The following is a 56517-nucleotide window of genomic DNA, read 5'->3' on the forward strand; positions in this document are numbered from 1 at the left end:
AACCTCGACCATGTCCATCAACTTGCCCGCTTCCATCGTTCGCCCAAAAACGCAGAAAACTACACAAAAGCGGGGGCTGTGAACAGTGGGCCGGCAAGTGGCTGACCGTGAACGTTATTTGGGCTCGGGCAATGCTATTAGGGTAGCTGCGGCAGCCCTGGCCCTTGCCCAGGGTGCTGTCCACGTCGATCGTGCCGCCGCCCATCAGCTCGACCAGGTGGCGGGCGATGGACAGGCCGAGGCCGGTGCCGCCAAAGCGCCGCGACATGGAGGTGTCGGCCTGGGCGAAGGCTTCGAACAGGCTTTCGAGCTGGGACGGGGTCATCCCGATGCCGGTGTCGCGCACCTCGAACGCGAGGGTGGCCCGGTGGCTGTTGCGCTCCACGAGGCCGACCCGCAGGCGGATGTCGCCGGTGTCGGTGAACTTGGCGGCGTTGCCGAGGAGGTTGGTGAGCACCTGGCCCAGCCGCAGGGGGTCACCCACCAGCTGCTGGGGCACCTCGGGGGCGACTTCGAGGATGAGCTCGAGCCCCTTCTCCTGGGCCTTCTGGGCGACGAAGGTGATGACGTGGTCGAGCACCTGGTCGAGGGTGAAGGGGGTGTGCTCGAGGTTGAGCTTGCCGGCTTCGATCTTGGAGAAGTCGAGGATGTCGTTCACCACGCCCAGCAGGGTGGTGCCGGAGGCCTGGATCTTGTCGAGGTAGTCGCGCTGGCGCGGGTCGAGGCCGGTGCCCTGGCACAGGTTGGCCAGGCCGATGATGGCGTTGAGCGGGGTGCGGATCTCGTGGCTCATGTTGGCCAGGAAGCGCGCCTTGGATTCGGCGGCCTCCTCGGCCAGGCGCTTGGCTTCGCGCAGGGTAGAGAGGGCCTGGCGATGGACCGCCAGGTCTTCGAGCACCCACACGCAGTGGGTGATCTCGCCGCGGGCGTCGGCCGTCTCGGTGAGCCCGCTGACCGAGATGCCGACCCACAGGGCGTCGCCGTTCTTGCGCCGCAGCTGGCACTCCCGCCGCCACACGCTGCCGGCCTTGAGGGCGCGCCACTGTTCGGCGTGGAAGTCGAGGAACTGGCCGCTGGGGTCCAGCAGGTCGGGTACGGTGCCGGTGAGCTCGGGGGCGGCATAGCCGGTTTCGCGGCACAGGTGGGGGTTGGCGTACTGGATGATGCCCGACGGGTCGGTGATGGCCAGCATCGTGGCGCTTTGTTCGACCGCCAGCGACAGGGTGCGCAGATCGCGCTCGGCGGCCTTGCGGCGGGTGATGTCGTAGCACCAGCTGATGAGGGCCGGGCCGCCGCGGAATTCGATCATCTCGATGGTGACCAGCACCCACAGGGGCGTGCCGTCGGCGGCGCGGAACTCGATCTCCTGGTCGCGCACCGGGTGACCGTCGCGTAGCTGCAGGAGCACCGCGTCGGCCACCGCCTGGTTGCGGAACCAGCTGACCACGGGCCGCTGCATGAAGTCTTCCCGGCTGGTGCGGGCCACTTCGGCGGCGCGGCTGTTGACGAACAGCGGGTTGCCGCCGGGGCGATTGATGATGACCGCGATGGGGCTCGATTCGAGGATGCGCCGGCTCCATTCGTCGGCGCGGCGGGCCTCGCGCTCGGCCTCTTTCTGGGCGCTGATATCCACCAGCACGCCAAGCAGGCCGCCGAGTTCGCCATTGGCCAGGCGGAAGCTGCTGACCCAGTACAGGTTGTCGTGTGTGGCGCCGTCGGCAAAGGGCAGGCGCACTTCCTTGTGGAGGGTGCCGGCGGTGGCGATGGTCTGCAGGTCGTTGTCGTGGTGGGCGGCGCGCAGCTCGGGCGGCAGGAAGGGCAGCTCCAGCACGGTCTTGCCGACGAGGAAGGCGCGGGTGGTGCCGAAGGCTTTCTCGTAGGCCTGATTGCAGCCCAGGTAGCGGGCATCCGGCCCTTTGTAGAAGACCGGGTTGGGCAGCGTGTCGAGGAGCACCTGGATGAACAGCAGCTGGTCGGCCAGGGCAGTGGATTTTTCGGCGAGCTGGCTGGTGCGTTCGGAGACCTTTTCTTCGAGCTCGGCGCGGCTGCGCTCCAGGGCGCTGGCGGCGGCGCTCAGGTGGGCCCGCATGCGCTCGTGGGAATCGGCCAGGTCGGCGATCTCCTGCCAGTCGGTGACGAAGGGTTCGGGCGGGGTGAGATCGAGCCGGCCGATGCGTTCGCTCTGGTCGATCAGGGCCGACAGGCTGGTTTCGATGCGGCGGCCGAGCCGGCGGGCGATGCCGGCGGTGATGGCGACGCTGAGGAGGATCAGGCCGACGAGCGTCGGGGCCATGTCCTGCAGGCGGGTGGGGATGAAGTCGCGCTCGCGGGCGAAGCCGCCGATCCACCAGCGTTGCTGGCCGAGGCTGATGGGTACGAACTGGGCCAGCCAGGCTTCGCCTTCGTTCTCGAAACCGAGCATTTCGCCGGACGGGCGGCCATCCACCAGCCACTGGGCGTAGCCGCGGGTGAGGAAATCGACGTTCAGCTCGGCGGCGGGCCGCAGGGCAGCGTCGCGGCGGTCGGACAGGTTGGCGAAGCGGGGGTAACGGGGCAGGCCGATGACCTCGCCCTTGTCGGACAGTACGGCGCTGCCGCCCCGTTCGCCCACCGGCGAATCGACAGTGAGGCGGGAGAGCTCGGCCAGCTGCAGGTCGAAGGCGATGATGTAGCGCTTGCCGTCGTCGGCGGTCCAGCGGGTGAAGGCGGTGATGCCGGCGTCGCCGGTGGTGAAGAAGCGGTAGGGCGCCGTCCAGCCCACCGCGCCGTCGTCGGCGGGCAGGGCCAGCGCGGCCTCGAACCAGGGGCGGGAGCGGGGGTCGTAGCGGGGCTCCTTCCAGGTGTCGGAGATCAGCTTGCCGCTCTTCGACCAGTACTGCCAGCGGCTGCCCTTCCCGACGATCTGCGGGTCGGTGATGCGGTTGAACCAGCCGTTGGGGTCGCGCAGCACCAGCACTTCACGGCCGTCGGTGTCCGCCAGATGGATCGACGAGATCTGGCTGTCGCCGGTGAGGAGCGGGGTCAGCATTGCGTTGAAACCCGGCACGTCGTCGAGGCGCAGGCGGTGGCTCTGGCCCCAGCTGCGGGCGGTGTGGAGCTGGGTCTCGATGCGGCGGAAGTTGCGTTCGGCTTCGGACTGGACCTGGGTGACGGCCAGATCGAGCCGGGTGCGGGCGAGGGACTGGGTGGCCGGGGCGAAGATCAGGAACTGGATGGCGGCGCCGAACACCACGATGCTCGCCACAAAGATCAGCAGCATCCGCCACAGCAGGCTGCGCACCAGACGCGCGGGCGGGCGTCGGGGGGGCGGGCTGTTGGCGGCGGGGCTGGACATCGGAGCGGGGCGTTCAGGCCGGGCCGGGTTCGGCCGCCAGCGGGGTCGGGGTGGTCGGGCGGGGCTGGCCGTAGGTCTTGAACAGGGCGAGGACTTCGTCCATCTCGGCGCTGGAGAGGATGTGCGGCTCGCCCAGCTGACAGGCGCGCCAGTATTGCTCGCAGAGGGTCTCGAACTCGACGGCCAGCGCCAGGGTGCCGCGCAGGTCGCCGCCCAGCACCAGCATGCCGTGGTTGGCGAGCAGACAGGCTCGGCGGCCTTCGAGGGCGGCGATGGCCCCGTCGGAGAGCGCCTGGGTGCCGAAGGTGGCGTAGGGCGCGCAGCGCACGTCGGTGCCGCCGAAGCGGGCGATCATGTAATGGAAGGCCGGAATGGCGCGTCGGTGACAGGCCAGCGCGGTGGCGAAAGGCGAGTGGGCGTGGAGCACGGCGCCCACGTCGGGCCGCGCGGCGAGGATGTCCCGGTGGATGCGCCACTCGGACGACGGGGCGAAGGGCCCGTGCCAGCTGCCGTCCATCCCCATCAGGGCCATGTCGTCGGGGCTGAGCTCGTCGTAGGGGCGGCCGGTGGGCGTGATCAGGAAGCCCCGGGTGCAGCGCACGCTGGCATTGCCGGCGGTGCCGGCGTTGAGTCCGCAGTGGGCCATTTCCCGGGCCGTGTCGAGGAGGCCGGCCCGCAATACGTTCTCGTTCATGATCACTTGCTCCAGTCCGGGATCAACGGTGCTCGATGGCGGCGAGGGCGTCGGCGGCAAACACGCCGAACTCGCAGATTATGCCAGCCAGAAGCCCGGCAGGCGTGACGTCGAAGGCCGGATTGCAGGCCGCGGTGGTGTCGCCGGCGATGCGCAGGCGGGCTGCGGCGCCGTGTTCGTCCAGCCCGTGGATGAGGCGCACCTCGTCGGCGCTGCGCTCCTCGATGGGGATCGTCCGGCCGTTCGGGCAGGCGAAGTCGATGGTCGAGCGGGGCGCGGCGATGTAGAAAGGCACGCCGTGGGCGTGGGCGGCCAGGGCCTTGAGGTAGGTGCCTACCTTGTTGGCGCTGTCGCCGTTGGCGGCGATGCGGTCGGCGCCGGTGATGACCAGATCGACCCGGCCTTCGGCCAGCAGCCAGCCGGCGGCGTTGTCGGCGACCAGGGTGTGGGGCACGCCGGCGCGGGCGAGCTCCCAGGCGGTGAGGAGGCCCTGGTTGCGCGGGCGGGTTTCGCTTACATAAACGTGCAGCGGAATGCCCGCCGCGTGGGCGGCGTAGATGGGCGCCAGCGCGGTGCCGTGGCCACAGGTGGCGAGCCAGCCGGCGTTGCAGTGGGTCATCAGCTGGAGCGGCCGGCCTTTGGCCGCGGCCAGTGCTTCGAGGATCGCCTTGCCGTGCTCGCCGATGGCAGCGTTGGCGGCGGCGTCACTGGCGCGGATGGCTTCGGCGGCGGCCCAGGCGGCGGCGGGGCGCTCCAAGGCGGGTAGCGGGGCGAGGGCGTCCTGCATGCGGTCGAGGGCCCAGTGGAGGTTGACCGCGGTGGGGCGGGTGGCGCGCAGCACGGCGTCGGCGTGGGCGAGGGCGGCGTCGGAGGCCTCGGCCTTCAGGGCCAGGGCCAGCCCGAAGGCGGCGGTGGCACCGATCAGCGGCGCGCCACGCACCTGCATGTCGCGGATGGCGACGGCGGCGTCGGTGAGCGTGTCGAGGCGGACGAAGCGTTCAGTCCAGGGCAGGCAGGTCTGGTCGAGGATCACGACCTCATCGCCGTCGCGGGCGATGGTGGGGCAGGCGTCGGACACGGTGGGGGGTTTCAGGAGGATGGGCGAAGGCGCGATTGTATCGGGGCCGGCGCGCCGGGTGGCTGGCCGGCGGGGGCGTCATCTGCCAGAATCGGCCCGCCTTTTTGCGTTGATCCACCCCGGAGTGATCGTCATGCCCCGTTTTCCCGCCCCTGTGGTTTCCCGTCTGCCCGCGGTGGGCACCACGATCTTCACCGTGATGTCGCGCCTGGCCCAGGAGTGCGGGGCGATCAACCTGTCGCAGGGGTTTCCGGATTTCAGCGCGGAAGACCTGCTCTTCGAGCGCGTTTCCCACTGGATGCGCGCCGGCCACAACCAGTACGCGCCGATGGCTGGCGTGCCGGCGCTGCGCGAGGCCATCGCCGCCAAGGTCGCCGCGCTCTACGGTGCGAGCTACGACCCGGAAACCGAGATCACCGTGACCGCCGGGGCGACCCAGGCGCTGTTCACCGCCGTGGCGGCGCTGGTGCATCCGGGCGACGAGGTGATCGTCTTCGAGCCGGTGTATGACTCCTACGTGCCATCCATCGAGCTGGCGGGCGGCGTGGTGAAGCGCGCCCGGCTGTCGGCACCGGATTACCGCCCCGACTGGGCCGCGGTGCGGGCGCTGGTGTCGCCGAAGACCCGGATGATCATGATCAACACGCCCCACAACCCGAGCGGCACGGTGTGGTCGCCCGACGACATGCGGGCGCTGTGCGACCTGGTGCGCGGCACCGGCATCATCGTGGTGGCCGACGAGGTGTACGAGCACATCGTCTTCGACGGCCGGCGCCACGAGAGCGCGGCGCTCTACCCGGATCTCGCCGAGCGCAGCGTGATCGTGTCGAGCTTCGGCAAGACCTACCACGTGACTGGCTGGAAGGTGGGTTACGTGCTGGCCCCGCAGGCGCTGATGGCCGAGTTCCGCAAGGTGCATCAGTTCAACGTGTTCACCGTGAACACCCCGGTGCAGCTGGCGCTGGCCGATTACATGATGGATGCCTCGCGTCACCTGGGGCTGGCGGCTTTCTACCAGGCCAAGCGGGATTTCTTCCGGGCCGGGCTGACCGGTACGGGCTTCGAGCTGCTGCCGTGCACCGGCACGTATTTCCAGACCGTCCGCTACGGGGCGATCTCGGACGCGCACGACACCGACTTCGTCCAGTGGCTGACCCGCGAGGTGGGCGTGGCGGCGATCCCCCTGTCGGCCTTCTTCGGCGACGGGCGCGACGAGCGGGTGATCCGCTTCTGCTTTGCCAAGCGCGACGAGACGCTGGAGGCGGCTTTCGAGCGGCTCCGGCGCTTCTGCTAAACTCGGTGGCTTACCGCTGGAGCCCTCGACGTGCGCAATATCCTCCTGTTCATCCTGTTCCTGATCGGCCTTTACTACGTGCGGCGTGCCCTGCGTCGGCCGGGTGCGCCCGGCCCCCAGGCTCCGCGGCAGGATGACGAGCCGGCGCCCCAGCGCGGCGCTCCGGTGGCCGAGATCGAACAGATGGTAGCCTGCGCCCACTGCGGCCTGCATGTGCCCGAAAGCGAGGGCGTGCGCGGTGGGGGCGGTTTTTACTGCTCCGAGGAGCATCGCCGGCTCGGCCCGCGCAGCTAAGCCGCGCCCGTGAAGCGCGAGCTGCCCCAGCGGGATGTCGGCCTGGCCGACGATTTCAGCCGCGCCGAGCCGCTGCGCTATCTCAACCTGTTTCGCCTGACCCTCGCCGGGCTGTTCCTGGTGGCGGGGCCGTCGCTGAATCTCGGTAGCGATTCGCCCACCATCTTCTTCGGCGTCTCCTTTGCCTATGTGGCGGCGGTGCTGAGCCTGGGTTTTCCGGATGCGGCCCGGCTCCTCGGGCACAACCGGCTCGTCACCATCCAGGTGCTGGTGGATGTCACCTCGCTCACCCTCATCATGTGGGCGAGCGGCGGCTACCGCAGCGGCATCCCGATCCTGATCCTCATCGCCCTGGCTGGTGCCGGGCTGGTGGGGCAGGGGCGGATGGTGCTGTTCTACGCGGCCTACGCCACCGTGGCGGTGCTGCTGGAGAACATGTTCCGGCTGCTGTCGGGGCGCGAGACGGTGGACTTTTTCACCGTCGGCATCACCTGCATCGGCTTCTTCGCCATCGCCCAGGTGGCGCGCCTGCTGGCGCTGCGGGCCATCGCCAACGAGAACCTGGCCCGCCAGCGGGGCGTGGATCTGGCCAGCCAGCTGCGCCTCAATCGCCAGATCATCCAGGACATGCAGGACGGCGTGCTGGTGGTGGGCGAGGGTGGCGTGGTGCGCCAGTTCAACCCCCAGGCGGTGGCGCTGCTGGGGGCCGAGCTGCGCGAGGGCGCAACCCTTGGTGAACACGCGCCGGCCCTGGAGCGCGAACTCCGGCGCCGGGCCGAGCACGGCGATTCGGCCCACAGCCTGCGTGCCGACGGCAGCGGCAAGATGCTGCTGGCGCGCTTCCTGCCCGCCGGCGAAGCCAACGAGACGCTGGTCTACCTGGAAGACTTCGACCGCATCCATCGCCAGATCCAGCAGGTCAAGCTGGCGGCGCTGGGGCGGCTCACCGCCAGCATCGCCCACGAGATCCGCAACCCGCTGGCGTCCGTCTATCAGGCGGCTGAGCTGCTGCGCGAGGAAAAACGTGGCGACATGCAGGCCCGCTTGATCCGCATCATCGGCAACAACGCCCAGCGCATCGACCGGCTGGTGGCCGACGTGCTGGCCCTCGGCCGGCGCGACGAGGCGCTGCCCGAGGCGCTGCCGCTGGCCGAGTTCGTCGATGAGTTCCTCGAAGAGTTCGACGTGGCCGAGAGCGGCGCCCGCGGGGTGGTGGTGAATCGCGTGCCGCCGGGGCTCGAGATGGCCATGGACCGGGCCCATCTGCGCCAGATTCTGTGGAATCTCGTCGGCAATGCACGACGTCATTGCAGCGGCGCGCCTGCTGCGGTAAAAATCGATGCTGCGCTGCGAGATGATGGACGCGTAGCGCTGGATGTGTCCGATGACGGCCCGGGGATTGCCGAGGCGCTGCGGGCGCAGGTTTTTGAACCCTTCTTCACCACCCACTCGAAAGGCACCGGCCTCGGGCTCTACATCTCGCGGGAACTCGCCGAAGCCAACGGCGCGGTGCTCGAACTGTGCGTGACGCCGCCGGCCGAAGCCGGCACCACTGCAGCCCTGCCGGGAGCCCATTTCCGGATCATCGGACGCGTGAAACCATGACCCAGATCGAAAGACGGGCCCGCTCCAGCGGCCCGGACGTGCTCATCGTCGATGACGAGGACGACATCCGCGAGCTGCTCGAACTGAGCCTGCTGCGCCTCGGCCTTTCCAGCGATGGCGCCGCCACCCTGGCCGAGGCCCGGGCGCTGCTCGGCCAGAAGCGCTACCGCCTGTGCCTCACCGACATGCGCCTGCCCGATGGCGACGGGCTCGAGCTGGTGCGCTACATCTCCGAGACCTGCCGCGACCTGCCGGTGGCGGTGATCACCGCCTTCGGCAGCATGGACAACGCCGTCACGGCGCTGAAGGCCGGGGCCTTCGACTATCTCTCCAAGCCGGTCTCCATCGACCAGCTGCGGGCGCTGGTCAAGTCGGTGTTCTCGGTGACGGCCAAGGATGACGACGACAGCAAGAAGGACACCTCCAGCCTCACCGGCGAGTCGCCGGCGATGGTCCAGGTGCGTTCGCTGATCGAGAAGCTCGCCCGCAGCCAGGCGCCGGTGTTCATCTCGGGCGAATCCGGCAGCGGCAAGGAGCGTGCCGCGCGGATGATCCACGACCTCGGCCCCCGCGCCGCCGCGCCCTTCGTGGCGGTCAACTGCGGGGCGATCCCCGAGAACCTGATGGAGAGCGAGTTCTTCGGGGCCAGGAAGGGCGCCTTCACCGGCGCCGACGCCGACCGGGAAGGCTTCTTCCAGGCGGCCCACGGCGGCACCCTGTTCCTCGACGAGGTGGGCGATCTGCCGCTGCCGATGCAGGTCAAGCTGCTGCGGGCGATCCAGGAGAAGAAGTTCCGCCGCCTGGGTGACACCACCGAAACCCAGGTTGACGTGCGCATCCTCAGCGCCACCCATCAAAACCTCAAGGCGATGGTCGAGGCGACCCGCTTCCGGCAGGATCTGTTCTACCGCCTCAACGTCATCGAGCTGCGCATGCCGCCGCTGCGCGAGCGCGCCGAGGACATCCCCCAGCTCGCCGAAATCCTCCTCGCCCGGCTGTCCGAATCGTCCGGCCTGCCGCCGGTGCGTCTCAGTGAGGGGGCGCTGCGGGCGCTCAAGGCCTATGCCTTCCCGGGCAACGTACGCGAGCTGGAGAACATCCTCGAGCGGGCGATGGCCCTGTCGTCCGGCGAGTTCATCGAGGCCGACGACCTGCTCCTCGACCCCTCCGACATGGGCGAGGCCAGCCCGGCAACGCCGGCCACCCCGGGCGGCGCCGACCTTCAGGAATACCTCGACCAGGTGGAGCGCCACGTGATCGAGGAGGCCCTCGAAAAATCCGGCGGCAACCGCACCGCCGCGGCCCGGGCGCTGGGTGTCACCTTCCGCTCGCTGCGCTACCGGCTCGAACGGCTGGGCATCAAGGAGTGATGGACAGCGAACCGGATGCCGTCCAGCGGGTCGTCAAGATCCGCCGCGACTACAACACCTGGGTCGCCCGCGAAACCATCGAGGACTACGCCCTGCGCTTCACCCCGCGCAGCTTCCGGCGCTGGTCCGAACTGCGGGTGGCCAACACGGCGTTTGGCGTGGCGTCCTTTCTGGTGCTGGAGGCCGTGGGCGCAACGCTGCTGGTGGATTACGGCTTCCTCAACGCCCTGTGGGCGATCCTCGCCACCGGGCTGATCATCTTCCTGGCGGGCCTGCCCATCAGCATCTACGCCGCCCGCTACGGGGTGGACATGGATCTGCTCACCCGCGGTGCGGGCTTCGGCTACATCGGCTCGACGCTCACCTCGCTGATCTACGCCTCGTTCACCTTCATCTTCTTCGCCCTCGAGGCGGCGATCATGGCCTACGCGCTGGAGCTGGCCTTCGACATACCGCCGGCCTGGGGCTACCTGCTGTGCGCGGTGGTGGTGATTCCGCTGGTCACCCACGGGGTCACGGCGATCAGCCGGCTCCAGTCCATCACGCTGCCCCTGTGGGTGCTGATGCTGGTGGTGCCCTACGTGTTCGTCTTTGCCGCCCGGCCCGGCATCCTCTCGGAGCTGGCCGGCTACGGCGGTGAGCACGGCGTGGGGGCGGGCTTCAACCTGCACGCATTCGGCGCGGCGCTCACGGTCGGCATCGCGCTCATCACCCAGATGGGCGAGCAGGCCGACTACCTGCGCTTCATGCCCGAAAAGACCGCCACCAACACCCGCCGCTGGTGGGCTGCGGTGCTGGTGGGTGGCCCCGGCTGGGTGCTGCTGGGGGTGATCAAGATGCTCGGTGGGGCGCTGCTGGCCTATCTGGCGATCAGCAACGCGGTGTCCATCCAGCGGGCGGTGGACCCGAACCAGATGTACCTCGCCGCCTACGAATACGTCTTCCCCGACCTGCGCTGGGCGGTGGCGGCCACGGCGCTGTTCGTGGTGATCTCCCAGCTCAAGATCAACGTGACCAACGCCTACGCCGGCTCGCTGGCGTGGTCGAACTTCTTCGCGCGGCTCACCCACAGCCATCCGGGGCGGGTGGTGTGGGTGGTGTTCAACACCGCCATCGCGCTGATGCTGATGGAGCTGGACGTGTTCCAGGCCCTCGGCAAGGTGCTGGGCCTGTACGCCAACGTGGCCATCGCCTGGATGATGGCGGTGGTGGCCGATCTGGTCATCAACAAGCCCCTGGGCCTGTCGCCGCCGGGCATCGAGTTCAAGCGGGCGCACCTCTACGACGTGAATCCGGTGGGCGTGGGGGCGATGGGGATTGCCTCGCTGCTGTCGGTGGCGGCCTGGGCGGGCGCCTTTGGGCCGGGGCCCCAGGCGTTCTCGGCGCTCATCGCGCTGGTCACCGCCTTCGTGGCCTCGCCGCTGATCGCCTGGGCCACCGGCGGGCGTTACTACCTCGCGCGCCAGCCCCACGCGGCTGCGGGCGACGGGCGCTGCGTGATCTGCGAGCGCGAATACGAGGCCGACGACCTGGCGCGCTGTCCGGCCTATCAGGGGCCGATCTGCTCCCTGTGCTGCTCCCTCGACGCCCGCTGCAACGATCTGTGCAAGCCGGACGCGCGGCTCTCTGTGCAGTGGGCGTGGGCGATGCGCCGGGTGCTGCCCGAGGCCGCCTGGCCCTACGTGGAGAGCGGCCTCGGCCACTACCTGCTGCTGATGGGCGTGCTGGCGCCGGCCCTGGCGGTGCTGGTGTGGCTGCTCTACCAGCAGGGCGTCCAGCTGCTCGGCACCGACGGGGCCGAGGCCGTCGAAGCCCTACGCCTGGCCTTCATCAAGGCCTACATGAGCCTGCTGCTGGTGAGCGGGCTGGTGGTGTGGTGGCTGGTGCTCACCCACAAGAGCCGGCAGGTGGCGCAGGAAGAATCCAACCGCCAGACCAGCCTGCTGATGCGCGAGATCGAATCCCACCGCCGCACCGACGAGCAGCTCCAGCGGGCCAAGCAGGCGGCGGAGCTGGCCAACCAGGCCAAGAGCCGCTACATCACCGCCATCAGCCACGAGCTGCGCACGCCCCTCAACAGCATCCTCGGCTACGCCCAGATCCTCGACGGGGACGACGCGATCCCGCCCCATCGGCGCCAGGCCATCAACGTCATCCGGCGCAGCGGCGACCACCTGCTGTCGGTGATCGAGGGCACCCTGGACATCGCCCGCATCGAGGGCGGCAGGCTGGCGCTGGATGTGAAGCCGATCGATTTCAAGGATTTCCTCCAGCAGATCGTCGGCATGTTCGAGGTGCAGGCCCGCAACAAGGGCCTCAGCTTCCGCTTCGAGCCCATCGGCGAGATCCCGCCGGTGGTGCGCGCCGACGGCAAGCGGGTGCGCCAGATCCTCATCAACCTGCTGGGCAACGCGGTGAAGTTCACCGCCAAGGGCTCGATCTGCCTGCGCCTCACCTACCGCATGGAGATGGCCACCTTCGAGGTGGAAGACACCGGCCCCGGCATCTCCCAGGCCGAGATCGAGCGCATCTTCGATCCCTTCTCCCGCGGCACCTCGGCCCAGGGGGCGGGCGGCGCCGGGCTGGGGCTCACCATCAGCCGGATGTTCGCCGACGTGATGGGCGGCGAGCTCACCGTCAAGAGCCAGCCCGGCGCGGGCAGCACCTTCCGGGTGCGCCTGTTCCTGCCCCAGGTGCGCGGCGAGGTGGCCGTGCGCGAGCTGCCGCGCAACCGCGTCGGCTACCGGGGCGAGCGCCGGCGCATTCTAGTGGTGGATAACGAGCGGGTGGATCGGGAGTTCCTCATCACCTTGCTTGAGCCCCTGGGTTTTTCGCTGGCCCAGGCCGCCAACGGCCACGAATGCCTGCGGGTGCTGCCGCGCTTCAAGCCCGATCTGGTGTTCATGGATCTGGCGATGCCCGGCATGGACGGCTGGGAGGTCGTGCGGCGCATCCGCGCGGGCGAGGGCGGTGCCGAGATGGCCGCGGTGCCGGTGGCGATCATCTCGGCCAACGCCTACGAGCGCGGCCTGCATTCCGACGACAACGACCTCGCCATCGGCAGCAACGATTTCTTCCTCAAGCCCGTGCAGGTGGTCGAGCTGATCGACTGGATCGGCCGGCGCCTGTCGCTCGATTGGCTCGAGCCCAACCAGCCCGAGCCGCCCCCGGCGCTGCCTGTCGACATGGTCTATCCGCCGCCCGAGGTGATCGTCGATCTGGCCGAGCAGGTCGAGATGGGCTACGTGAAGGGCATCCTGCGCCGCCTCGACGAGATCGAGGCCCTCGACGCCGCCTACGCGCCTTTTGTGGCCGAGCTGCGCGAGCTCACCCGCAACTTCCGCCTCGACGCCATTCCGCCCCTGCTGGACAAAGCCCGCCATGCCTGATTTCGACCGGCTCAACTCCGATCTCGTGCTGATCGTTGACGACATCCCCGAGAACCTCTCGCTGCTCCACGACGCCCTCGACGAGGCCGGCTACACCGTGCTCGTCGCCACCAACGGCGAATCGGCGCTGCAGCGCGCCCACAACAGCGTGCCGGACGTGATCCTCCTCGACGCGGTGATGCCCGGCATGGACGGCTTCGAGGTGGCGCGGCGGCTGAAGGCGGATTTCACCACCCAGCACATCCCCATCGTGTTCATGACCGGCCTCACCGAGACCGAGCACGTGGTGGCCGCCTTCGACGCCGGCGGCGCCGATTACGTCACCAAGCCGATCCGCCCCCAGGAGGTGCTGGCCCGCATTGCCGCCCACATGCAGAGCGCCCGCCTGATGCGCCAGGCCCGCAGCGCGCTGGATGCCTTCGGCCAGGCCACCCTGGCGGTGCAGCCCGAGACCGGCCGGCTGGTGTGGCAGACGCCGCTCGCCCGCAAGCTGCTGGGCGAATACTTCGGCAGCGACGACGACAACGCCCCCCAGGCCGTGCGCGCCTGGATCGCCGAGTCCGCCAAGGCCCGCCGGGACGGCCACGCCTTTCCGCCGCTCACCATCAGCAGCGGCGCCAAGCGGCTGGTGTTCACCCTCCACGAGCGGGCCGGCGAGGACGAATGGCTGCTGGCCCTGCGCGAGGAATCCGACACCGCGGTGATCGAAGCCCTGCAGGCCGCCTTCCGCCTCACCACCCGCGAGGCCGAGGTGCTCTACTGGGTCATCAAGGGCAAGACCAGCCCCGACATCGGCGAGATCCTGGGCTCCAGCCCACGCACGGTGAACAAGCACCTGGAACACGTCTTCGCCAAGCTCGGCGTCGAAAACCGTACCGCTGCCGCGTCGGTGGCGATGGCGCGGATCCGGATGGGGGGGGAGGGGTAGGCAGGGCAGCGGTGAGCCGCGTGGTTGCGGCAGTTTCCGGGGCCCATTCGGCGCGCTTGTTGGGCGACTGTTAAAAGACTATATTCAGTCCTTTGGTTTTCGAGGTACGGTCATGCGCTATTCATCTCAAGTCAAGCCAATCAGCTATCTCAAGGCCAATGCCGCCGAGGTCTTGACACAGCTTGCCGAACAGCGGGAACCCCTGGTCATCACCCAGAATGGCGAAGCCAAGGCGGTTCTGCAGGACGTCGCTTCATTCGAAGAGACCCAGGAAACCCTGGCCCTGCTCAAGATACTGGCCCTGGGCACCCAGGAGGTGGCGGCTGGCAAGGTCAAGCCGGTGGCCGATGTCGTCGCCCGCCTGCGCGCCAAGCGGACCTCGGCCTGATGGCTGGCGCACCGGCCCGGTTCGATGTTCTGCTTACGGAAGGGGCAGAGCGCGACCTGGAGTCCATCCACGACTACATCGCCGAGTTTGACTGCGTGGCGAACGCCAATTACGTGCTGGATGCGCTGATGGACGTGGTGGAGAGTTTGGCGATATCACCCGAGCGTGGCAGTCATCCGAGGGAATTGCTGGGCCTCGGTATCAAGGAATTCCGCCAGACCTTCTTCAAGCCCTACCGCGTGATCTACCGCGTCACTGGCAGCGAGGTCATCATTCATTTGATCATCGACGGGCGCCGCGACATGCAATCGCTACTGGCCCGCCGTCTGCTGGGCGGTTGAGCCGGCGGCGAGTAGCTGCGCGATTGCTTCGGCCGGCAGCGGGCGGGCGAACAGGAAGCCCTGCATCACGCTGCACTGGCGCTCGAGGAGGAAATCCCGCTGGGCTTCGGTCTCGACGCCTTCGGCGATGACCTTGAGGCCCAGGTCGCGGGCGATGGAGAGGGTGGCGGCGGCGATGGCGGCGTCTTCGGCGTCGCCGGGGAGGTCGCGCACGAAGGAGCGGTCGATCTTGAGGTGGGTGAGGGGCAGGCGCTTGAGGTAGGCGAGGCTGGAGTAGCCGGTGCCGAAGTCGTCGAGCGCGAGGCCGATGCCCATGGCGCGCAGGGCGGCGAGCTGGGCTTCGATCTCGGGGGTGGGCTGCATCAGGGCGCTCTCGGTGAGTTCGAGCTCCAGCCGGTCGGGGGTGGCGCCGCTGTCGGCGATGATCTGGCGGACCCGCGCGAGGAAATCCGGTTTGCGGAACTGCAGGGCCGAGATGTTGATGGCGACCACCGGGCAGGTGTGGCCGGTGCGCTGGGCCAGGACCTGCCATTCGGCCTGCTGGCGGCAGGCTTCGCGCAGCACCCAGTCGCCCAGGGGCTGGATGAGTCCGGTCTCCTCGGCGATGGGGATGAACTCGTGGGGCGAGACGCGGCCGCGGTCGGGGTGGTTCCAGCGCACCAGGGCCTCGACGCCGACGAGGGTCTGGCCGGGCATCTGCCACTGGGGCTGGTATTCGAGGATCAGCTCGTTGCGATCGAGGGCGCGGCGCAGGGCGTTTTCGAGCTTGAGCCGGGCGTAGGCGCGGCTGTTCATGTCGGGCGTGAAGAAGCGGAAGTCGTTGCGGCCTTCGCTCTTGGCGTCGTACATGGCGGTGTCGGCGTGCTTGAGCAGGGTGTTGATGTCGGCGCCGTTTCCGGGGTAGAGGGCGATGCCCACGCTGGTGGAGGTGACGAGATCCTGGTTGCCCACGTGGAAGGGGGCGTTGAGGCTGGCGATGAGCTTGCGGGCAACGGTGGCGGCGTCGTCGGGGCGGCCGAGCTGGGGCAGCAGCACGACGAATTCGTCGCCGCCGATGCGGGCCAGGATGTCCTCGTCGCGCAGGCTGCCGGAGAGCCGCTTGGCCACGGCCGAGAGCAGGCGGTCGCCCACCGGGTGGCCGAGGGTGTCGATGATGGTCTTGAAGTTGTCCAGATCGAGGAACAGCACGCCCAGGCGCAGCTGGTTGCGGCGGGCGAAGGCGAGGGCCTGTTCGGCGCGGTTGATCCACAGGGTGCGGTTGGGCAGGCCGGTGAGGGTGTCGTAGTGGGCCAGGTAGTGGATGTGGGCTTCGGCGGCACGGCTGGCGGTGACGTCCTGCACGGTGCCCCGCAGCAGGGTGCCACCGGCGGGGTTGGGGGTGGCCTCGATGGTGAAATGGACGGTGCGGCTCTCGCCGTTTTCGGGGGGCAGGCGCACGTCGAGGCTGGCGTTGGGCTGGCCGTTGGCCACCCGGTTGAGGGCATCGCGAAGGGTGGAGCGGTCGGACGGGAGCACGGCGTCGAGCAGGGCGCCGAGCTGGCTGTCGCACTCGGCGGGGATGCCGAGCACCCGGTAGAGCTCGGCCGACCAGTGGCTGGCGCCGGTGATGGGGTCGGCCTCCCATGAACCGAGGCGGGCGATGCGCTCGGCGTGGGTGAGGATGGCCTGCTGGGCTTGGAGGCGCCGGCTGGTGTCGGCGAGCTCGCTGGTGCGCTGGCCCACCATTTCCTCGATGCGCCGGGCGCGCCCGGTGGTGGCGAGGAGGAAGGCGCCGAGGAGGCCGGTGGACACGAGGCCGATGGCGATCAGGGTCCAGGTTTCCCAGCCGCGGTTGAGCGCGGCGTAGGCCGGTGTGGGGGCAAAGCCGAGGCGCCAGGTCTGGCCGGCGAAGTCGAAGGTTTCCTGCCAGGTGTGGATGCCGCCGGGGCCGGCCTGGCCCACCGAGGGGCACTGGGCAAGGCCGGCAAGGCGCTTGCCGCGGGGCTGGGCGATGGTCACTTCTTCGAGGCAGTAGCCCACCCCGGGCACCGGTTGCTGGCTGAGGACGCTCTCGACCGCCTCTTCGAGCCGCAGGGCGACGAACACGAGGCCGGCCGGCGGGGTCTGGAGCGTGCTGCCGGGGGCGAGGGTGCGCTGGTAGATCACCACGCCGAGCTTGTGCTCGGTTTCCTGGGTGAGTTCGAAGGCGCGGGTGGCGGCGGCGGTGCCGCTGGCTACGGTGCGCTGGACGGCGTCGAAGGAGTTGGGGATCGAGCTGACGTTGACGCCCAGGGCGCGGCGGTTGCGGTTGAGCGGGGCGATGTGGCGGATGACGAAGTATTCGTCCCGCGGGGCGAGGGGGACCAGCTGGTTGTGGCCGTCCCGGTCGACAACCCGGAAATCCGCGGTGGCAGGCGAGGTGCGGGCGCTGCGTTCAAGGGCGGGAACCGCGGCAGCGGGGGTGAGGGCAATCCAGCCGATGGCCTGGATGCCCGGATAGCGGGACAGCCAGGTGGACGAGAACTGCTCGAAGGTGGGCGTATCGATGGCGGGGGAGGCCACCATCACGCGCTCGCTGGCCTGGAGTACGTCCAGGTAGTCGGCAAAGCGCGTGCGGACGAGGCTGGCGAGGTGGCTGGCGTCGCGCTCGAAGCGGGATTGCAGGCGCTGTTGTTCCCACCGGGCGACCTGGATCTCGAGCCCCACCAGCAGGACGAGGGCGATGCCCAGCGGCAGGGCGATGGGCAGCCGGCGCGGCGCCCACTCGTTGCGCGGGGTGCCGATGAAGACGAAGGTGAGCGGCGCGGCGATGAGGATTCCGATGGCGTCGCCGGCCCACCAGTTCCACCAGCTGAAGGGGGCTTCAGCCGGGGGCAACCCGCCCAGCACGACGAGCGCGGTCACGCCGATGGTGGCGCCCACGAGGCAGCTCAGGGGCGCGGCGGCAAACAGCAGGCGGACGATGGAATCCGCGGTGTCGAGGGTGATCGGAAAGCGGATCCAGCGCCGGGCCATGAATGTGCCCGCTATCGCCTGGAGCGAGGCGCCGGCGCCAACGTAAAGCGGCAGCAGCAGGCTGCGGTCGGGCAGCCCGGCATGAAAGCCCGCGTAGATGTTGGTGATGACCGAGCCGGCAAAAATTGCCGGCCAGATGCCGTAGCCGTAGATGAGCATCGCCGCGAGCGCGACCCCGGCGGCCGGGAACAGCGGCGCCACGTAGCCCGGCGGGATGGCGAGGTGAAGTGCGATGAGCCCGCAGACCGTGTAGGCGAGGGCGATGCCCAGTTGCGGGCGGATGCCGGGTGCGATGCGCATCAGGTTGGTTTGAGTACGGTAGGCGGGTGTCTGGCAGCCAATCGCTGCATTGTAACTGCTCGGATGGGTATGGGACGTTCCGTGCCCCCCGGAACCATGCAGATACCGTGCCCGAAGGAGGGCGCCCGCAAATGCTGCAATGCGGTAGTATCGCGGTCCGCGCGGAGGCGACCAGCCTCTGCTGATGGATTTGGCGCCCGCGCATGACTGGCGGGCCCGTGCAGATTCTGGAGGTCTGGATGTCCACGGTGCTTGCTGAAGGACAAAACACCCACGCAAAGCCGGAGCAGGTGTTGCCCGTTGCGCTGGCGGCGATGGGTGTTGTATTCGGGGACATCGGCACGAGCCCCCTGTACACAATGAAGGAAGTCTTCAACGGCCCCCACGCGGTGCCGGTGACGCCGGACAACGTGATCGGGATCCTGTCGCTGGTCTTCTGGGCGCTGACCATCGTGGTGTCGCTCAAGTACGTGGTGTTCATCATGCGGGCCGACAACCGGGGCGAGGGCGGCATCATGGCGCTCACCTCGCTGGCCCTGCGCACCAACAACTCGCCCCGGCTGGGGGCGGGCATGGCGGCGCTGGGCTTGTTCGGGGCGGCGCTGTTCTATGGCGACGGGGTGATCACGCCGGCGATCTCGGTGCTCTCCGCGGTCGAGGGCCTTGAAGTGGCCACGCCAGCTTTCCGGCCCTACGTGTTGCCGATCTCCCTGGCGGTGCTCACCGGGCTGTTCTTGATCCAGCGCAAGGGCACGGCCAAGGTCGGGGCGGTTTTCGGGCCGGTGATGCTGTTCTGGTTCACCACCCTCGGGGTGCTCGGGGCGGTCAACATCACCCGCCATCCGGACGTGCTGCGGGCGATCAATCCGGTCTATGCGATGGATTTCTTCGCCAACAACCAGTGGCACGGTTTTCTGGCGCTGGGGGCGGTGGTGCTGGCGATCACCGGCGGCGAGGCGCTGTATGCCGACATGGGCCACTTCGGGCGCCGGCCTATCAAGATGGCGTGGTTCGGCTATGTGTTTCCGGCGCTGTATCTCAATTACCTGGGGCAGGGCGCGCTGATCCTCGACGACCCGACTGCGGTCAAGAACCCCTTCTACAATCTGGTGCCCGACGCGCTGATCCTGCCGATGGTGGGCCTCGCCACGCTGGCGACGATCATCGCGTCCCAGGCGGTGATCTCCGGCGCCTTCTCCCTCACCAAGCAGGCGATCCAGCTGGGCTACTCCCCGCGGATGCACGTGATCCACACCTCCGAGCGGGAGATTGGCCAGATCTACGTGCCCAACGTGAACTGGATGCTGCTGGGGGCGGTGGTGGCGCTGGTGATCAGCTTCCATTCGTCGAGCGCGCTGGCGTCGGCCTACGGCATCGCGGTGACGCTCACGATGATGATCGACACCCTGCTCGCCTTCGTGGTGGTGCGGGCCCTGTGGCGCTGGGGCTGGCTGGCGTCGGTGAGCTTCCTGATCCTGTTCTTCATCGTCGACTTTGCGTTCTTCAGCGCCAACAGCGTGAAGATCTTCGACGGTGGGTGGTTTCCGCTGGCGATGGGCCTGGGCGTGCACGGGCTGCTGATGACCTGGAAGCGCGGCCGCGAGGCGCTGGCTGAACGGATGCGCCAGGACACCATGCCGCTGGCCCTGTTCATCCAGTCGATGTTCCACGATATCCCGTTGCGCGTGCCAGGCACCGGCGTGTTCATGACCACCGCGCCGGACGGCGTGCCCCGGGCGCTCCTCCACAATCTGCTCCACAACAAGGTGCTGCACGCCCGGGTGGTGCTGGTGAATGTGGTGACCGAGGACATCCCGTGCGTGCCTGTGTGCGAGCGGGTGCGGGTGGAGGAGCTCGATTTCGGCTTCTATCGGGTGTTCGTGCGCTACGGCTTCAAGGACGACCCGGACATTCCGGCGGCGCTGGCGATGTGCGCCGATCAGGGCTTGCCCTTCGAGCTGATGGAGTCCTCGTTCTTTCTTGGACGGGAGACGCTGATTCCGCGCAAGACCTCGCCGCTCACCCTGTGGCGGGACCGGCTGTTCATCCTGATGTTCCGGAACGCCCACAGCGCCGCCGACTTCTTCAGCATCCCGCCCAACCGGGTGGTCGAGTTCGGTACGCAGGTCGAGCTTTGACAATTTTAGACAACTGGCAGAGTACCTAAAGCGGGCATTACGACGTTATAATAATTGGTGCTGACAGGCTTTAACGTCGGCCAGAAACCGGTCCGGGTCGTCGGGCGAGGAAGCGCGGGACGCTGCCTTGTCTGCCGTTGCCGGCCGGTTCATTTTGGATGTGTTTCCGACCGTAAATCGGGCGGGTGTCTCGATGGTGATATTTTGTTGTGGTAGAACGTCGGGTCGGCGAAGTCATCCCCCTTGTGACGGGCATCACAGGAGGCAGGGTACTTAAGCGCTATCGTTCGACTGCACGAATTTTCACGCATTTTGCAAGTATGCGTCGCGTGCCTGGCATGTCCGGTAGCCGTTCCTGGCCGCTCGGAAAAGCGGTTTTCGTAGGGGCTTGTGGTTGAGTTGTCCGCCACTCGGCTTGATCAAATTTGCATGGGAGGCTGTCCTTCAAGGGCGGCCGGTGCTCAGAATGCTCAAACTCTTCAATCATTACGTTCCGTCCAGCACGATCCAGCGACTGGTCTTTGACGCCTTGTTGCTCTTTGTGGCGGTGGTTGTCGTGTTCGTGCTGCAGGCCCGGGTGGATGGTGGCCTGGTGGCGACTGTGGTGCCGTCGGCCTTTGCCTTCGCGGTGACCATGATGATCCTGAACGGCGCCCTTGGCCTGTATCGGGCGGGTTTCGGCTCGGATTTCCGGCAGACCCTGATGCGTGTCGGCATGTCGATCGTGCTGAGCGTTCCCGTGGCTTACGGTATATTTCAGGTCCTTCCGTGGGGCGAGTTCGCACATGAGGCGCTTGAACTCAACGTGATCGCCCTTCTTGGTTTCGTGGTCGCCGTCCGTGGTTTCACTGCCCGGCGGACGGGTGCAGGGGTTTTTGTGAAACGTATCATGGTGATCGGGACCGGGTCTGACGCCGCAGCCGTCGAGCATGCGCTGACCCATCCCGCCAACTCCAGCCTTCAGGTGGTGGGTTTCTACCCTGCCGGCGCCGGCGACGAGATTCGCATCGATCCGAAGCGGGTCATCCATTTCGATGGCAACCTGCTTGCCGCGGCCAATCACCTGCGCGTCAATGAAATCATCGTGGCGGTCAAGGAGCGTCGCGGTGGTGCCATTCCGCTGCGTGAGCTGCTCGACTGCAAGATGGCCGGCATCAAGGTGCTCGACCTCTCCAGCTTCTTCGAGCGTGTGCGTGGTCAGGTGCGCATCGATTCCCTGCGTGCCAGCTGGCTGATCTACGGCGAAGGCTTCCGTCAGGGCTGGGGCCGCACGCTGGTCAAGCGCGTGTTCGACATCTTCGTGTCGCTGCTCCTGCTGGTGCTTGCTGCGCCGGTGATGGTGCTTGCGGCGCTCCTGATCGTGATCGAGGACGGCGCGCCGGTGTTCTACCGCCAGGAGCGTGTCGGCCTGGGTGGCCGCCTCTTCAAGGTGACCAAGTTCCGCAGCATGCGCCGGGATGCCGAGCGTGACGGCAAGCCCCGCTGGGCGACCGCCAACGATGACCGCGTGACCCGCGTCGGCCGTTTCATCCGCAAGTGCCGCATTGATGAACTGCCGCAGCTGTTCAATGTGCTGAAGGGCGACATGAGTCTCGTCGGCCCGCGTCCGGAGCGTCCCTTCTTTGTCGATCAGCTCACCCGCGACATTCCCTTCTACGCCGTCCGCCACTGCGTCAAGCCGGGCGTGACTGGCTGGGCTCAGGTCCGCTACCAGTACGGTTCGTCGGTGGATGATGCGATCAACAAGCTGCAGTACGATCTGTACTACGTCAAGAATCACACCCTGTTCCTCGATACCGTGGTCCTGTTCGAGACGGTGCGGGTTGTCCTGACCGGAGACGGTGCACACTAAAACATTCAGGCGTCGCGTTCCCCGGCAGGGGATGGTCTGAACCCAGGACGCTCCCCTTGCCGGGAGCGTCTGCTTTTATTGAGGCTCGATGGAATCAATCCTTTCGCAGGTCTCGGCGTGGAGCTACGCCTTTGCTGCGGTGCTGCACGGGCTGTTTGCGCTTTACCTCGGCGTGGCTTGGCGCAGGGGCCGGCAGGGCATCCTGCTGATCGCGGCGGTGGTGGCCAGTGCCCTGTGGGCGGTGGCGAACTGGGTGTTTTCCACCTCGGGCTGGGTCTGGATGTTCCAGCTGGCCAATCTGCTCGATGTGCTGCGCATGGGGGCGTGGTTCGGCTTCCTCCTGAGCATGCTCTCCCAGGCCTCGGGCGACGGGCCCGACTCCGGGCTGCCGGCGTGGCCCAAGCCGGGCATGCTGGCCATCGTCAGCCTCGGGGCGATCGGCGTCATCTGCTTCACCCTGGGTGTGCCGCTGTACGGCACGCCGCTGCGCACCTGGGCCGCCACGGCGCTGATGACTGCGGTGTTCGGCCTGGTGCTGCTGGAACTCTTCTACCGGGCGGTCATCGAGCGCTCCCGCTGGGGCGTCAAGCCGCTGGTGCTGGCGCTGGGCGGGCTGTTCGCCTTTGACGTCTACCTGTACTCCGAAATGCTGCTGTTCAGCCGCATCCACCCGGTGATCTGGGGGGTACGCGGCTTTGCTCACGCCCTGGCGCTGCCGCTGGTGGCGGTATCGGCGTCGCGCAATCCGGAATGGACCTTCCGGATCTCGGTCTCGCGGCACGTGGTGTTCCATTCCACCGCGCTAGCCGGGTCGGGCCTGTACCTGCTGATCATCGCCGGCGCCGGCTACTACATGCGCTACTTCGGTGGCGAGTGGGGCGAGGCGCTGCAGCTGGCGCTGCTGTTTGGTGGCGTGCTGTTCCTGGGGGTGGTGTTCTTCTCCGGGGCCTTCCGGGCCCGGCTGCGGGTGTTCCTCGCCAAGCATTTCTTCGCCTACCGGTACGACTACCGCACCGAATGGCTGGGCGTGACCCAGGCCCTGTCGGTGGCGGGGGACGGGCTCAGCCTCGGCGAATCGGTGGTCAAGGCGCTGGCCGATCTGGTCGAGAGCCCGGGTGGTGGCGTGTGGCTGCGGGATGCCAACGGCTGCTTCAGCCAGCAGGCGCGGCTCAACATGCCGCACTATGGCCTGCAGGAGCGGGAGGATTCCGATTTTGCCCGCTTCATGCTGGAGCGCGAGTGGATCGTCAATCTGCAGGAGGCCCGCAGCGGTTTCTCGCCGGATGTGACGGCGCCGCTGCCCGAGTGGGCGTCCGAGCTCGCCGACATGTGGCTGATCGTGCCGCTGATCTCGTCGGGCGTGCTGGTGGGCTTTGTGGTGCTGCTGACCCCGCGCACGCCGGTGGATGTGAACTGGGAAGTCCTGGATCTGCTCAAGATGGCGGGCCGGCAGGCCGCCAGCTATTTTGCCCGGATGCAGGCTACCGAAGCCCTGCTCGAGGCCCAGAAGTTCGACGCCTTCAACCGGATGTCGGCCTTTGTGGTCCATGATCTGAAGAATCTTGTTGCACAGATGTCGCTGATGCTTCGCAATGCCGAGCGACACAAGGACAATCCGGAGTTCCAGGCCGACATGCTCGACACCGTCCGGCATGTGGAATCGCGGATGCGTGGGCTGATGGCCCAGCTGATGGAAAAGACCCCGATCAACCAGCGCAAGCCGGTCTTGCTGAAGGGGTTGCTCGAGCACATCGTCCAGTCGAAAAGGATGTTCCGTCCGTGCCCCACCTTTGAGGAAGGGGCGCCGGAGCTGGCAGTTTTTGCGCATTCCGAACGACTCGAACGTATCCTTGGGCATATCGTGCAAAATGCCCTAGACGCTACTTTGGAGCATGGTAGTGTGTCAGTACGGCTATCCCAGGAGGGTAATCAGGCGTGCATCACCGTTCGGGATACCGGGTCGGGCATGTCGACCGCATTCATCCGGGACCAGCTTTTCAAGCCATTCCAGACAACGAAGGCGAGCGGAATGGGGATTGGCGCCTACGAGGCGCACCAATATGTTCAGGAACTGGGTGGCAATCTGACCGTTCAGAGCGAGGTGGGTGTCGGAACCTGCTTCGAGATCAGGTTGCCCATTGCCGCGAACGCTCAGAATGCCGGTAACAAAGCGGTAGCAGAATAGGGATATGACTGATAAACGCAGGACTTTGCTGATCGTCGAGGATGATCCGGCGCTTCAGAAACAGATGCGCTGGGCCTTCGATCAGTACGAGACGGTGGTTGCCAACAATCGTGAAGAGGCCATTGCGCAGCTGAGGCGCTACGAACCTGCCGTCGTGACGATGGACCTGGGTCTGCCGCCCGCGCCGGACGACGTGACGGAAGGCTTCAAGCTGCTGGGCGAAATCCTCGCGCTGGCCCCCGACACCAAGGTGGTTGTCCTCACCGGGCAGCACGACCGCGAGAACGCCGTGCGTGCGGTGGGCATGGGTGCCTACGATTTCTTCGCCAAGCCCTTCGAGCCCGAGCTGCTGGCGCTCACCCTCGATCGCGCGCTGCGCCTCTACGATCTGCAGCAGGACAACCGCCGCCTGAAGATCCAGCAGGGCAGCGCCCTGTCGGGTCTCATCACCCGCGACGCGGGCATGCTCAAGGTGTGCCGCCTCATCGAGCGCGTGGCTTCCGCCAACGTCACGGCCATGCTGCTGGGAGAAAGCGGAACCGGCAAGGAAGTGCTGGCCCGCGGCCTGCATGAGCTGTCGCCCCGGCGCAACGAGCGCTTCGTGGCGATCAACTGTGCGGCGATTCCCGAAAACCTCCTCGAATCCGAACTCTTCGGCTACGAGAAGGGCGCCTTCACCGGCGCGGTCAAGCAGACCCTCGGCAAGATCGAAGTGGCCAACAAGGGCACGCTGTTCCTCGACGAAATCGGCGATCTGCCGATGCCGCTGCAGGCCAAGCTGCTGCGTTTCCTGCAGGAGCGGGTGATCGAGCGCATCGGCGGACGCGAGGAAATCCCCGTGGATGTGCGCATCATCTGCGCCACCCACCAGGACGTGAAGGGCCTGATCCAGGCCGGCCGTTTCCGGGAAGACCTTTACTACCGCCTCGCCGAGATCGTGGTCGATATCCCGGCCCTGCGCGACCGGGACGGCGATGCAGTGCTGCTGGCTCATGCCTTCGTCCAGCGTTTTGCGGGCGATCACGGGCGTGGTGCGATGACCCTCACGGACGACGCCGTCCACAGCATCGAAACCCATCGCTGGCCGGGTAACATCCGAGAGCTCGAGAACGCGATCAAGCGCGCGGTCATCATGGCCGACGGCAACTGCATCACGGCCGAGGACATCGGCCTTGACGTCAATCCCGACGAAGAACTGGAAGCCCTCAACCTGCGTGTCGTCCGCGAGGAAGCCGAACGACGTGCGGTGGTCAGGGTGATGGCCCGGGTCAATGGCAACGTGGCCAGGGCGGCGGAGGTGCTGGGAATCAGCCGTCCGACGCTCTACGATCTGATGAACCGGTTCGGAATCAAGAAAGAGACTTCAACGTGACTCAAGGAACCATGCTAATGCGTGTTCAAAATCAACGCCGTACCGTGCGGAATGCTGCCATCAGCACCCTTTGCGCCTTCCTTCTGGCTGCATGCGGTGCAAGTACCGAATCCATGGTCACGTCCGCCAAGGAATACATCGCCAAGAACGATCGTAACGCGGCGTCGATCCAGCTCAAGAACGCGCTCCAGAAAGATGCCAACCTCGGCGAAGCCCGTTTCCTGCTGGGCAAGATCAACTACGAGCAGGGCGACTACGCCGGTGCCGAAAAGGAACTGAGCCGCGCGCTGGATGCCGGCTATTCGCCCGATGAAGTCGTGCCGCTGCTGGCCAAGGCGCTGGTCGCCACCGGCCAGGGTGACAAGATCGCCACCGAGCTCGCCAACCGTCGGCTCGAGAAGCCCGAGAGTCGGGCTGCCATCTTCACCATGCAGGGCACCAACCTGATCGGCAAGGGCAAGATCGACGAGGCCCGCGAAGCCTTCAATTCGGCCCTGCGCGAATCGGCCAACTACCCGCTTGCCCGTGTGGGCCTGGCCCGCCTGCGGGCGATCGGCCGCGACTTCGACGGCGCGCTGGCCGATGTGGATGCGGTGCTGAAGGATGCGCCGACCCTGCCTGAAGCCCACTCCCTGCGCGGTGACCTGCTGCTGACCATGGGCCGCGTTGAAGAAGCGATTCCGGCCTTCGAGGCGGTGATTGCCGCCAAGCCCACCGATGTGGGTGCTTACCAGAACCTCATCTCGGTGCTGCTGCGCCAGAACAAGGTCGACCTGGCCCAGGCCAAGGTGACCGAGATGCGCAAGGCCCTCGGCGGTCACCCGATGGCGGTCTATCTGCAGTCCTACATCAATCTGCGCAGCGGCAAGGCGAAGGAAGCCTACGACGGCGTGCAGCAGGTGCTGCGCGTGGCCCCCGACTACATCCCGGCTCTCCTGCTGGCGACCACCCTGCAACTGCAGCGCCAGGATTTCGTCCAGGCCCAGGAAAACGCCAAGAAGGTCATCGAGCGCGCCCCCAATCTGCAGATGGCCCGCCGCCTGCTCGTGACCGCCTACATCGGCACGCGTGAGCCGTCCCGCGCCCTCGAAGCGCTCCAGCCGCTGCTGAAGGACAAGGTCGAGGACGTGGCCGTGCTCAACCTCGCCGGTCAGGTCTATGCGATGAACGGTGACTTCAACCGTTCCGAGCAATATTTCCAGCGCGCCACCCAGGCTGATCCGAAGAACGCCCAGTACCGCACCCGTCTCGGCGTCTCGCGCCTTGTCGGCGGCGAAGCCGACCAGGCCTTCCAGGATCTGGAAGCCGCGTCTGCCCTCGATCCGGACAACATCCAGGCCGACATCACCCTGATCATGGCCCACCTGCGCCGCAACGAAGTGGCCAAGGCGGTTGCCGCAGTTCAGACCCTCGAGAAGAAGAAGCCGAACGATCCCGTCACCTACAACATGAAGGGCGGCGTGCTGCTCGCCAGCAAGGATACGGCTGGTGCCCGCAAGGCCTTCGAGAAGGCCCTCGAACTGCGTCCGGACTTCCTGCCGGCGGTGAGCAACCTTGCCCGCCTCGACATGGCCGACAAGAACATCGATGCGGCCCGCAAGCGCTTCGAGACCTTCGTTGCCGCCAACCCGAAGGTGGCCCAGGGCTATATGCAGTACGCCGAACTCCAGGCCATGACCGGTGGTCAGAACAAGGACATCCAGGCGCTGCTCGAAAAGGGCCTGACCGCCGTGCCGACCTCGCTGCCGATCCGCACCGCGCTGGTGGCGATGCTGGCGCAGTCGGGTGACACCAAGCGCGCGCTGCTGCTGGCCCAGGAAGCCCAGGCCGGCTCGCCGGACGATCCGGCCCTGCTTGAACTCCTTGCCCGCGCCCAGGTGGCCGCCGGCGAGAACCAGCAGGCCCTCACGACCTTCGGCAAGCTGAGCTCCCGCATGCCGAATTCGGTAGCGCCGCTGGTGGCCATGTCCGACCTGCAGGTTGCGGCCAAGGATTTCGCCAGTGCCGAACAGAGCCTTCGCAAGGCACTGGCGCTCAAGCCCGATGCCGTCGAGGCCCAGCAGCGCCTGATCTCGCTGCTGCTCCAGAGCAAGCGTGGCGATGCGGCGATCGCAGTGGCCAGGGACGTGCAGAAGCAGCACGGCGAATCGTCGGTCGGTTTCCTGCTCGAAGGCGAGGCCCTCTCCGCCATGGGCAAGTCTGCCGATGCCGTCGGGCCGTACTCCGAAGCCTTCAAGCGCGACAAGAGCCCGCAGTCGCTGATCCGCGTGCATTCCGCGCGGCTGGCCGCAGGCCAGGAGCAGGAAGCCGCGAAGCTGGTGTCCGATTGGGTCAAGGCCAATCCGAAGGATATGGTCATCCGCACGTATCTCGCCGAGCGCAGCCTGTCCGAGCAGAAGTATGAATCGGCCGTCCAGCAGTATCGCCAGATGCTCGAAATGGCGCCCAAGAACGCCATGCTGCTCAACAACCTGGCGTGGGCGCTGGGCAAGCTCAACGACAAGAGCGCCGTCAGCGTGGCCGAGCAGGCCGTGTCCCTGGCCCCCAACAGCCCGGTGGTGCTCGACACCCTCGGCACGCTGCTGATGGACAGCGGCAACACCGCCAAGGGCATCGAGACGCTGAAGAAGGCCGTGAGCCTCGGGCCCAAGCTGCCGCAGCTGCGCATCAACCTTGCCCGCGCCCTCATCAAGAGCGGCGACAAGGACGGTGCCCGCAAGGAGCTGGACGAAGCCCAGCGCAGCGCCCCCGAAAAATCCCCAGTTGCCGCCGAGATCGAAAAGATCCGCGCGACCCTCTGATCAAGTCTTCACATTCGTTATCAGGATCTCCGAAATGACCACCATTGCAGTTATCGGCCTCGGCTACGTTGGCCTGCCCCTCGCCGTTGAATTCGGCAAGAAAGTGAAAACCGTCGGTTTCGACCTTCACCAGGAGAAGGTCGACGCCTACGCCCGCCACGTGGACCCGACTGGCGAAGTCGCCACCGAAGACCTCAAGGCCGCTGTGCATCTCACCTGCAGCACCGACCCGAAGGTGATCTCCGAAGCCGACTTCATCATCGTCGCCGTGCCCACCCCGGTGGATGACGCCCACCAGCCGGACTTCACCCCGCTGGTCAAGTCGTCCGAGAGCGTCGGCAAGTACATGAAGAAGGGCGCGATCGTCGTCTACGAATCCACCGTGTATCCCGGCGCCACCGAAGAAGTGTGCATCCCCATCCTCGAGAAGTTCTCGGGCATGAAGTGGAAGCAGGACTTCAACGTCGGCTACTCCCCCGAGCGGATCAACCCGGGCGACAAGGAACGCACCGTCACCAAGATCATGAAGGTCGTCTCCGGCGACACGCCCGAGACGCTGAAGATCGTCGCCGACACCTACGCCTCGGTGATCACCGCCGGCGTCTACCCGGCCAGCTCCATCAAGGTTGCCGAAGCCGCCAAGGTCATCGAAAACACCCAGCGCGACCTCAACATTGCCCTGATGAACGAACTCTCGGTGATCTTCCACAAGATCGGCATCGACACCCTCGAAGTGCTCAAGGCCGCCGGCACCAAGTGGAACTTCCTGCCCTTCCGTCCGGGCCTGGTCGGTGGCCACTGCATCGGCGTCGATCCGTACTACCTGACCCACAAGGCCGACATGCTGGGCTACCACCCGCAAGTCATCCTGGCTGGCCGTCGCATCAACGACAGCATGGGCAAGTACGTCGCCGAAGAAACCGTCAAGACCATGATCCAGAACGGCCTCAACATCAAGGGCGCCGACGTGATCGTGCTGGGTCTCACCTTCAAGGAAAACTGCCCCGACCTGCGCAACAGCAAGGTCATCGACGTGATCCGCGAGCTTCAGAGCTACGGCGTCAAGGTGCACGTGCATGACCCGGTGGCCGAATCTGCCGAGGCCGAGCACGAGTACGGCGTGAGCCTCACCGCCTGGGACAAGCTCCCGAAGGCCGGTGCCATCGTCGCCGCCGTGGCCCACAAGGAATACGCCGAGATGGGCGTGGCCAAGCTGTGCGACAAGCTGGTGCCGAACGGCGTGTTCACCGACGTGAAGAGCTTCTACGACCCGGCCGAGATCGAAGCGGCGGGCGCCAAGGTTTGGCGTCTGTAAGCGGGCCCCGGGGCATGACGCGCGTGAAGCAGCTGCTTTCCATCGTCCTGCTGGGTGCGAGCCTGGCAGGCGGGGCGCGCGTCGTGCAGGCGGCCGAGCCGAAGTTCGAAGCACAGGCCACCGATGCCCGGCAGATCGTCGAGCAGGCGCTGGCCTTCGAGCACGGTGAAGGCGTCCCCCGTGATCCCGAACGGGCGGCCGAGCTGTATTGCGAGGCGGTCCGTTCGGGCAGTGCCGAGGCGATGTACAGCCTGGGCTGGATGTACGCGAATGGCCGCGGCGTGCCCCGGGACGACGGGATCGCCGCGACGCTGTTCGAGATGGCGGTGTTCAAGGGGCACGAAGGCGCCGGAAAGGCCCGTAGGGTTGCCGGCGACTACACCGGCGCGGTGCCCGAATGCCTGAAGGCGCACAGCGTCGAGTGGGCGTTCTCGATCCGCGATAACTGGGATTCCCGAAAGTATCTGGCGTCGCTGCCCGAGCGCAAGAAGAAGATGGTCGAGCTGATCACCACCTTGGCGCCGCGCTTCTCGATCGAGCCGCGGCTGGCGCTGGCCATCGCGACGACCGAGTCCAATTTCGATTCCAATGCCCTGTCGCCCAAGAACGCGATGGGTGTGATGCAGCTTATCCCCGAGACGGCCAGCCGTTTCAACGTCAAGGACAGCTACGACCCGGTGGAGAACATCAAGGGCGGGCTTGCCTATCTGCGCTGGTTGCTGGCCTACTACCGGGGCAATGTGGCGCTGGCCGTGGCCGGCTATAACGCCGGTGAAGGCGCGGTGGACCGCTATCGGGGCGTGCCCCCGTACAAGGAAACCCAGGCTTACGTCCGACGCATCCTCGAATTCTTCCCGCGGACGGAACATCCCTTCGATGCGCGACTCGTAAACGCATCGCCTGCGCTCTCTGCGATCAAGGCCGTCAATTAGTGAGGTGAGCCCGATGGGTTTCCGATTTTCCCGTTCGCTGATGTCCGGGGTGATGGCGCTCGCCTGCGTTGTTGCTCCGCCGGCAAGGGCTGACTTCCCCGATACCGTGGCGTCGGTCAAGCGCTCGATAGTGGCGATCGGTACGCTGTCGCCCACGCGCAACCCTCGTTTCCGGTTTCTGGGTACCGGTTTTGTGGCTGGAAACGGTAATCAGGTGGTGACCAACGCCCACGTGGTCGGCATGCCCGATCTGGGCGATGACGAGAAGCTGGTGATGGCACTATCCGGTGCGGGACGGGTCACGGCCCGGCCGATCACCAAGGAGTCGATCGATCTCGATCACGATCTGGCGGTGTTGCGTTTCGACGGGCCGCCGATGCCGGCGTTACGGTTGGGGGATTCCAGCTCCGTGCGCGACGGGCAGGACGTGGCCGTGACCGGCTTTCCCCTCGGGGGCAGTATCGGCATCGTGCCGGTGACCCACAAGGGCATCGTCTCGGCGATCACCCCGATCGGCCAGCCGGTTTCCACCGCGAAGCAGCTGGATGGCGCGGCCGTGCGTCGTCTGGCGGCGGGGGGCTACTCGGTGATCCAGCTGGATCTCATCTCTTACCCGGGCAACAGCGGCAGCCCGATGTTCGATGCCACCTCCGGCGAGGTGTTGGGCGTGCTCAGCATGGTGTTCATCAAGGGCGGCAAGGAGTCGGCTGTGACCTCGCCGTCGGGCATCTCCTACGCGATTCCCGCGGCCTTCGTGAAGACGCTGCTTGCACCCTGAGCTACTCCACGCCAAGCGTGCCGTACCGACGTAAAAAAGCCCGAGGTCCAGAAGACCCCGGGCTTTTCTATGCCTTGGCAGATCAGGCCAGTTCGTCCATCGGCACGCAGGAACAGAACAGGTTGCGGTCACCGTAGACATCGTCGATGCGGTTCACGCTCGGCCAGAACTTGTTGTCGCCGACCCACGCCAGCGGGAAGGCGGCTTCGCTGCGGGAGTAGGGGCGGTCCCAGTCGCCCAGGAAGTCGGCCTGGGTGTGGGGCGCGTTCTTGAGCGGGTTGTTGTCGGCGGGCAGGCGGCCTTCCTCGATGGCGCGGATCTCGCTACGGATTGCCACCATCGCGTCGATGAAGCGGTCGAGTTCGCCCTTGTCCTCGGATTCGGTGGGCTCGACCATGATCGTGCCGGCCACCGGGAAGGACATGGTCGGGGCGTGGAAGCCGTAGTCCATCAGGCGCTTGGCGATGTCCACCTCGGAGATGCCGGTGGCGGCCTTGATCGGGCGGATGTCGAGGATGCACTCGTGGGCGACGCGGCCCTGGCTGCCGGTGTAGAGCACCGGGTAGTGCGCTGCCAACTGGCTGGCCACGTAGTTGGCGTTGAGGATGGCCACTTCGGTGGCGCGCTTGAGGCCGCGGCCACCCATCATGGTGATGTACATCCACGAGATCGGCAGGATGCTGGCCGAGCCGAACTGGGCGGCCGACACGGCCCCCTGACCCGCATTGGGGCGATCCTCGCTGCCGGTGGCGGCCACCACGTGATCCGCCATGAACGGTGCGAGGTGGGCCTTCAGGCCGATCGGGCCCATGCCCGGGCCGCCGCCGCCGTGGGGGATGCAGAAGGTCTTGTGGAGGTTCATGTGGCTCACGTCGGCGCCGATGGTGGCGGGTGAGGTGAGGCCGACCTGGGCGTTCATGTTGGCGCCGTCCATGTAAACCTGGCCGCCGTACTGGTGCACGGTCGCGCAGATCTCGCGGATGGCTTCCTCGAACACGCCGTGGGTGGACGGGTAGGTGATCATCAGCGCGGCGAGCTTGTCGGCGTGCTGCTCGGCCTTGGCCTTGAGGTCGGCCAGATCGACGTTGCCGTTGTCGTCACAGGCCACGACCACCACGTCCATGCCGCACATCTGGGCGGTGGCGGGGTTGGTGCCGTGGGCCGACTTGGGGATCAGGCACACGGTGCGGTGGTGGTCGCCGCGGGCCGTGTGGTAGCGGCGGATCGCCACGAGGCCGGCGTATTCGCCCTGGGCGCCGGAGTTGGGCTGCATGCAGATGGCGTCGAAGCCGGTGATCTCGCGCAGCTGGGCGGCGAGGCCTTCTATCATCTCGAGGTAGCCGGCGGTCTGGTCGGCTGGGGCAAACGGGTGGATGTCGGCGAACTCGGGCCAGGTGACGGGGATCATCTCGCTGGTGGCGTTGAGCTTCATGGTGCACGAGCCCAGGGAGATCATCGAGTGGTCCAGCGCCAGATCGCGGTTCTGCAGGCGCTTGAGGTAGCGCAGCATCTCGTGCTCGGTGTGGTGGGTGTTGAACACCGGGTGGGCGAGGATGGCGTCGTCGCGCAGCAGCTCGGCCGGCAGGTTGCCGCCGCGGGCGGCGACGGTGGCGTCGAGGGCGGTCACATCGGCCGTGGCGCCGAAGGCGGCCAGCAGCGCGGCGATGTCGTCGCGGGTGGTCTTCTCGTCGATGGCGATGCCGAGGGCGTGGCCGTCCACGTGGCGCAGGTTGAAGCCGGCGGCCTGGGCGGCGGCGTAGATCTCGGCGGAGCGGGCGCCGGTTTCCACCTGGATGGTGTCGAAGAAGCTGTCGGACGCGAGCGCGAAGCCGGCCTGGCCCAGGCCTTCGGCCAGGGTGGCGGCGAGGCGATGGACGCGCGCCGCGATGGTGCGCAGGCCTTCCGGGCCGTGATACACGGCGTACATGCCGGCCATGTTGGCCAGCAGCACCTGGGACGTACAGATGTTGGAGTTGGCCTTCTCGCGGCGGATGTGCTGCTCGCGGGTCTGCAGGGTCATGCGCAGGGCAGTCTTGCCGCGGGCATCCTTGGAGACGCCGATGATGCGGCCCGGCATGGAGCGGACGTGGCTTTCGCGGGTGGCGAAGAAGGCGGCGTGGGGGCCGCCGAAGCCGAGCGGCACGCCAAAGCGCTGGGCCGAGCCGAGGGCGATGTCGGCGCCGAGCGCGCCGGGCGACTTGAGGAGCACGAGCGCCAGCAGATCGGACGCGACAGCTACCACTGCGCCCTTGGCCTTGAGGCCGGCGATCGGGGCGGCGATATCGGCCACCACGCCGCGCTCGTCGGGGTATTGCAGCAGGGCGCCAAACACATCGTGATGGGCGGCCTCGGCAGACGGGCCGACGATCAGCTCGAAGCCGAAGTAGTCGGCGCGGGTGCGCACCACGTCGAGGGTCTGCGGGAAGACGCCTTCATCGACGAAGAAGGCCTGGCTCTTGACCTTGGAGATGCGCCGGGCCATGGCCATGGCTTCGGCGGCGGCGGTGGCTTCGTCGAGCAGCGAGGCGTTGGCGAGTTCGAGCCCGGTGAGGTCGATGACCATCTGCTGGAAGTTCAGCAGGGCTTCGAGGCGGCCCTGGGCGATCTCGGCCTGGTAAGGCGTGTAGGCGGTGTACCAGCCCGGGTTTTCCATCACGTTGCGCAGGATGACCTTGGGCGTGATGGTGTCGTAGTAGCCCATGCCGATGAGGGACTTCTTCAGCACGTTCTTGCCGGCGATGGCCTTCAGGCGGGCCAGCGCCACGTGCTCGGGCGTCGGTTCGCCGATGGCCAGCGGCGCGGGCAGGCGGATGCCGGCCGGCACGGTCTGGTCGATCAGGGTGTCGAGGGAGTCGACCCCGACGGCGGCGAGCAGCGCCGGCAGCTCGGAGGCACAGGGGCCCAGGTGGCGGCGGATGAAGTCGTCGCCCTGTTCGAGCGTGGCGAGCGGGGCGGAGAGAAGCGTCTTCGACATGGGGAAAACTCGGGTTGGGTTACGGCAAGGGTTACAGCAATGACAAGCGGCAGCGGGTGGATCGGGGCGCGCCCGGGGCACGCTCCCGATCCGGGCTGCGACTTAGCCGATGGCGGCTTCGTAGCCGGCGGCGTCGAGCAGGGCCGATACGTCGGCGGCGTTGGCCGGCTTGATCTTGAACAGCCAGGCGGCGTAGGCGTCGGCATTGACGGATTCCGGCGCGTCGACTGCTTCCTGGTTGTTGGCGATGATCTCGCCGGCGACCGGGGCGTAGATGTCTGAGGCGGCCTTGACCGATTCGATCACCGCGATGCTCTCGCCGGCGGTGACGACGCGGCCGGCTTCGGGTAGCTCGAGGAAGACCACGTCGCCGAGGGCTTGCTGGGCGTGGTCGGTGATGCCCACGGTGAGGGTGCCGTCAGCTTCGGTGCGGACCCATTCGTGGGATTCGGTGTAGCGCAGTTCGGAGGGGGTCGTCATGGTGAGATTTCCTTGGTCAGAATGGTTGAAGGCGCAGCAATGCGGGACGCATCAGATTAGGGGTTTGCCGTTACGGACGAAAGAGGCTTTAACCACCCGGGCCTTGAGGCGCTTGCCGCGGATGTCCACCTCGACGGCATCGCCGGGCGCAACGCCCAGGGGCAGGCGGGCCATGGCGATGGCCTTTTCGAGGGTCGGCGAGAAGGTGCCGCTGGTGGTCTCACCTTCGCCCTGGGCGGTGAAGACATGCTGGTGGGCGCGCAGCACGCCCTTGTCTTCGAGCACGAGGCCGAGGATCTGCTGGCTGGCCGGGTTGGCCTGCAGCGCGGCCTTGCCGATGAAGTCGCGGCTGGCGTCCTTGAAATCGATCGTCCAGGCGAGGCCGGCATTGAGCGGCGAGACGGTCTCGTCCATGTCGTTGCCGTAGAGGGCCATGCCGGCTTCGAGGCGCAGGGTATCGCGGGCACCGAGGCCGCAGGGCTTGACGCCGGCGACGACGAGGGCGTCCCAGGTGGCGGCGGCCTGATCGGCCGGCAGGGTGAGCTCGAAGCCGTCTTCGCCGGTGTAGCCGGTGCGGGCGATGAACATGTCGCCAAAGGCGGCGGCCTGGAAGATCTTGAGGCCGGCCGAGGCGGCTTCGGAGCCCGGGATGGCGGCCCAGGTCTTGGCGCGGGCGTTCGGGCCCTGGACGGCGATCATCGCCAGATCACGGCGGGGCGTGAGGGTGGCGGCGAGGCCGGTGGCGGCGAGCTGCTGCTGCATCCAGGCCACGTCCTTGTCGGCGGTGCCGGCATTGACGACCACCCGGTATTCGGTGTCGGAGAGGAAATAGACGATCAGGTCGTCGATCACGCCGCCTTCGGGGTTGAGCATGCAGCTGTAGAGCGCCTTGCCCGGCTCGGTGAGCTTGGCCACGTCGTTGGCGATCAGGCCGCGCAGGAAGGCCTTGGCGCCACTGCCGACGAGATCCAGCGCGAGCATGTGGGAGACGTCGAACATGCCGGCGTCGCGGCGGACGGCGTGGTGTTCCTCGATCTGGGAGCCGTAGTTCACCGGCATGTCCCAGCCGGCGAAATCGACCATGCGGGCGCCTGCGGCGACGTGGGTGGCGTGAAGAGGGGTGCGCTGGGTCATCGTGTTCTCCGGTGGGCAATCGTTCCAGTGTAGAAAAGCAATGGGGCCGACGCGATTCGGAAATCGCGTCGGCCCCATCTGTCCTTTGTACCTGAGAGATTGCAGCGGTGCTTCGAGACGGCTGCGTGCCCCTTCGGTGGATGCGGCCGGCCGTGGCTGGCACGGATAACGGGCGGCATCACTCTCCAGATTGTTGATTCGTCGGCGGTCCTTTTGCCTGAGCGGTTCCGGGGGTTGCGCCTTCGGCGGTTCGCAGCAGCTGCGCGAACACTCTCCCACACGACGGCGCGCACCTTACCACCGGGCATGGCCTACGGCAAGGGTCTGCTAAACTTCTAGGGATGACCCTTATCCGACGCCCTTCCCGCAGCCACCACCTCGACGTTCGCGGCCTGCGCTACCACCTCCGCGAATGGGGTGAGGAAGGTGCGCCCAAGGTGTTCCTGCTGCATGGCTGGATGGACGTCTCGGCGTCGTTCCAGTTTGTGGTCGATGCCCTCGAGGCAGACTGGTATGTGATCGCCCCCGACTGGCGTGGTTTTGGCCTCAGTCAGTGGAATGGCGGCGACGCCTACTGGTTTCCCGATTACGTCGCCGATCTGGACGCGATCCTGCGCGCCTGTTCGCCGGTCGATCCGGTGCGGCTGGTCGGTCACAGCATGGGCGGCAACGTAGCCTGCCTGTATGCCGGCGTGAGGCCGGCGCGGGTTGCCCGGCTGGTGGCGCTGGACGCCTTCGGGCTCGCCGACAACCCGCCGGAGAACGCCCCAGGCCGGCTGGAAAAGTGGCTCAATGATCTCGAACGCCCGGCGGGCTTCCGGCGCTACCCGGATCGTGCCGCGCTGGCCGCCCGTCTGCAGGCCGACAACCCCCGCCTCGATGCCGACAAGGCTGCGTTTCTCGCCGAGCACCTGGGCGAGGCGGACGGGGAGGGCGGTATCCGCCTCGCTGGCGATCCGGCCCATCGTCGCGTGAACGCCGTGCTGTACCGGCGCGCCGAGGCCCTGGCCGCGTGGCGACGGGTGACGGCGCCAACCCTGTGGGTCGAGCCGGCTGAGCCCGACCTGCGCCGCCGGCTTGGCGTGACCGACGAAGCCCACGCCGAGGCGCGGGCCGCCTTCCGGGATTTTCGTGAAGTGGACGTGGCCGACAGCGGCCACAACCTGCATCACGACCAGCCGGGCCTGACCGCCCGGATCATCGAGGATTTTCTGCTGTCCAAGGGATCATGAACGCCGTCAACGCTGATCTTCACTGTCACTCCACCGCTTCGGACGGCACCCTGGCGCCCGCGGCCGTGGTTCGCCGTGCGCACGCCAACGGGGTCGATCTGCTCGCCCTCACCGATCATGACGAACTCCTCGGTCTGCCCGAGGCTGCCGCCACCGCGGCCGAGCTGGGGCTGCGATTCGTGCCCGGGGTCGAGGTGTCGGTGTCGTGGCTGGACCAGACGGTGCACATCGTCGGGCTGGGCGTTGATCCATCCAACGCGGCGCTCATCGCCGGGCTCGATCAGGTGCGCAGCGGCCGTGATGGCCGGGCGGCAAAAATTGCCGCCGAGCTCGACCGCATCGGCATCCACGGTGCCCTCGAAGGCGCACTGCGCTACGTCGGCAACCCGGCACTCATCAGTCGGGCGCACTTCGCGCGTTTTCTGGTTGAGGCCGGCTGCGCCAAGAATGTGCACGACGTGTTCCTCCACTACCTCGCCCGCGGCAAACCGGGCTATGTGGAGCACGTGTGGGCGACGCTGGAGGATGCCGTCGGCTGGATCAAGGGTGCCGGCGGGCTGGCGGTGATTGCCCACCCGGGCCGCTACCGGTTGTCCCATGTCGAGATGGACATCCTCTTTGACAAGTTTCGCGAGCTGGGCGGCGATGCCGTCGAGGTTGCCTGCGGCGCCCACGATGGCGGGCAGGTGCTCGCCTTTGCGCGGATGGCGCGCAAGTTTGGCCTGATGGCCTCCCGCGCCTCCGATTTCCATGGCCCGGAAGACAGCCCGATCGATCTCGGTCGGGCGCCTCCGCTGCCGCCCGACCTCACGCCCGTGTGGTCGCGTCTGATCTGAAAGTCCCGTTTCTTCACCATGGCCCAGTTCTTCACGCTTCACCCCGAGCAACCCCAGCCCCGCCTCATCAAGCAGGCGGCGGAGATCATGCGCGGCGGCGGTCTCGTCGCCTTTCCCACCGATTCGGCCTACGCCCTCGGCGGCCACACCGGCGACAACGCGCTGCTGGCGCGCATCCGCCGCATCCGCGGGGTGGATGAGCGGCATCACTTCACGCTGATCTGCCGCGATCTGTCCGAGATCGCCACCTACGCCCGGGTGGATAACAGCCAGTACCGGCTCCTCAAGGCCACCACGCCGGGCCCGTACACCTTCATCCTCGAAGGCACCAAGGAACTCCCGCGCCGGCTGCTTCACCCCAAGCGCAAGACCATCGGCCTGCGGGTGCCGGATCATCCCGTGGTGTCGGCGCTGCTGGCCGAGCTCGGCGAGCCGTTGCTGAGTTCCACGCTGCTTCTGCCCGACGACGAGCATCCGCTCACCGATCCGGAAGACATCCGCGACCGCCTCGAGAAGGAAGTGGATCTCATCATTGAAGCCGGCCCCTGCCGCGGCGAGGCCACCACGGTCATCGATCTGACCGGCGGAAGCCCGGTGCTGGTGCGCGAAGGGCGGGGCAGTCTCGCCCCCTTCGGGTTGTAAGTTGTTGCCGGCTCTGGAGAAGTTCCGGGTTTCAGCGGGGCCGGCGGGCCGGCTCTGGTAGAATCCGTGCCCCCGCTCGGACCAATTCCATGCAAGAACTCATCGTCACGCTGACCATCTGGGCGCTGCCCGTGCTGTTCGCCATCACCTTGCACGAGGCGGCGCATGGCTATGCCGCACGGCATTTTGGCGATCGCACCGCCGAGCTCGCCGGCCGGATCAGCCTCAATCCGATCCGCCACATCGACCCGGTGGGCACGATCCTCGTGCCGGGCCTTATCCTCATCACCAGCAGCCTCGTGGGCGCCGGGGCGATGCTGTTCGGCTGGGCCAAGCCGGTGCCGGTCAATTTTGGCCGCCTCAGAAACCCCAAGGCCGACATGCTGTGGGTGGCTGCCGCCGGTCCCTTCGCCAATCTGGTGATGGCCATCGGCTGGGCGCTGCTGTTCCGCGTGGCGGTGGGGATGCCCGACAACGCCTACGCGCTGCCGATGGCCAAGATGGCCGACGCCGGCATGCAGATCAACGCCGTGCTGATGTTCCTCAATCTGGTGCCGTTGCCGCCGCTTGATGGCGGGCGGATTGCGGTGAGCCTGCTCCCGCCGGGCCCGGCCTACAAGTTTGCGCAGATCGAGCCCTATGGTTTTCCGATCCTGCTGTTCCTGCTGCTAACCGGTATCCTTGGCGACATCCTCGGGCCGCTGGTGGCCCTTTTCCGTTTTGCTCTCGCAACCGTTATTGGACTTTGACATCCCATGTTCGCTGAACGCGTCCTCTCCGGCATGCGCCCCACCGGGCGTCTCCACCTCGGCCACTACCACGGCGTCCTGAAAAACTGGGTCAAGCTGCAGTCCGAGTACCCCTGCCTGTTCTTCGCCGCCGACTGGCACGCCCTGACGACCGACTACGACAACCCGAAGGGCATCGAGGGCAGCGTGTGGGAGATGATCGTCGACTGGCTGGCCGCCGGCGTCGATCCGTCCCAGGCAACCATCTTCATCCAGTCCCGCGTGCCCGAGCACGCCGAGCTGCACCTGCTGATGTCCATGATGACGCCACAGGGCTGGCTCGAACGCGTGCCCACCTACAAGGATCAGCAGGAGAAGCTCTCCCACAAGGATCTGACCACCTACGGTTTCCTCGGGTACCCGCTGCTGATGAGCGCCGACATCCTGATCTACCGCGCCGACAAGGTGCCGGTGGGCGAGGACCAGCTGCCCCACGTCGAGTTCACCCGCGAACTCGCCCGCCGCTTCAACCACATGTATGGCCGCGAGCCCGGCTTCGAGGACAAGGCGAAAGAAGCCATCAAGAAGCTCGGCAGCAAGCGTGCCAAGCTGTACGAAGAGTTCCGCACCCGCTTCCAGCAGAACGGCGACGAAGAGGGCCTGGCCCTCGGCAAGGCGCTGCTCGAAGAGGCCCAGAGCCTCTCGCTGGGCGACCGCGAGCGCCTGTATGGCTACCTGGAAGGCAGCGGCAAGATGATCCTCGTCGAGCCGGGCGCGCTTCTCACCGAAGCCTCGCGCATGCCGGGCCTCGATGGCCAGAAGATGTCCAAGTCCTACGGCAACACCATCTTCCTGCGCGAAGAGGCCGACACCCTGGGCAAGAAGATCCGCACCATGCAGACCGATCCGGCCCGCGTGCGGCGCACCGATCCGGGTAATCCGGAGAAGTGCCCGGTGTGGCAGTTCCACGTCATCTACTCCGACGACAAGACCCGCGAGTGGGTGACCCAGGGCTGTATCAGCGCCGGCATCGGCTGCATCGAGTGCAAGCAGCCGGTCATCGACGCGGTGCTGAAGGAGCAGGACCTGATGCGCGAGCGCGCCCAGCCCTATCTCGACGACCCGAGCCTGGTCCGCAGCATCGTGGCCGACGGCTGCGACAAGGCCCGCAAGCTCGCCCAGGAAACCATGCGCGAAGTCCGCGACGCGATGGGCCTGAGCTACAGCTGATGTTTCAGGGATTGGCCGGACGCGGATTTATGCCTTGGAGCCCTGCGTCCGGCGTGTTAGCCTGCGCGGCGGTTGACCAGCCGTGACGGCGCCGCTCGATCTGGCGCCGCCCGCCGAGCCCATCGAAGCCGTCATCGGCCGGATGTACGGCCAGCCGATCTTCGATCTGCCGAAGGATCTGTACATCCCGCCCGATGCGCTGGAGGTGTTCCTTGATGCCTTCGAAGGCCCGCTCGACCTGCTGCTCTACCTGATCCGCAAGGCCAACATCAACGTCCTCGACATTCCGATGGCACCGCTGACGGTGCAGTATCTGGAATACGTGGAGGCGATGCGCCAGCACAATCTCGAGCTCGCTGCCGATTATCTGCTGATGGCCGCGACGCTGCTGGAGATCAAGTCGCGCATGCTGCTGCCCCGGCCGCCGCGGGCCGAAGAAGCCGAGGAACTCGATCCCCGTGCCGAGCTGGTGCGTCGTCTGCTCGAATACGAACAGGTCAAGCTTGCCGCCGCGCGCCTAGACGAACTGCCCCGCGTGGAGCGGGATTTCGAGTGGGTCGGGGTGTTCGTGGCCGAGAAGGTCGTCGAGCGTCTGCCGGCCGTGAGCCTGCACGACCTGCAACTGGCGTGGCTGAAGATCGCCCGCCAGAGCCGCCTCAAGCGGCACCACACGATCCAGCGGGAAGAGCTGTCGGTGCGCGAGCACATGACGCTGATCCTGCGAAAACTGCGGGACGACACCTTTGTTGTGTTCGAATCCCTGTTCGACCCCGACCTGGGCGTACCCAGCCTGGTGGTGAGCTTTCTCGCCACCCTCGAGCTGGTGAAGGAGCGCCTGGTGGTGGTCACCCAGAACGAGGCCTTTGCGCCGATTTATGTGAAACGTGCCGATGGTGCAGCCGGAATCGACTGAAGCCTTCAAGCTGGTGCTGGAAACGGCCCTGCTGGCGGCGCCTGCGCCCCTGTCGGTGAGCGAACTGCGCCGGCTCTTTGACGAAGAGCCCGGCCCCGACTTCATCCGGCGGCTGTTGGGCGAACTGGCCGACGACTGGCAGGGCAGGGGCGTCGAGCTCATCCAGACGGCCGGCGGCTGGCGTTTCCAGACCCGGCCCGAGTATCAGGTTTATCTTGACCGCCTGAAGGAAGAGCGCCCACCGAAGTATTCCCGCGCGGTGCTGGAAACCCTGGCGATCATCGCCTACCGGCAGCCTGTGACGCGGGGTGACATCGAGGACATCCGTGGCGTGGTGGTCTCGACCAATGTATTGAAGACCCTCGAGTCGCGAGGGTGGGTGGATGTGGTCGGTCATCGGGATACCCCCGGTCGGCCGGGCCTGTATGCCACGACCCGAAAATTCCTGGAGGACCTCGGGCTGCGAAGCCTGACCGAGCTGCCTCCGCTGACTGAAATCGAAAGGATCATGGATCTTGTAGAGATCCCCGGCTCTGTTTCGGAAAACTCAGAAAAAACAGTGAATTAAGTTTTGTTTCGATCTGCTGTGAGGTCGAATTTTTCGCTTGTGTACCCGCTGTGTACGCTTTTTCCCCTTGATTTAGCGGGATGTGTCGTTTATCTTTCGGCGGGTGGTTTTCATTCGACCAGGCGGTTGATGACAGGAGGGCGGTTGAGTTTCGGCTCAACCGCCCTTTCTCTTTTCAGGTTTCGGACTCCGGTTTCCAGCGAGGTGGGACCGCGCCTGGATGGATGGGCTGTGACGTGCTGGGCGTCGTCACGGGGCGCCCAGCCGCCGTCTTCTGCAGCTTGGGGGTAGCCGGGCTTTCGCGGGCTTCGTCGCCCGGCTTTGGCAGCAGCCGTGCTTCCTCGATAAGCTCATTGACGATCTGCTCTGCCATCCATTGAAGCAATGCTGTATTGGCGCGTTTCAGTTCGTCGGCTCGTTCCTTCGAGAGGCTCTGGGCGGTGTCCTCGCTTTGCGATGCGGGTTCGTCATCGTTGGTCATGGGGCGTCCCTTCAAGTTGCGACCGGCTGTCTTGCTGGCATGTTCCTTCACCGTTCGGCGTGCTCCGATGAAGGCGCAGCCGGTACGCATCCCAGCTTTCACCGGGACGTGGCGGGGTTTGCGGGTCGATTTGCGGTTGTCGGTTCGCTCGTTGCCGGGTGGCCGGCAGGGCGTTCATCCAGATCCCGGGATGGTTCCCGGCCCCCTGCAGGATAGAGCGGAGGAGTCCGGTGTTCAGCGCCTGGATGCTGCCGGCCCGTTGGCGTAATCGGCGGGCGCGCTGGATGGCGTCCTCGAGGTGCTCCGGTGAGTTCGCCAGTTCGGCAAGGTGGTCGATGGCCGAAGGTACGCCGGCGGGCTGGATGCCGGCAGCGGCGAGTTTATCCACAAGCCAGCCCGGTACACGTTCACAAACATGATTCTTGATGTGTGCCCGGTTCGGCTGTTGGATGGCTGCGAACTGCATGTCAGGTATAGGCCTGTAAGCTGCTCTCCGCTTGGTTTCTGAGCCGCCCGGTTCTGTGGATGAACGCGTGCCCGCACCGTGCCCGGTTTGAATCGGGCGAGCGGAAGCGACGGCGGCCATGGGAAGGCTGAATGCCAGCCGTGTTCCGGCGAGCCGGTGCAGCAGGCCGGTTCGCTCCAGGCGGTCAATGGCGCCCCGGATACTCTTCTCGGTGGGTTTCTCGATCTGCAGGCCCGCGCCCCGCGGGGTGTGGGTTTCGCAGTAGGCGGCGAGCATGGCAAGACTGATGGGGCGCTGCCGCCCGGTGATGCCGGTGCGATAGTCCATCCACCACCGCAGCAGCACGTAGGCCTGAAAGGCGAGGGGGCCTGCTCCGATCAGGGTTTCCAGCTCGGTGCGCTTGAAGGTGATGAGCTGTTCCCCCGCCGTCATGATGCACCCCCGGAGGCGCTTCGCGCTTTGGTAAGTGTAGCGGCCAGGGCGTCGATAGCACGGCCACAGGCTGCAACGCGTTCCAGGTTGTCTTCGGCCAGAATGCCGACCGTGAGGAAGCCGGCATCGATGAAGCTGAAGACTGCCGCAGCGGCAGCGTGCAGTTCCGGTGCCACGGCGATCAGCGCTTCGTTTCCGTCCGCCTCGGTGCAGTCTCCCCACGAGAAGACCTCGCAGATGGTGACGCTGTGGGCGCCCGTTCCGGCGGCAATGGTCCGGTGCCCCACGCGGCGCCAGGGCCCTGGGGTGAATTGGCATGCGTTCATAACCGCGCCCCTTGCGATGCGTTGGCGCCTTCGTCGATCCGTTTCTGAACGATCTTCTGCAGGTTTCTGGCGCCGCGAAGGACTCCCGTTAGGTCGGTGCCCTGTTTTCCGAGAATGCCCTGTTCGGTCTCTCCGTTCGGCCTCACGATAATCCACGCGAAGGTGCCAATCCGGCCGCCGCGGGCGATATCGGAGATGGTTTCGATGTCGTCGGCGAGTTGGAGGTTTCGGGCACGTAGGGCAGCCGCTTCCGTGTTGTCGACCACGAGTTGAAGAAATGGGCGGGGCGCGCGTGCGTTCATGCTTGCGCCCTCCCGGCCAGTGTGAGTCGGAAGGCGAGCACGGGGCCGACGACGCAACGCAGTGCGCGGTAGAGGCGGAAGCGGAGGACGATGGAAGGGCTGAATGCCGGCTTAAGCATGGTGGCCGCCCTCCACGGGAAAGACGACGGGACCATCGACGGTGACCATGATCGAGGGCCACAGCAGGCGGCGGGTGGCGAGCTTGACCGGGCGGACGCCGTAGAAGCTGGCGGTGTCGCACAGGCGTTGCCGTACGGTGTTGGGCTTGACGTGGTTCAGCGCGGCGAATTCGGCGGTGCTGAGGGTGGCGGGGGTGGCAGCCGGGGCCGGGGTGTGGGCATGCGTGCCCGAGGCGGATTGGCGCATGGTGGTGCTCCTGAGCTTGTGGTCTGTTCTCCGCTGCTCCCGTTCCAATGGGGGCGGCGGAACCGTGCGGGGTTGGAACTACCGGGCTCAGGGTCCGGCCAGCCTTGCGGCTGCCCCACACGGCCCGCCATTGAACAGGCGTCACCATGCAATCGACGTAAAAAAACCGCTTGCGCGGCCTTTCTAGGCCTGAGCTTTCCGGGGTTCCAATCCCGGCTTCCTCTGTTTCGGAAGCTGCGAAGGATGATGCGCTTCGATCCTGCGGGCGTCAAGGCCCGGAATGCATCAGTCCTGTTCGTCGGGGCAGGCGCGGGCGCGTGCCCTGGCGTGCCAGGTGAGCAATTCGGGAATGGTGAGCGCGTGCAGGTCGGCCATGGGCCAATGAAACACGGTGGCGATGTCGGCCATGGCCTCTTCAACAGCAGGCGGGAGCCTCAGCGAGTCATCGGACATGGTTCGCTGGGCGTCCTGTAGCCCGTCGATGAGCAGGTTGGCAACGCGCGCCCCGAGGGCGATCAATGCGGCGGGCGGTGCCTGCTCGGCCTCGCTGCGCCGGATTCGTGGGGTGGTGATCTTGGGGAGAACCTGGATCAAGGCGCCCATTTCGATGTCGAGCAAATCCTTGATGGAGACGCCCAGCAGATCGCCGGCCCGGGGTTGGCGGATGTGGATGTGGCGCATCGAACTGGCAATCAGTTGGTGTCGCTAAAAATTGACCGGCGCTGCACGGCGCGTTGGCGGTCCCGCTCATCGAGAGCTCGGTTCACGGCCTGGCCGATGTCCTGCGGCGACTGGCTGGGATGTGGCGTGATGGTGATCTGGGCGGCGTTGGTGTAGCTGAAGCTGCCTGCCCCTGCGGTGCGGATCGGGGGAAGGGCGCTGACCAGCGCCGACCCAGGGGCAGCGATGACACCAGTCCCGCCCACGGGCGCGCCGGTTTGCCCGAAGGTGAATCCGAAGGCCTGCTTGAGAGTGGCGATCTTGTCCGCAATGGCCTTGACCTTCTCCGAGATCCAGTTGCTGAGGGATTCCCACCACTCAGCCAGCTTCGGGCCGATCTTGTCCCAGTTGGAGTAGATGAGAGCCGCGGCGCCGGCCAGGGTGGCGATGACGGCGCCGACGGGGTGAGCGCGGATGACGTTGAGCAGCACCAGGAAGGCATCCTTGACGAACGGGAGTACCGTCTTGCCGAGGTTGGTCAGGTCTGGGAGGTACTTTCCCACGCCGAGGATCTCGAGCCCCGTCTTCAGCACGGAAAGGGGGCCGCTGATCCCCCATGCCGCGAGGGCAATCCCACCGATCCCGCCGGCGACGGCCGTGAAGAGGGCCGCGCCCGACACCAGCACCTTGGAGAGCGTCGGGTGTTCGTCGATGAAGTTGTTGAGGCCGCCAACCATCTTCCCGACCAGATCGATGATGCGTTCAACCGCGGGGGATAGGATGTCGCCGACCTTCGTCGAAAATTCGTTGATCGCTCCGCCAAGCGTATCCCATCGATTCTGCAGGGTTCCATTGGCCTCGTTCACCCGGTCGATGAGAGACGCCTGCTTGTCCATCTTCTCGATGGCATCCTGAAAGCCCTGCATGCCGGACTTCAGGAAGATAGCGGCCGGACGCCCCCCTTCGGTGTCGAAGAGCTTCTTGAGGATGCGTTCCTGCTGCTGGGGGTTGAACTGCTTGAGCTTCTCCAGCTCTTGAACCATCTTGCCGAAACCCGCGAACTGCCCGGCGGCGTCGAAGAAGTCGAACTTCACGCCCTTGGACGCGAGCAGGTCTTTCACGTAGTGGCCTTCGGAACCCCGCGCATCGTCCAGTTTGTTGACGTTCGCCATGGCCTTCAGCATGTGGGCGAAGTTGGTGCCGAAGGACGATCCCTCGAGGCCTACCCCGGCGGCGATGCCCTGGAGCGCGAGGTACTCCTTCATCTTCTGCAGGTCACCGACCAAGCCCTTGATGTTGATGTCGGTCCCCGAATAGGACATGGCTTCATAGATCTGATCCGGCTTGAGGCCGAAGCCGTACTTGGCGCGTTGCATGAGGTCCGCGCCGGCCGGAAGGTCGCGATCCTGCAAGCCGTGAACCTCGCGTGCCTTGGCAATGAACTCTGCTGCGCGATCCTTCTCGAGCTTGAGCAGCACGGCAAAGTAGCTCGCGGCCTCGAGGCCGCCATTGACGATCGTCTTGAAGTTCACGCCCTGTTCGACGAGCGCCTTGCCGGCGAGCATGAAGTCCTGTCCGGTGCCGGGCAGTCGGGCGCCCAGATCGCGGGCTTTGGCGGCGATGCGCTCGAACTCGGCCGGGACGATCTTGCCGCTCTCCATCATGGCGATCTTCAGATCGGTGGTGGCGGTCTGCAGGTCGGCGAAGTCCTTCACTGTCTTCAGCATCGGCAATCCCACAGCGGCCGCTGCGCCGGTTGCCGCTGTGCCGGCGGTCAGCAGGTGGCCGCGCATCTCCTGGGTGGCGTCGTAGCGTTGCTTGATGTCCTTCCAGCGTTGAAGCTGGCCGGTTTGCCGCTCCAGTTGGGCTCTGGCGCCCGAGATTTCCCGGGCCAGGTTGGCGTGCCGACGTGCCAGCTCATCGACGGGCACGCCGGCTTTCCGCATGTCTTCGTTAGCCTGGCGCTGGGCGTCGGTGGCCCGCTCGTGCGCCCGCTCCAGCTTCTGCACTTCGGATCGGGCCTGTCGGTAGCTGTCCGTGAGGTTCTTCGACGGGCTGTCGGCGGCGATGATCTCGGCCCGCAGTTCGCGCACCCGTTGCCTTGCCGTGTTGAGCGCTGCCCCGGTCTCATTCAGCCTCGCGGTGACTTCCTTGAACGATTCGAGCTGCTTGCCCTGGGTCTCCAGTTCCTTGAGGCGCGCCTTCGTTTCCTTGATCGACTTCCCCAAGGCCGTGCTGCCTTTCAGGATGTCGCGCAGCGGGCCGGTGGCACGGTTGATGGCTTCCAGTTCGATCCGAAGGCGAAGGGCGTCCATGGTGGTTCTCTCGTTAGGGCGCCGGCAGGCGCTGCCTGCCGGCGGGTTGGTTTCAGTTCAGGCCGAGGGCTTCGGCCTGTTCTTGGTCTGCTTGCGGGAGCATGAACGCGGCTACCCGGATGCCGATCTTCGCGAGATCCGACACCTCCAGCTGTTCCGCTTCATGGTCGAGCAGCGAGGGCGTGGTGATGCGGGGGATGACCTTCAGCAGGGCCGTGGTTTCCATGTTGAACAGATCGGAGATAGAGACCCCGCGCAGCTCGCCCGCGCGAGGCTTGCGCAGGGTGACCGCCTTGATTTCGGTTTCGCCGCGTTTCACGGGTTGATCGAGGTGCACGGTGTGCAGTTCGGATGCCGGGTCGGCTTTCGTCGTCGAAGTCATTTCAGTTCCTTGGGTTGGTTGGGTTGCTTGCCGGGTTCCGGGTGCGCTTGGCGGCGCCCCTGCGGCCCCGGCGGGCCGAATCTGCATGGAGGCTCGCGCCACCGTAAGGGCCGCCACACCCCTCCGCGCGCGGTCGAGACCCCGCCCCGCCTGCTCGCTTCATTGATGGCGTTCTGTGCGGTTGTGCGAGGTCCTGGGAGCCTTGCTGCGGCGTGGCGGGTGCGGGCACGGTGAGCCGGTGCGAATCGTTGCGGATTTGTGCACTGAGGCTGTGCACGCTTACGCCGCCGATTCTTCGGGGCCGGTCGGCAGGGCATGGACGCCGTCCTTCGCCTTGTCGGCGAACCGTTTTCCTTTGCGCATCGCGCGCATCTGCGGGTTCTGTTCAGACTCGGGCAGCATCGAGGGCGCATACACCTTGGTCGTTTCGGCGATGCTCTCGAAAATGCACCGGCATCGCGTGTCCCTGCACTGCATGTAGAGCTGTCGCGTGGATGGCGAGATGTCCCGGCTGTTACGGACAAGCGCCGGACCATTGCAGGCAGGGCAGCGCAGGCTCAGGGACGGTTGTTGTTCGCGCTCGATGCTCATGGCTCCGGCCCTCAGATGCCCATCAACTGCCGGTTCTTCTCGATCTCCGCCACGCGCTTCTGCATCGCTTCAACGGTGGTGCGGGACGTGCCGATGGGCGTGATGGAGAGCGCCCCGAAGTCGGCGAACCGCTTCACGATACTCTCGATGTCGTTCTCAGCCGCGGCCAGCACGGCGAGCGGGTCGATTTGCAGGCCGTCGGCATAGTTGCCATCGATCACCGCACTCGTGCGGGCCAGGTATTGCTGGGCCTTGAGCATGGTGGGGTTGCGCGTATCGCCACCAGACCGACGGCGATGCTCGGCGGTGTCGGGGTCGAAGAAGGCGCCGGCAATGGCGGCTTGCACGAACATGAACTCGATGCACTGCCGCAGCTCGCCGGCCAGCTGCTGATAGATGACTTCGAGCTCGGCGAATTCATCCAGCGCGGCGGTGCGGGCAAGATCACGGCCGCGCTGCATGGCCTCGTGGTGCTCGGCGGTGATGGCCTTCAACTCGCCTTCCAGCTCAGCCAGCACTGCCCGCAGATCCTCGGCGCTGCAGGAGAAGTCCTCTTCCGCGTCGTCGAGTTCGGACAGGTGCCCGGAAATGGCCTTCATCCGCTGCGGGTCGGGCGGTTCGCCCTTCACCAGCGCCTGCTTGATCTCGGCGAGGCGCTGCTGCTGCACGACGGCCTGGGCTTCGGCCTTGCCCTCGGCAGCGGCAAGCCGCGCGCGCACGCGGGCGATGACCTTTTCGTGTTTCGCGCACGCCTTGCCTAGCGCCTGGATGCGCTGTCCGTTCTTGTGGAGGTCCGCGTAATTGGCGTCGGCCTCGCGCTCGAGCATGGCCTGGAGCGAGGCCTTCAGATCAGTGGCCCCGTAACACATGGGCTTGATGGATTCGTTCATGACGCTTCCTTTCGGTTTCAGACGAACTGGATGTTTTCGACGAAGGCGCACTTGCCCATGTCTTCGATGACATAGGCCTCGTTCACCGACTGGTAATCCTCGATCCGGTCGCGGGCCGGGTTGTCGACGATGCGGCGGCGCCGGGTGCCGGCCTGCCAGTAGATCGACAGGTTGTTGAGCGGCGTGATCAGCAGCGATTTGGCGGGGAAGTAGGGCACGTGCACCACCGGGAGCCCCCCGGCCTTGCCCGAGCGGATGATCACGTCGGCGGCCATCATCTCGGAGGGCGGATTCACTGCCTGCACCAGAGGGAAGAGCCGGTCGGCGTTCAGGTCGGCGCTCATGACGACGACGAAGCCAAGCGCTTGAAATGCGTTCCGGTGCCAGGGGTCGATGAGGTTGTTGAGGAGATCGAAGATCAGTGCATCGAGATCAACGTAGTCGCCAGTCCAACCGATCCGGACTTTCCCAGTTCCATGGATGGCTTCGCTCATGACGCGCGCAGGAGCTGCGAGCCGAAGCTTCTGGATCCATCCGATGTTCACGTCCTGCAGCAGGGGATTGGCGGTGCGGTTGGTTGTATCTGCGGCGCTGGTGCCATTCCAGCCGATCATGATCCGATCACGCCCAATCTGCCCAAGGATGGCATCGCGTAAAAGTGTCTGAAAATTCGGAAACTTGGCCCACTCATCCAGGCGGCGGTAGCTGATGTGGGTGTCGAAGTCCGTCTTCCGGCAAAGGTAGCCAGACGAGTCCAAAACGATAGGATCGACAGGCTCCCGAGTGCCAGCGGTTCGGTACGCAATGGGTTGGCTGATGCCGAGGCCGAGCTTGTCTCCCGCCTGCTCATCGACGCGAACGATGTTGATGGTGCTCAGGAAATGCGAGCTTTGCTGCGTTTGCAGTTCGAGGTTTTGCGCGACGGTCGGATTAACCGTGAACGCGCGTTCGGTGCCAGAGGCGCCGTTGATTTTCTTCACCTCGGCGATGTAGGCGTCAATCTGCTGGGCGGTTTCGGGTTTTAATGCATAAGTCATTTTCAGATTTCCTTCTCTTGGAATTCAGAGGCAGTCGATCTCGGCAGTGCCGCTCTGCTCGCGATCGTGCTGGGTGACGAAGGCGCCGTCGCCGGCCTGCTTGAGCTGCTCGCGCAGATCCTTTACGCGCTTCTCGGCGACGAAGAGCTCGATGCGCATGGCCTGCACGTCGGCGTTGGCGGGGGTGGTGGGGTCAAACATGGTCGAAGTCCTCGGGTGGGTAGCGGTCGGGGGGCGGAAACCAGTCGGCCGAAGGGGTGACCGGGCTGGCGGAGAAGGGTGAAAGGCCGGCGGCGGGCGCCGGCCAGGTGTCGGCGAAGCCATCCGGGGCGGCGCTGGGCAGGCCGGCACAGGCGCCGGAGGGTTGAGGCGTACAGTTATTGACACGGGTCCAAGGCGCGGCGGCCCGGGCGGGCCTTGCTTTGTCCGTGCTGGTTGCGCGGCGAATCTCCCACTTGAATCGGCGGCTCTCGAAAGCGCGATCCTTGGCCGTATCGAGCACGCCGTACACGCCGGCAGGGCGGGTCTCACCGTAGCGGGTGAGGGGGGCGGGCTCCGGTGCCTGCGTAATCGGGCACCAGCGTTCGCCGGGGCGGGTCTTCGCCAGTGAAACGGCCAGATCCTTGCGGGCCACGGCCGGCCCGCCCTGGCACTTCACGTAGCCTGCCCAGTCGCCCGCGTCGGCGGCCTGGCGGGCGGTCTCGATCAGTGGGGTATGCTCGGGCGCGGCTTCCATGCGGCGCAGCTCGCGCCACACGCCCACCGGGGCGCCGCCGATCTGCTGAAACTGCCGGATGCCCCACGTGGACGCCCACGCATTCACCCGCGCAGCGCCCTCGATAGCATCGTCGCCAAACAGATCCTGCTGCACCTTGTAACCGTCAATGTTCTTGGCGATGTACTTCAGGATGTAGCCTGTTGCCGAATGGGTCGCGTCCATCTTGATCGGCACGAACTTCACCCGGTTCTTCACGGCGCCGGGCTCGTCCGGGCTGTGCTGGGTCAGGAAGTAGCGGGTGACGGCCTCCCGCACCGGCTTGACGGCGGCCGCCGGCATGAACAGCAGCAAATGCCAGTGGGGCGCGCCGTCCTGGTGGGGCTCGGCGATCCGGAAGCCATACAGGCGGATGCCCCGGCGCTGCAGGTAAGCGCGGGTCTTCGCCCACGCCTTGCATAGGTGCTGCTGTGCTTCCCGCGGCGTGGTGCCGTCGAAGGAAGGGTTGTCCCGAACCCGGACCGGCTTCCCCTTGCGGTACACCGCGCGCTTGGCGTGCATGGCAGAGGGGCAGGTTACGGTGATGAAGAAGGCCGTGTGCTCCAGGCCCCGGGCTATCTCCTCGAAGCCCCGGGCGCGGGCGAGCAGCTCGCCGCGGCGGATGGCTGGGTTCGCGGTGCTCTTCTCGGCCAGCTCGGCAAGTGTCGCCGCGTAGTCGTGCTGGTTGACCGCTTCCAGCCCCTCCAGATACGCCGCGTTGCGGCGCTTCTGCCGCTCCCACCGCCGCACGTTGGCGTTGGTGACGTACTTCTGTTTCTTGGCATGCACAATCCCGAAAAGCTCGATCGCGCAGGCCTCCTTGGTGCGCTGGTGCAGCCGGCCCACCTGGCGGCGCCACCACTTGCGGCAGACCATGCGGGCGACGGCTCCCTGCACCTCTTCGACGGTGCCGTCCTTCACGGCGGGCGGCTCGATGAAGTTGTCGGTGCAGAAGGCGCACAGGGCCCAATAGGTGCCGATCATGGAAACGTCGTTCGAGGCGTTCGCGGCCCTCTTGGGGCTCTGACGCTCAAACGCTTGGCGTGCGAGGCGATCAGCCTTGGCCTGCACGTCGTCGTCGGTGGCAGACAGGGGCACCGGCAGGGGCAAGGTGTGCAGGCGCTCGCCGATCTCCCGAAGCCAGGTGTTGGCCGCGGTTTCACCCTTGGCGGTACGCCGGAACTCATATTCGATAGCCACTTCCGGGCGCCATTCGGAAGGGATGGGTGCCAAGCAGTAGGCGACGAACTCTTCATCCGCCCGGCGCGTGCCGGCGCGGCCGGCGGTGGGCCGCCACGGGGGCTGGGTGCGGAGGCGCGAAGGGCGGGCTCGGCGGCACGTCATTGCCCGACCTCCTCGCCTTCCGGCTCAGCGCAGAAGGTGCTCAGCCAATCCCGCATTGCCCGGGCGCGCAGCACGAGGACCGGGCGTAGCGCGTCGGGGACCTTCGGCCACGGCAGCGCCGCCACGTCCTCGGGGTGGGGCACCTGGGCAATCGTCGCCAGCATGCGCCTATCCCGCAGCGTGCCCTTGTCCCACGCCCGGCCGAAGGCAGAGGCCGGCACGTCGGCCAGTCCGGCAGCCTTCCGGGCGAGCGGAAGCCAGCGGGCGGCGATGGCGCGGAAGGGGGACACGGCGCGCGCCTCGATCAGGCGTCGAGGGTCACACGGATGGCGGGCCAGAGAAGTCGGCCGTTGGATCGTTTTTTGGGTTTCGCGCCGTAATAGCTACCCCGTGTGCATAGGTGCTGCCGCACGGTGTTGGGCTTGACGCCGTTGAGCGTAGCGAACTCAGACGTGGTGAGTTCGCGGGCAGCGCCGGGGGCTGCAGAGGTGGTGAGTTTGGAGGCGTTTTCCATGTTTGCACCCATCGAAGTGTTCGTATGTGTGCTGAAGCATGCGTGCCTCTGCCGCCGACGTGTGCTTAGCGTCGGAGAATCGCTAAGCGTCTGTCAATCGTCGCTAATCGTCGCTGTCTTGCCCCTGCGTCGTCTCCGGATTCGGGCCTCGAAGGCCTTGAAATCTGTGGTTTTCACACCAACACGTAGTTCGTTCTTTGCCTCGTCGAATACGATCTCAGGCCAGTGTTTGATGTTGGCGATGATCCACCGCCAGAGAGCCTTTGGATCATCGCCCGGCATCGCTTTCAGTGCTTCGATCAACGCATCCGCGATGAAGTCGTTTCTCGACGTTCGTTTCCTCGATTCGGCCGCGACTTCAGTGCTCCGGTATGTCGCAGTGGGGTGGGGCAGTGCGAGTACGCGCTCGATCACTGCTTGCGTCATGGCGGACCGTCGCTCATCTTTGGCCTGCGCGCTCTCGGTCGCAGCGAGCCATTCGTCTTGGTTCGCGAACAGCTCGGGCGGAGGCTGAAGGCCTAGCGCCGCGAATACGCCGCGCATGTCCTCGCGTGCGACGCAGAGTTTGTCCGCAGGGCGCGCGGCGGCGGTGTCGTCACACCACGCAATTACGTCAGCCTCCTGATTGCAGGGGCGAGGGACGCCCTGCGCTCGGCGCACCGGTAGCGCATTCGTTCGGATTGCATCCTTGACGATCTGAAGGGTTTCCCGGTTAGTTCGTCCGATCGCCGCGGCGAATTCCTCATCGTCGGGCACCATCCAAAATGGAAGGTCAGCAGGGAAATCCTTCGCCGTGACTTCGGCAACGATCAACGAGACGCAGGCCAAGAGGGAGATGCCGCCCCCTTTCTTCGCCAAGAAGGCTCCCCCCATTTCGTCGATTGTCGGATTGCCTGCTGCCGTCAGGCTCCACGCGAGGCATCGCACATGCTCCCGGTGATTGGCTTCGGCAAGCATGTGCTGCGATCTGCACGCTTCGGCGATCTCTCGGGCCGTCTCGTCCGTGAGGCGTCCTGTCCTTTCCAAGTCGGCACGCTTTTCCTGCTCTTGCCTGTCTGCATCCTTGAGAAAGTCAAAGGGGTTGCGATATCTACCAAGGGGGGCGGGTTGCGTGGCTGGCATGGTCGGGGGCTTCGCTGTGCGGTTCTGCGTATATGTGGGGGGCGGCCTGCGTTCAGCCGGCACTCTGGCGGGCCTTCAGCAGCTCGGCCAGGGCGCCGAACTCTTCTTCCATGCCCTCGTAGGCTTCTCGAAACGCCGGGTCGGTGCGGCTGGCCGCTTCCGCGTAGGCGGTGGGGTTGAAGGGAATGTGCGTTGCCTTGCTGTCCGGCTCAGGGGGATGGATATTGGCTTCCGGAGCGCGGCCTTCGGCGTGCTCGATGGCTTCCTGTAACCCGCGCTTGATGCTGTCGAAAGCGGTGCTCATGTTCGTTTAGGCAGGCACGCCGTGGTGAGGGTCACCGCGGGTCACGGAGAGCCGCAGGCCCGCGGCATTCAGTACGGCCAGCAAGGTTTTCAGCGTGGGGTTGCCCTTCGCGCTCAGGCTCTTGTAGAGACTTTCGCGGGGCAGGCCGGCACGCTCGGCAATCTTCGCCATGCCTTGCGCTTCGGCCACGTGGCGCAGGGCCCGCAGCAGGGCTTCCTGCCCGCCGGGCTCGTCGGCTTCCTCAAGGGCCACGGCCAGATATTCGTCAGCAAATGCCGGGTCTTCGCGCAGCAGCTCGACCACGGCTTCATCGTGGGGGCGGGATGCGGTGTTCATCGTTCGTTCCTCTCTTGCCAGTCCTGCCAATAGGCCAGGGCGGTTTCTATGTCCTGCTGTTGGCGGCGTTTGTCTCCGCCCACCAACAGCAGGACGATCCGGGCGCCGGCCTTGGCGTAATAGACGCGGTAGCCGGGTCCGTGGTCAATGCGCAGCTCCCACACACCGCCGGCCAGCGGCTTGCAGTCGCCGAAGTTGCCGCCGGCCATCCGCCCGACTCTCGCCAGGATGCGGGCGCGGGCCATCCTGTCGGCGAGGTCGGCGAGCCAATCCTTGAATGGGTCGCGTCCGGCGGGCGTCAGGTAATCGCGTATCTCGATCATTTGTAGATTATAGATTACAGCATGTCAATCAAGCCGGCATCGCCCGCAGCGCCGGAGTATGTTCGGTGGGCTGTGCCATGCCGGCCTGTTCGAGCATCCACGCCTCGATCTTGCTGTGCCACATGCGCAGCAGGTCGAGCGGCCGCACCCGGTAATGTTTCTCGGCGGTGGCGCTGGGCTTGTGGCCCATGATCTGCGCTACCACGCCGGCCGGGGTTTCGGTCCATTCGGCCAGGGAGCCGAAGCTGCGGCGCAGGCCGTGCAGCGTGAGGGGGTCGATCCCGGCGCGGCGGCAGGCCTGCTTGTGCTGGTTGCTCGGGTCCTGCAGCCAGCCGGTTGCCGATTGCGAGCTGCTGAACACCCAGGGGGAGGGCTGCCACGGCGCCGCGGCGGCGGCTTCTTCCTGTTGGCCCTTCTTCAGCCGGGCGGGCTGCCGGGGCGGTGTCTCGTTCCTCGCCTTCAGGTCGCGCAGCAGGGCGGCGAAGTAGGGCGTCAGAGGTATCGTCCGGTCCCCTTCTACCTTGTCGCGCACGGTCAGGCTGTTCCACTGGAAGTCCACGTCCTCCCACTTCAGGATGCACAGCTCGCCGGGGCGGGCGCCGGTCAGCAGGATGCCCTGCAGGTAGGCGGCGACCACGGGGCTGTGCAGGCGTCGCACCTCTCGAAACCACGCCTCGAGCTGCTCCCGCAGCAGCGCATCCTTTCGGGCCTTCTTCTTCGGCAGCTCCTGCTGCACGGCCTTGGTGGTGCAGGCGGCGGGGTCGGCCTGGTCGCGGTACTCGGCCGTCTCGGCGCACCAGTTGAGAAACGCGCGCAGGATGCTGTAGGCGAGCCGGGCGCGGGTAGGGCGCACGGCGGCTTCTTCCTTGAGCCAGGCCTCGATGGTGGGTGCTCTCAGCTGGCTTAATGGCTGTTCCAGTAAGGGGCGCAGGATGCCGGGCTGCGTGAGACCCTTCCGGCCGCGGGGGCGGGGCTCGCCGCCGGGTTTGGCGGCGTCCTCATGGCAGGCAATGTGCGCTTCTCCCCAATGGTGGCGGCGCGCATGGATATAATGCGCCCACGCTTCGAGTGCGGGCGCCTGTGTCAGGCGGTTCCGTTCAAGCTGTGCGACGGCCTCGGCGGTCTGCTTTCGCTTCTCCTGACGGGGGTCTTTCCCCTGATCCACTACCACCTGAAGTTGTCGTGCGGCTTCCCGCGCCTGGTCGATGTCCAGGGTGTGCCAGTCGCCGATGGTGATCCGCACCGTGCGGCCGTCCTTCAGCTTGGACTGGAAGATGTAGGACTTGGAACCAGCTGTTGCGCGGATGCCCAGCCCCGGCGCGATCAGATCGCGGAGGAAGGCTTGAGACTTGTCCGGTGGGCACGTGAAGCGGCGAATCCGGTCCGTGGTGAGCTTGATGCGGGCTGCTTTCGTCGATTGCGGGTCGTGGCTGTCGCTCATCGCATCGGGGCG

The 56517-nt window shown here is 66.4% G+C and carries 50 protein-coding genes and 1 riboswitch (1 of these 51 only partly in view); of the genes, 23 read left to right on the forward strand and 27 right to left on the reverse strand.

The features are described 5' to 3' along the window. The 3 genes from Q0672_RS06275 to mtnA all read right to left on the reverse strand — a co-directional run. The coding region (locus tag Q0672_RS06275; protein ID WP_298620828.1) for a PAS domain S-box protein at window positions 1–3334 on the reverse strand (3334 nt) is incomplete at its 3' end. Window positions 3335–3347: 13 nt separating this feature from the next. Beyond that, a complete protein-coding gene (locus tag Q0672_RS06280) occupies window positions 3348–4028 on the reverse strand; it encodes a class II aldolase/adducin family protein (protein WP_298620830.1) in 681 nt (226 codons plus the stop codon). Window positions 4029–4050: 22 nt separating this feature from the next. Continuing rightward, entirely contained in the window at window positions 4051–5106 is a 1056-nt protein-coding gene (mtnA, locus tag Q0672_RS06285; protein WP_298620832.1) for an S-methyl-5-thioribose-1-phosphate isomerase, read from the reverse strand. A 133-nt stretch (window positions 5107–5239) separates the two neighbouring features. Between mtnA and Q0672_RS06290 the strand changes: the two genes are divergently transcribed. From Q0672_RS06290 to Q0672_RS06325, 8 genes are all read left to right on the forward strand, one after another. Further along, on the forward strand, window positions 5240–6400 hold the full coding sequence (locus Q0672_RS06290) for a pyridoxal phosphate-dependent aminotransferase (protein ID WP_298620834.1): 1161 nt from the start codon (window positions 5240–5242) through the stop codon (window positions 6398–6400). A gap of 30 nt (window positions 6401–6430) precedes the next feature. After that, complete coding sequence (locus Q0672_RS06295; RefSeq protein ID WP_298620836.1) at window positions 6431–6694, forward strand: PP0621 family protein; 264 nt, start codon at window positions 6431–6433, stop codon at window positions 6692–6694. Window positions 6695–6703: 9 nt separating this feature from the next. Then, window positions 6704–8299 (forward strand): ATP-binding protein, encoded by a 1596-nt coding sequence (locus Q0672_RS06300; protein ID WP_298620838.1) that lies wholly within the window; start codon window positions 6704–6706, stop codon window positions 8297–8299. After that, on the forward strand, window positions 8296–9669 hold the full coding sequence (locus tag Q0672_RS06305) for a sigma-54 dependent transcriptional regulator (RefSeq protein WP_298620840.1): 1374 nt from the start codon (window positions 8296–8298) through the stop codon (window positions 9667–9669). Before Q0672_RS06300 ends, Q0672_RS06305 begins: the two co-directional genes overlap by 4 nt. Next, window positions 9669–13058, forward strand: coding sequence for an ATP-binding protein (locus tag Q0672_RS06310; protein ID WP_298620842.1), 3390 nt, complete (start codon window positions 9669–9671; stop codon window positions 13056–13058). The genes Q0672_RS06305 and Q0672_RS06310 overlap by 1 nt, the downstream gene beginning before the upstream one ends. Next, window positions 13051–13986 carry a response regulator transcription factor gene (locus tag Q0672_RS06315; protein WP_298620844.1) on the forward strand — a complete coding sequence of 312 codons (936 nt, stop codon included), beginning with the start codon at window positions 13051–13053 and terminating at the stop codon, window positions 13984–13986. The genes Q0672_RS06310 and Q0672_RS06315 overlap by 8 nt, the downstream gene beginning before the upstream one ends. Window positions 13987–14098: 112 nt before the next feature. Continuing rightward, on the forward strand, window positions 14099–14374 hold the full coding sequence (locus tag Q0672_RS06320; RefSeq protein WP_153160290.1) for a type II toxin-antitoxin system Phd/YefM family antitoxin: 276 nt from the start codon (window positions 14099–14101) through the stop codon (window positions 14372–14374). Continuing rightward, window positions 14374–14715 carry a type II toxin-antitoxin system RelE/ParE family toxin gene (locus Q0672_RS06325; RefSeq protein WP_153160289.1) on the forward strand — a complete coding sequence of 114 codons (342 nt, stop codon included), beginning with the start codon at window positions 14374–14376 and terminating at the stop codon, window positions 14713–14715. Before Q0672_RS06320 ends, Q0672_RS06325 begins: the two co-directional genes overlap by 1 nt. On the opposite strand, the gene Q0672_RS06330 is transcribed toward Q0672_RS06325, so the two are convergent. Then, window positions 14686–18009 carry an EAL domain-containing protein gene (locus tag Q0672_RS06330; RefSeq protein WP_298620849.1) on the reverse strand — a complete coding sequence of 1108 codons (3324 nt, stop codon included), beginning with the start codon at window positions 18007–18009 and terminating at the stop codon, window positions 14686–14688. The genes Q0672_RS06325 and Q0672_RS06330 overlap by 30 nt on opposite strands. A 239-nt stretch (window positions 18010–18248) precedes the next feature. Between Q0672_RS06330 and Q0672_RS06335 the strand changes: the two genes are divergently transcribed. The 8 genes from Q0672_RS06335 to Q0672_RS06370 all read left to right on the forward strand — a co-directional run bounded on the left by Q0672_RS06335 (window position 18249) and on the right by Q0672_RS06370 (window position 31382). Next, complete coding sequence (locus Q0672_RS06335) at window positions 18249–20147, forward strand: potassium transporter Kup (protein WP_298620923.1); 1899 nt, start codon at window positions 18249–18251, stop codon at window positions 20145–20147. A gap of 466 nt (window positions 20148–20613) precedes the next feature. Then, window positions 20614–21999 (forward strand): TIGR03013 family XrtA/PEP-CTERM system glycosyltransferase, encoded by a 1386-nt coding sequence (locus Q0672_RS06340; RefSeq protein WP_153160286.1) that lies wholly within the window; start codon window positions 20614–20616, stop codon window positions 21997–21999. Window positions 22000–22087: 88 nt separating this feature from the next. Then, complete coding sequence (gene prsK / locus Q0672_RS06345; protein ID WP_298620852.1) at window positions 22088–24184, forward strand: XrtA/PEP-CTERM system histidine kinase PrsK; 2097 nt, start codon at window positions 22088–22090, stop codon at window positions 24182–24184. A 4-nt stretch (window positions 24185–24188) separates the two neighbouring features. Next, window positions 24189–25556, forward strand: a complete 1368-nt coding sequence (gene prsR / locus Q0672_RS06350) for a PEP-CTERM-box response regulator transcription factor (protein WP_153160284.1) — start codon at window positions 24189–24191, stop codon at window positions 25554–25556. A 17-nt stretch (window positions 25557–25573) separates the two neighbouring features. Next, window positions 25574–28357, forward strand: coding sequence for an XrtA/PEP-CTERM system TPR-repeat protein PrsT (gene prsT / locus Q0672_RS06355; RefSeq protein WP_298620855.1), 2784 nt, complete (start codon window positions 25574–25576; stop codon window positions 28355–28357). Between the two features lie 34 nt (window positions 28358–28391). Continuing rightward, window positions 28392–29672, forward strand: coding sequence for a nucleotide sugar dehydrogenase (locus tag Q0672_RS06360; RefSeq protein ID WP_298620857.1), 1281 nt, complete (start codon window positions 28392–28394; stop codon window positions 29670–29672). A gap of 14 nt (window positions 29673–29686) precedes the next feature. After that, window positions 29687–30604, forward strand: coding sequence for a transglycosylase SLT domain-containing protein (locus Q0672_RS06365; protein WP_298620859.1), 918 nt, complete (start codon window positions 29687–29689; stop codon window positions 30602–30604). Window positions 30605–30617: 13 nt separating this feature from the next. Continuing rightward, window positions 30618–31382 (forward strand): serine protease, encoded by a 765-nt coding sequence (locus tag Q0672_RS06370; RefSeq protein ID WP_298620861.1) that lies wholly within the window; start codon window positions 30618–30620, stop codon window positions 31380–31382. An 82-nt stretch (window positions 31383–31464) separates the two neighbouring features. Here Q0672_RS06370 and gcvP read toward each other — a convergent pair whose 3' ends face one another. The 3 genes from gcvP to gcvT all read right to left on the reverse strand — a co-directional run bounded on the left by gcvP (window position 31465) and on the right by gcvT (window position 35970). Then, window positions 31465–34356: an aminomethyl-transferring glycine dehydrogenase gene (gcvP, locus tag Q0672_RS06375; protein ID WP_298620863.1), complete on the reverse strand. Its 2892-nt coding sequence runs from the start codon at window positions 34354–34356 to the stop codon at window positions 31465–31467. A gap of 102 nt (window positions 34357–34458) precedes the next feature. After that, complete coding sequence (gcvH, locus tag Q0672_RS06380) at window positions 34459–34836, reverse strand: glycine cleavage system protein GcvH (RefSeq protein WP_298620865.1); 378 nt, start codon at window positions 34834–34836, stop codon at window positions 34459–34461. A gap of 51 nt (window positions 34837–34887) precedes the next feature. Then, complete coding sequence (gene gcvT, locus Q0672_RS06385; RefSeq protein ID WP_298620867.1) at window positions 34888–35970, reverse strand: glycine cleavage system aminomethyltransferase GcvT; 1083 nt, start codon at window positions 35968–35970, stop codon at window positions 34888–34890. 196 nt (window positions 35971–36166) lie between these two features. Continuing rightward, a riboswitch (glycine riboswitch) is annotated at window positions 36167–36258 on the reverse strand. Window positions 36259–36311: 53 nt separating this feature from the next. Between gcvT and Q0672_RS06390 the strand changes: the two genes are divergently transcribed. The 7 genes from Q0672_RS06390 to scpB all read left to right on the forward strand — a co-directional run bounded on the left by Q0672_RS06390 (window position 36312) and on the right by scpB (window position 42119). Next, window positions 36312–37202 (forward strand): alpha/beta hydrolase, encoded by an 891-nt coding sequence (locus Q0672_RS06390; protein WP_298620869.1) that lies wholly within the window; start codon window positions 36312–36314, stop codon window positions 37200–37202. After that, entirely contained in the window at window positions 37199–38038 is an 840-nt protein-coding gene (locus Q0672_RS06395; protein WP_298620871.1) for a 3',5'-nucleoside bisphosphate phosphatase, read from the forward strand. The genes Q0672_RS06390 and Q0672_RS06395 overlap by 4 nt, the downstream gene beginning before the upstream one ends. 18 nt (window positions 38039–38056) lie before the next feature. Next, window positions 38057–38680: an L-threonylcarbamoyladenylate synthase gene (locus Q0672_RS06400; protein WP_153160274.1), complete on the forward strand. Its 624-nt coding sequence runs from the start codon at window positions 38057–38059 to the stop codon at window positions 38678–38680. Between the two features lie 89 nt (window positions 38681–38769). Continuing rightward, a complete protein-coding gene (locus tag Q0672_RS06405) occupies window positions 38770–39429 on the forward strand; it encodes a site-2 protease family protein (RefSeq protein ID WP_298620873.1) in 660 nt (219 codons plus the stop codon). A 6-nt stretch (window positions 39430–39435) separates the two neighbouring features. Continuing rightward, the gene (locus Q0672_RS06410; protein ID WP_298620875.1) at window positions 39436–40638 is read left to right on the forward strand and encodes a tryptophan--tRNA ligase; all 1203 of its coding nucleotides are present in this window, start codon (window positions 39436–39438) and stop codon (window positions 40636–40638) included. A gap of 142 nt (window positions 40639–40780) precedes the next feature. After that, complete coding sequence (locus tag Q0672_RS06415; RefSeq protein ID WP_153160498.1) at window positions 40781–41551, forward strand: ScpA family protein; 771 nt, start codon at window positions 40781–40783, stop codon at window positions 41549–41551. After that, window positions 41529–42119 (forward strand): SMC-Scp complex subunit ScpB, encoded by a 591-nt coding sequence (scpB, locus tag Q0672_RS06420; RefSeq protein ID WP_298620877.1) that lies wholly within the window; start codon window positions 41529–41531, stop codon window positions 42117–42119. Before Q0672_RS06415 ends, scpB begins: the two co-directional genes overlap by 23 nt. Before the next feature lie 175 nt (window positions 42120–42294). Here the strand turns inward: scpB and Q0672_RS06425 are convergent, their stop codons facing one another. The 20 genes from Q0672_RS06425 to Q0672_RS06520 form a co-directional block, all read right to left on the reverse strand. Then, window positions 42295–42600 (reverse strand): hypothetical protein, encoded by a 306-nt coding sequence (locus Q0672_RS06425; protein ID WP_298620879.1) that lies wholly within the window; start codon window positions 42598–42600, stop codon window positions 42295–42297. After that, window positions 42587–43498, reverse strand: coding sequence for a hypothetical protein (locus tag Q0672_RS06430; protein ID WP_298620881.1), 912 nt, complete (start codon window positions 43496–43498; stop codon window positions 42587–42589). Before Q0672_RS06430 ends, Q0672_RS06425 begins: the two co-directional genes overlap by 14 nt. Further along, window positions 43495–43824: a hypothetical protein gene (locus Q0672_RS06435; protein ID WP_298620883.1), complete on the reverse strand. Its 330-nt coding sequence runs from the start codon at window positions 43822–43824 to the stop codon at window positions 43495–43497. Before Q0672_RS06435 ends, Q0672_RS06430 begins: the two co-directional genes overlap by 4 nt. Then, entirely contained in the window at window positions 43821–44126 is a 306-nt protein-coding gene (locus Q0672_RS06440; RefSeq protein ID WP_298620885.1) for a hypothetical protein, read from the reverse strand. The genes Q0672_RS06435 and Q0672_RS06440 overlap by 4 nt, the downstream gene beginning before the upstream one ends. 111 nt (window positions 44127–44237) lie before the next feature. Beyond that, window positions 44238–44492, reverse strand: a complete 255-nt coding sequence (locus tag Q0672_RS06445) for a hypothetical protein (RefSeq protein ID WP_298620887.1) — start codon at window positions 44490–44492, stop codon at window positions 44238–44240. A gap of 285 nt (window positions 44493–44777) precedes the next feature. Then, the gene (locus Q0672_RS06450) at window positions 44778–45173 is read right to left on the reverse strand and encodes a GpE family phage tail protein (protein WP_298620889.1); all 396 of its coding nucleotides are present in this window, start codon (window positions 45171–45173) and stop codon (window positions 44778–44780) included. Window positions 45174–45184: 11 nt separating this feature from the next. Beyond that, entirely contained in the window at window positions 45185–47467 is a 2283-nt protein-coding gene (locus Q0672_RS06455) for a phage tail tape measure protein (protein ID WP_298620891.1), read from the reverse strand. Between the two features lie 52 nt (window positions 47468–47519). Beyond that, window positions 47520–47849, reverse strand: coding sequence for a phage tail assembly protein (locus tag Q0672_RS06460; protein WP_298620893.1), 330 nt, complete (start codon window positions 47847–47849; stop codon window positions 47520–47522). 279 nt (window positions 47850–48128) lie between these two features. Further along, window positions 48129–48440, reverse strand: coding sequence for an ogr/Delta-like zinc finger family protein (locus Q0672_RS06465; protein WP_298620894.1), 312 nt, complete (start codon window positions 48438–48440; stop codon window positions 48129–48131). A gap of 11 nt (window positions 48441–48451) precedes the next feature. Further along, complete coding sequence (locus tag Q0672_RS06470; protein ID WP_298620896.1) at window positions 48452–49330, reverse strand: hypothetical protein; 879 nt, start codon at window positions 49328–49330, stop codon at window positions 48452–48454. A 17-nt stretch (window positions 49331–49347) separates the two neighbouring features. Then, window positions 49348–50367, reverse strand: coding sequence for a phage major capsid protein, P2 family (locus Q0672_RS06475; RefSeq protein WP_298620898.1), 1020 nt, complete (start codon window positions 50365–50367; stop codon window positions 49348–49350). 24 nt (window positions 50368–50391) lie between these two features. Beyond that, complete coding sequence (locus Q0672_RS06480; protein ID WP_298620900.1) at window positions 50392–50568, reverse strand: hypothetical protein; 177 nt, start codon at window positions 50566–50568, stop codon at window positions 50392–50394. Further along, window positions 50561–52465, reverse strand: a complete 1905-nt coding sequence (locus tag Q0672_RS06485) for a replication endonuclease (RefSeq protein ID WP_298620902.1) — start codon at window positions 52463–52465, stop codon at window positions 50561–50563. The genes Q0672_RS06480 and Q0672_RS06485 overlap by 8 nt, the downstream gene beginning before the upstream one ends. Then, on the reverse strand, window positions 52462–52755 hold the full coding sequence (locus tag Q0672_RS06490; RefSeq protein WP_298620904.1) for a hypothetical protein: 294 nt from the start codon (window positions 52753–52755) through the stop codon (window positions 52462–52464). The genes Q0672_RS06485 and Q0672_RS06490 overlap by 4 nt, the downstream gene beginning before the upstream one ends. 14 nt (window positions 52756–52769) lie before the next feature. Further along, a complete protein-coding gene (locus Q0672_RS06495; protein ID WP_298620906.1) occupies window positions 52770–52991 on the reverse strand; it encodes a hypothetical protein in 222 nt (73 codons plus the stop codon). 81 nt (window positions 52992–53072) lie between these two features. After that, entirely contained in the window at window positions 53073–54101 is a 1029-nt protein-coding gene (locus tag Q0672_RS06500) for a hypothetical protein (protein ID WP_298620908.1), read from the reverse strand. A 52-nt stretch (window positions 54102–54153) separates the two neighbouring features. Continuing rightward, window positions 54154–54405, reverse strand: a complete 252-nt coding sequence (locus tag Q0672_RS06505; protein ID WP_298620910.1) for a hypothetical protein — start codon at window positions 54403–54405, stop codon at window positions 54154–54156. A gap of 6 nt (window positions 54406–54411) precedes the next feature. After that, window positions 54412–54741 carry an addiction module antidote protein gene (locus tag Q0672_RS06510; RefSeq protein ID WP_298620912.1) on the reverse strand — a complete coding sequence of 110 codons (330 nt, stop codon included), beginning with the start codon at window positions 54739–54741 and terminating at the stop codon, window positions 54412–54414. Further along, on the reverse strand, window positions 54738–55064 hold the full coding sequence (locus Q0672_RS06515; protein WP_298620914.1) for a type II toxin-antitoxin system RelE/ParE family toxin: 327 nt from the start codon (window positions 55062–55064) through the stop codon (window positions 54738–54740). Before Q0672_RS06515 ends, Q0672_RS06510 begins: the two co-directional genes overlap by 4 nt. Before the next feature lie 28 nt (window positions 55065–55092). Continuing rightward, window positions 55093–56517: the 3' portion of an integrase family protein gene (locus Q0672_RS06520; RefSeq protein ID WP_298620915.1), read on the reverse strand. Its footprint extends 6 nt past the window's final position; the window shows 1425 of its 1431 coding nt (coding positions 7–1431); its start codon lies beyond the right edge, outside the window — the gene reads right to left on this strand; the stop codon is at window positions 55093–55095.

The organism is uncultured Zoogloea sp. (genome assembly GCF_937894855.1).
GTDB classification, from domain to species: Bacteria; Pseudomonadota; Gammaproteobacteria; order Burkholderiales; family Rhodocyclaceae; genus Zoogloea; species Zoogloea oryzae.

What these genes read in the sequence shown, in the direction of transcription:
- Q0672_RS06280 (WP_298620830.1), bottom strand. Translation starts at nt 4,028, where the DNA reads ATGAACGAGAACGTATTGCGGGCCGGCCTCCTCGACACGGCCCGGGAA.
- Q0672_RS06290 (WP_298620834.1), top strand. Translation starts at nt 5,240, where the DNA reads ATGCCCCGTTTTCCCGCCCCTGTGGTTTCCCGTCTGCCCGCGGTGGGC.
- Q0672_RS06305 (WP_298620840.1), top strand. Translation starts at nt 8,296, where the DNA reads ATGACCCAGATCGAAAGACGGGCCCGCTCCAGCGGCCCGGACGTGCTC.
- Q0672_RS06310 (WP_298620842.1), top strand. Translation starts at nt 9,669, where the DNA reads ATGGACAGCGAACCGGATGCCGTCCAGCGGGTCGTCAAGATCCGCCGC.
- Q0672_RS06315 (WP_298620844.1), top strand. Translation starts at nt 13,051, where the DNA reads ATGCCTGATTTCGACCGGCTCAACTCCGATCTCGTGCTGATCGTTGAC.
- Q0672_RS06320 (WP_153160290.1), top strand. Translation starts at nt 14,099, where the DNA reads ATGCGCTATTCATCTCAAGTCAAGCCAATCAGCTATCTCAAGGCCAAT.
- Q0672_RS06325 (WP_153160289.1), top strand. Translation starts at nt 14,374, where the DNA reads ATGGCTGGCGCACCGGCCCGGTTCGATGTTCTGCTTACGGAAGGGGCA.
- Q0672_RS06330 (WP_298620849.1), bottom strand. Translation starts at nt 18,009, where the DNA reads ATGCGCATCGCACCCGGCATCCGCCCGCAACTGGGCATCGCCCTCGCC.
- Q0672_RS06335 (WP_298620923.1), top strand. Translation starts at nt 18,249, where the DNA reads ATGTCCACGGTGCTTGCTGAAGGACAAAACACCCACGCAAAGCCGGAG.
- Q0672_RS06340 (WP_153160286.1), top strand. Translation starts at nt 20,614, where the DNA reads ATGCTCAAACTCTTCAATCATTACGTTCCGTCCAGCACGATCCAGCGA.
- prsK (WP_298620852.1), top strand. Translation starts at nt 22,088, where the DNA reads ATGGAATCAATCCTTTCGCAGGTCTCGGCGTGGAGCTACGCCTTTGCT.
- prsR (WP_153160284.1), top strand. Translation starts at nt 24,189, where the DNA reads ATGACTGATAAACGCAGGACTTTGCTGATCGTCGAGGATGATCCGGCG.
- prsT (WP_298620855.1), top strand. Translation starts at nt 25,574, where the DNA reads ATGCGTGTTCAAAATCAACGCCGTACCGTGCGGAATGCTGCCATCAGC.
- Q0672_RS06360 (WP_298620857.1), top strand. Translation starts at nt 28,392, where the DNA reads ATGACCACCATTGCAGTTATCGGCCTCGGCTACGTTGGCCTGCCCCTC.
- Q0672_RS06365 (WP_298620859.1), top strand. Translation starts at nt 29,687, where the DNA reads ATGACGCGCGTGAAGCAGCTGCTTTCCATCGTCCTGCTGGGTGCGAGC.
- Q0672_RS06370 (WP_298620861.1), top strand. Translation starts at nt 30,618, where the DNA reads ATGGGTTTCCGATTTTCCCGTTCGCTGATGTCCGGGGTGATGGCGCTC.
- gcvP (WP_298620863.1), bottom strand. Translation starts at nt 34,356, where the DNA reads ATGTCGAAGACGCTTCTCTCCGCCCCGCTCGCCACGCTCGAACAGGGC.
- gcvH (WP_298620865.1), bottom strand. Translation starts at nt 34,836, where the DNA reads ATGACGACCCCCTCCGAACTGCGCTACACCGAATCCCACGAATGGGTC.
- gcvT (WP_298620867.1), bottom strand. Translation starts at nt 35,970, where the DNA reads ATGACCCAGCGCACCCCTCTTCACGCCACCCACGTCGCCGCAGGCGCC.
- Q0672_RS06390 (WP_298620869.1), top strand. Translation starts at nt 36,312, where the DNA reads ATGACCCTTATCCGACGCCCTTCCCGCAGCCACCACCTCGACGTTCGC.
- Q0672_RS06395 (WP_298620871.1), top strand. Translation starts at nt 37,199, where the DNA reads ATGAACGCCGTCAACGCTGATCTTCACTGTCACTCCACCGCTTCGGAC.
- Q0672_RS06400 (WP_153160274.1), top strand. Translation starts at nt 38,057, where the DNA reads ATGGCCCAGTTCTTCACGCTTCACCCCGAGCAACCCCAGCCCCGCCTC.
- Q0672_RS06405 (WP_298620873.1), top strand. Translation starts at nt 38,770, where the DNA reads ATGCAAGAACTCATCGTCACGCTGACCATCTGGGCGCTGCCCGTGCTG.
- Q0672_RS06410 (WP_298620875.1), top strand. Translation starts at nt 39,436, where the DNA reads ATGTTCGCTGAACGCGTCCTCTCCGGCATGCGCCCCACCGGGCGTCTC.
- Q0672_RS06415 (WP_153160498.1), top strand. Translation starts at nt 40,781, where the DNA reads ATGTACGGCCAGCCGATCTTCGATCTGCCGAAGGATCTGTACATCCCG.
- scpB (WP_298620877.1), top strand. Translation starts at nt 41,529, where the DNA reads ATGGTGCAGCCGGAATCGACTGAAGCCTTCAAGCTGGTGCTGGAAACG.
- Q0672_RS06425 (WP_298620879.1), bottom strand. Translation starts at nt 42,600, where the DNA reads ATGACCAACGATGACGAACCCGCATCGCAAAGCGAGGACACCGCCCAG.
- Q0672_RS06430 (WP_298620881.1), bottom strand. Translation starts at nt 43,498, where the DNA reads ATGACGGCGGGGGAACAGCTCATCACCTTCAAGCGCACCGAGCTGGAA.
- Q0672_RS06435 (WP_298620883.1), bottom strand. Translation starts at nt 43,824, where the DNA reads ATGAACGCATGCCAATTCACCCCAGGGCCCTGGCGCCGCGTGGGGCAC.
- Q0672_RS06440 (WP_298620885.1), bottom strand. Translation starts at nt 44,126, where the DNA reads ATGAACGCACGCGCGCCCCGCCCATTTCTTCAACTCGTGGTCGACAAC.
- Q0672_RS06445 (WP_298620887.1), bottom strand. Translation starts at nt 44,492, where the DNA reads ATGCGCCAATCCGCCTCGGGCACGCATGCCCACACCCCGGCCCCGGCT.
- Q0672_RS06450 (WP_298620889.1), bottom strand. Translation starts at nt 45,173, where the DNA reads ATGCGCCACATCCACATCCGCCAACCCCGGGCCGGCGATCTGCTGGGC.
- Q0672_RS06455 (WP_298620891.1), bottom strand. Translation starts at nt 47,467, where the DNA reads ATGGACGCCCTTCGCCTTCGGATCGAACTGGAAGCCATCAACCGTGCC.
- Q0672_RS06460 (WP_298620893.1), bottom strand. Translation starts at nt 47,849, where the DNA reads ATGACTTCGACGACGAAAGCCGACCCGGCATCCGAACTGCACACCGTG.
- Q0672_RS06465 (WP_298620894.1), bottom strand. Translation starts at nt 48,440, where the DNA reads ATGAGCATCGAGCGCGAACAACAACCGTCCCTGAGCCTGCGCTGCCCT.
- Q0672_RS06470 (WP_298620896.1), bottom strand. Translation starts at nt 49,330, where the DNA reads ATGAACGAATCCATCAAGCCCATGTGTTACGGGGCCACTGATCTGAAG.
- Q0672_RS06475 (WP_298620898.1), bottom strand. Translation starts at nt 50,367, where the DNA reads ATGACTTATGCATTAAAACCCGAAACCGCCCAGCAGATTGACGCCTAC.
- Q0672_RS06480 (WP_298620900.1), bottom strand. Translation starts at nt 50,568, where the DNA reads ATGTTTGACCCCACCACCCCCGCCAACGCCGACGTGCAGGCCATGCGC.
- Q0672_RS06485 (WP_298620902.1), bottom strand. Translation starts at nt 52,465, where the DNA reads ATGACGTGCCGCCGAGCCCGCCCTTCGCGCCTCCGCACCCAGCCCCCG.
- Q0672_RS06495 (WP_298620906.1), bottom strand. Translation starts at nt 52,991, where the DNA reads ATGGGTGCAAACATGGAAAACGCCTCCAAACTCACCACCTCTGCAGCC.
- Q0672_RS06500 (WP_298620908.1), bottom strand. Translation starts at nt 54,101, where the DNA reads ATGCCAGCCACGCAACCCGCCCCCCTTGGTAGATATCGCAACCCCTTT.
- Q0672_RS06505 (WP_298620910.1), bottom strand. Translation starts at nt 54,405, where the DNA reads ATGAGCACCGCTTTCGACAGCATCAAGCGCGGGTTACAGGAAGCCATC.
- Q0672_RS06510 (WP_298620912.1), bottom strand. Translation starts at nt 54,741, where the DNA reads ATGAACACCGCATCCCGCCCCCACGATGAAGCCGTGGTCGAGCTGCTG.
- Q0672_RS06515 (WP_298620914.1), bottom strand. Translation starts at nt 55,064, where the DNA reads ATGATCGAGATACGCGATTACCTGACGCCCGCCGGACGCGACCCATTC.